We start from the raw sequence: 53,608 nt of genomic DNA on the forward strand, positions 1-53,608 counted from the left end.
TGATTACATCGAGATGTTCTACAACGCAAAACGCCGCCATAGTTTCAACAATCAGCTGTCACCGGTAGAGTTTGAAAAGCGTTACGCAATGAGTTTGCAAGGTGTCTAAAGAATCCGGGGCGATTCATACAGCTTCGCGTTCGACGCCAAAGACACTCAGGTAGCCGCTGTTACACACCACCAACTTCGCTTGGCGATCACGCACATAGATGGGGTGCGGCGTGCCATCGATCAGCACGCGCATGAACTCTAATTGATCACTCAGGGCAATTTCGGCCTGCCTGCGCGTGTGCATCAGCCTGCTTAGGTAAGCGATCCACACCATTGCCACCAGCAACAGCAAGGTTGCCAGGGCGAACCCCTGAAGGATCACCGTGCGGTTGCGCAGCCAGTAGCTGTCATCCACGGCAATGTCGCTGCGCCAGCGGTTGGTGACTTCATCCAGCTCTTCGGGCGGGATGCTGAGCAAGGCTTTTTCCAGGATCGAATACAGCTCAAGGGAACCGCGAGAGGTGGCGAACGCCGTGCGTGCCAGTTGCGTGCCCACGGTGCTGGTGATGCGTAGCTGCTCCCGGTGATCGCGCGCGATCATGTAGCGGGCGATGATCAACGAATTGACTCCCGCGTCCGCCTTGCCATCGGCAACCAGCGCCATCACTTCCTGGGCGTTACGCGCCTCCACCAGCTTAATACTTGGGTAGTTCTCGATCACCAGGTCCCGTACCGGATTGCCATGTATCACCGCCAGCCGTTTGCCCGCCATCTCGTCCAGAGTGCTCGGGCTAGAGGGTGAGGTGCCACTGACCAACACATACGGGGTGTTCAGGTAGGGGCGGGTAAAGCGCAGCACCCCCTCGCGCAAAGTACTTGGCGTAAGCGTAATCAGCAGGTCGGCCTCGTTCTCACGCACTTTATCAACCATGTCGGACACTGAAACCGCACGCTGCACTTCGAACTTCAAACCGGTGCGCAGTGAAACCTTGGCCAGCACATCGGCACTGATACCGCGAAACTCGCCCTCTTCATTGAAGAACGACAGCGGCAAGAAACTGTCATCAACTGCTACCCGCACCGACGGATGCGCATCCATCCAACGTTGTTCACTGGCGCTGAAGTGCAATGCAGTACGCCCGGGCATACTGCTGCCACCGGCACTCCAGCGTCGCTGGATATTCATGCGTTCGCTGATCGGAATCGCCGCCAGCGCGCTATTGAGCACGCGTTGTATCCGCGTATTGTCGTGGGTCATAGCAAACGAGAAGTTGCTGGCTTCTATTTGGGAGAAGTCAGCCAACTGCACATTGTTCAAATAATTCTTGTTGATCAGAAAATTAGCGCTGAGGGCGTCGCCCAGGTACACGTCGGCGCTGCCGAAGGCCACCGCACCGATGGCACTCAAGGTCGAGGGAAACAGTTGCAAGGTAGCCTTGGGGTAAAACGCCTTTACCGCTTCGGGTGAAAGGTAGTGATACTGCATCGCGATTTTCTTGCCCGCCAGGTCAGGGGACAGTGCCTGGCTCTCGCCCAATCGTGTCACTAATGCCGGCATGTCTTCGGCATAGGCGGTCGACAGCAACAGGCCGGCATCGGCGGCCTCATAGCCGTTTGCGATGCCCAGAAAATCCACCTCCCCGCGCTTGAGCCCGTCGATCACCTCGGCACGCGTGGCATATCGGCGTACCTGCACCTGGACGCGCAATAGTTCACTCAATAGCTGCGCGTAATCAGCCGTCACACCTTCATAGTCCCGACCATTGTTGACCATGCCCATGGGCGCATAGTCGGGGCTGGAATCGCCAAGGACCAATACATTCTTGCTGCGCAGCCAGCTCCAGTCAGCCTCGGTAAGCACAGCATGGTAACCATCGACACCGGAGCGGCCCAGCACTTGGAAAGTGCCAACCGGCGAGTCCGCCAGGACCGTACCGTTCAGCGCAATGCCAAGTACCAGTAGCGCTATCCACTTACGTAAGAACAGGCTCATCAGATCAGGTTATTACGTTTAGCAAAGTCAGCGAGGTAGACCACAGACTTGACATTGAGCTTTTCGATCAAGCGCGTTTTATAAGTGCTGACGGTCTTGTTACTTAGCAGCATGGCGTCACCGATTTCCTTGTTGCTCAACCCTTGGGACAACTGTTGCAAAATTGTCAGTTCACGATCAGAGAGGCGCTGGATCAACTCCAAGTCGGTGGTTTCGACATCACTGCGGCGCACCGAACTGTTGGCCAGGTTGGGGAAGAAGGTATATCCGTCCATAACCGCCTTGATCGCTTTAATCAGTTCATTCAGGTCATTGGTCTTGGAGATATAGCCGGCGGCACCGGCTTTCATGCAACGCATTGAGTAGAACAGCGGCGATTGGGAGGTCAGAACCAGGATCTTACACTTGAGGCCCAGTGCGCAGATGCGCGCAATGACTTCCAGCCCATCCAACTTGGGCATGGCGATATCCAGAACGATCAGGTCGGGTTCGTGCTCGCGCGCCATCTGCACCGCGTCTGCCCCGTTGTCGGCTTCGGCAACGACGTCGAAATGCTCCTGTTTCAAGAGCATTTTGACCGAAGATCGAATAAAGGGGTGGTCATCCACAACTAACGCTTTAAACATAACTACCTCTGCGAGACACACCGGAATGCGCCGATGGTGCATACGCCCGTCGCGTAAATAAAACAGTGGAAAAAGTGATCGTTCGATACGAAGCTCAAAATACACGAGCTCGATTCAAGTGTAGAGAATATCTGGAATATCTCAGGTGTTATCCAGCCCCGCGCGCTGACCGGCAAGGTGTGTTTCAAGCCACACCAGCAACCGATGCCCCGCCATTGGCCGGGCCAGGTAAAATCCCTGCCCGATTTCACATCCCAGGGCCAAAACACCCTCATGGGCGCGCTGAGTGCCAATGCCTTCGATCACCAAGCTCATGTCCAGCGAGCGAGCCAATGCCAAGGTACTGGCGACCATGGCCCGACTGAGCGGTTCGCCAATATGGCGAACGAACTCGCCGTCGAGTTTAAGTTGATTGAAGGGGAGTTGGCAGAGCAGTTTGAGCGATGAAAAGCCCATGCCAAAATCATCGATGGCTAAGCCGCAGCCGAGCATCCGTAAACGAAGCAGGTTTTCCTGGATTCGTGGTGAGATATCCAGTAAGCCGTTCTCCGCCAGTTCGAACAACAACGTGGAGCCGGGAAGGCCATGGCGCAGCAACGCCTGCTGGATATGCCCCATCAACTCGTTGTTGAGCAATTGCGAGGCATGCAGGTTAAACGCCAGTTCAAGCTGAGTCTGCTGACGGCGCAACACCCCCAGAAGGCTCAGGCCTTGCTCAAGAAGTTGTATGAACATCTGGTCGATCAAATCGTAGGCCATAACGGCAGCCAGAAACTCCGCCGGCAATAGCACGCCCCTGGTTGGATGCTCCCAGCGCGCCAACACCTCCACACCCGCGAGGCGCCCGGTGCCCAGCATGAACTTAGGCTGAAACCAGGCACGAAACTCACCCAATGCCAAGCCTTGGTGAATCTCCTGCTCAGTGGGCAATGCTTTGGAGAACGACGGACTTACCGATGGCATATGCCGTGGGCAATAACCGCGCAATAACTGCCGCAGGGCGCGCAACTGCAATGGCTGGGTCAACACACCCAACACTTGCAGACCGGAAAGACAACGCATATGGACCACCGCCCGGCGTAACGCGGGATGTAACTCACTGCAAAAGACAACCGCACGCGCTAAGCCTGCCTGTCTGGCGCGCTGCAGGAACTCCAGGCAGTCAAGGCTCCTGTCTGCTACGTCACAGAGCACGATGTCGACCCCGCCGCCCGCCTGCAATTGCGCCATGGCGTGTTCGCCGTCACAGGCCTGAAGCACAGCTGGCAACCCCAGCTGATCAAGCATCTTGATCAGAACGCTGCGTTTGAATCGTTGGCTTTCCAAAACGAGGATGCGGGGGGGAGCCATGCCTATCAACTGCCATGCAGGAGCGAAGGCGGTGATAATGACTAGCAATAGTCCGAACTTGAAAAGGAAGCGTCCTGTCGATTTGTAGGAAGTTTCCTAGAGAGGCCCCAAGGAAGCTTCCTGCCGTTGGCACACTGGGCCACATTCACTGCGTTGCTGTCGAGCCGGGCCGAGTTGCTGACCTGGGGCATGCTGGGCAGTAAAACCTCCTGAGTCCATACGACCGTTCGTCGCACCAGCAAGTTTTTTCTAAACCTTTGTCGCCCTGAAAATTCAGATTCAGGGCGGGGCTCGTTCCCCGGCATGTATTTATTACCTGGAGGAACCCATCATGAGCCGCATGGCTATCCGGTTACGCACCGCCACTTTCGCGATGCTGCTGGGCCTCGGCGCCAGCAATGCTTTCGCCCAAGGGCCTGCCGAATTCATCGAACAAGCCTCGGCCAAAGGCATGGCTGATATCGAAACCAGCCGCATGGCCCACGCCAAGACCTCGTCCCAGGAAATCAAGGACTACACCATCGAGGTCATCAACGAACGCACCTTGGCCAATCAGCATTTGGCGGCCATTGCGAAAAAGCTCGACTTGCCGGTGGCGCCTCGCGACCAGATCGTCGACAAGGCCGAAACCCTGATGCCTGAGCTGACCGATGGCGACTCTTTTGACGCCGCCTACACGGCCCAGCAGGTCAAGGCCAACGAAGATGCAATCGCGCTGTTCAAGCAGCAAGGCGCGGCGTCGGACATCCCCGAAATCAAGGCATTGGTCGACGAAACCTTGCCTAAGCTGGAAACCCGTCTGGAAAAAGCCCGTGCGCTGGCTTCGTCGTACGGCAAGAGCCGTCGCGGCGACGGTTGATGGTGGGTACGTTCTTGAGAACGGCGGTTGGATTGATTCCAACCGCCGTTTTTTTACGGTGCGCGACCGTTCAGCAGGTCAACCGTGGCGGATCGAACCCATGCCCGGGCCGGTGGGTCACTGTCTTATCATCCCGTTGAATGGACGCGCGACCATGAACCTGACCCGTACCCTTTGCCTGGCCTGCTGCCTGGTACTTCTGCAGGGCTGTTTCGACAGCTCGAACAACGAAACCCAGGACAACACCGATGGCAGCAAATCATCGGTGCAAATGAAGGACTCCAAGGCTGACCAGCCATAGCGTCACGGGGTCGTCAAAACAGCGACCGGGTCGGCTCGCCATCCTCCAGCGTGAGCAAGTACTGCTTGGCCTCCAGGCCACCGGCAAACCCGGTGAGCCGGCCTGACGCGCCAATCACCCGATGGCAGGGCGCGACGATTGAAATCGGATTGCGCCCATTGGCTGCCCCCACCGCACGCACCGCTTTCGGGCTGCCAATCTGCATGGCTATCTGGCTGTAGCTGCGGGTTTCACCGAAGGGAATGGTCAACAGCGCGGCCCAGACTTTTTTCTGGAACTCGGTGCCTTCGAAATCCAGCTCCAGATCGAAGCGGTTACGGGTGCCGGCAAAATACTCATTCAACTGGCGCTCGGCCTGCAGCAGCGCTGGATTGTCGCTGACCTCCACCAACTCGCCCAGGCGCACGCGGTTGGCGCGCTCGGTTTCCCACAAGATGGCGGCGAGCTTGCCGTTGCGCGCGACCAGGGTCAATTGGCCGACGGGGGAGGGCATGAGTTTGTATTCACACGGCATGAGCGGGCTCCTTGTTGGGCGGACCATTTAGCAGGCGGGCTTGTACTTTAGCGCTCATCGCTCCTGCGGGAACTACGTTTCTTGCGGTCAAATTCGCTAGTGTCACCGCTCTTGCTGCAGCACTTTCAGCGCTGCCGAAGCCAGGAACCCGGAGCGGCTTTTTTCTTCCGGGTGATGCAGCACGTATTCATCAATGCGGTTGAGCAGATAGCCCGGCAAGGTGATGTTGAGTTTTTGCGCCTTGCCCAGGTACTTGGTCACATCGATGTCCACTACCGCCCAGATGCAGCCAGCGTATAGAGGGTTGGCCGCGTGATGGGTGACTTTTTGCGCGCTGGGAATTGGTGCGCCATCCTCCGCCAGCAGCTCGAAGTGACCTTCAATGGCCTCCCGTGCCATGGCCATGGCGTCATCCAGGTCATCTCCGGCAGAGAAACACCCAGGGATGTCGGGGATTTCCACACCCCAGGCGTGGTCGTCGTCACCCGTTGAAATTGCAATCGGATACAGCATGTTCGTGATTCTCCCAGGAGCGCTCAACCGAGCAGAGCTTGCTTCAAAATGCTCTTGGCGGTCTTGTCCAACAGCTCTTTCCTGGGATGGGGAATAGTCACCAGCCCAGGCTTGGTTGGATGTTTGAAATGATGATGGCTGCCCCTGACGCGTGCCAGGTACCAGCCGTCTGCGACGATGTGGCCTATCAAGTATCGGCTATCCACATCACCTCCTTGTGGTGTGTTGGTAGTGACTATAACCACTGAAAAGAAATTATCAACACTCTACCTACCAAACGGCAGCGGTAGGTCGTTCAAGAAGTGTAAGGGCGAATGCCGGGGCTGCCGGATGGAGGTATTGCACGGTTTTACGGGTAGGGGCGGCTAAGCAGGCGGGGATTGATGGGTAAAATCCGGGCGTAAAAAAACCGGCGTCATGAGCCGGTTTTTTTCATTCCCCACCAAAAACGATTGGCTGTGGGAACACAAATATGTGGAGCGGGTAGAGGGAATCGAACCCTCAACTAAAGCTTGGGAAGCTTTCGTTTTGCCACTAAACTATACCCGCTCAAAGCGGCTGACTTTGTACCAGATGTGCGCGGCGATTTGAAGTTTTTCTTTGAAAAATGTGCAAGTTGCGAGCGTCCGTCCAAGCTTTCAGCCAACCCTGGGCAGTGACACAGCGTCATACCCGCCCAGGGTCCGGCCTTTAAATTGCCAGTGCATGCACAGCCTGCCCCTGGTGATACCGCAGTCGATTCACCGACTGTTCCGGTTTCAAAAAGCTCATCAATGCCTTCCGGCTGTCGTTGCACGCGGCCTTGTGCTCCATATCCAGAAAGTGTCCGGTGGCCTGGATGGTGCCAAAGCTGCTGTTGGCCACATGTTGGCCAAACAGTCGGGCATCCTCGGCGCTGGTGTATTCGTCCCATTCACCATTCAAGAACAACACCGGAATGTCGATCTGCCGCGCCGCCTTGAGGTAGCACTGGCGGTCGCTGTTGAGGACCTGGCTGATGTGGAAGTGCATCTGCCCATACTCGTGCTCGGCCAGGGTGCTGACGTGCCGATAGTTGAAGCGCTTGAACAGCGGCGGCAGGTGTTTGCCGATGGTGCTGTTGACCAGATGCCCAACGCTGTGGCGATCGAGATTGCCGAGATAGTCGACGCCGCGCTCCAGGTAGTCGCGCATCGGCGCGTTGATCACCGGGGAGAACGAGCTGATGACGGCTTTTTCCACTCGGCGAGGTCGTTGCGCAAGGGCAACGAGGGTGGCGACACCGCCCCAGGAGAAGGACAGCACATGTTCGGCGGCGAAGTGGTCAATGAGTTCCAGGAGGATCTGGCCTTCACTGTCTTTCGTCAGCATTTGCTCATGACGGTTGTGGGCTTTGGAGCGACCGGCGTAGGGCTGATCGTATAAAACCACATTGAACTGCGGATACAGGCTTTTCACGGTCTGGGCGAAAGACGCGGTGGTGGCCATGGAGCCGTTGACCAGGATGATGGTCTTTTGAGCAGCGTCCGCGCGATAGAACTCCGTGTAAACCCGATACTGACCCTGTATATCCAGCACAGCGATTTCTGGCCTCATGTCGTAAGACTCCTGGCAAGCGGGTGGTGCGCGCAGATCACTCTGCACGAGCTTTGTGACAGGTAGGCATACGCCTGGAAGGGAGGCCCATGTCGGTCCGATGAAACTGGCCGACGGGTGTTGTTATGGCGGGCAGCTTGCCTGCAACACCCGCAATCCTAGGAGTGCGGGCAGGCAATATGTTTCTTGGAAGAGGCTGTGACTTGCCAGTCAGATTGCGGCTGGCGTTTTGATTCAAGCAGGAGGCGGGCCAGGTCGCCAGTTTCACCCCGCGGTTTTGGCGATCACCGGCCCAACGGTCATATCTGGCGGATTTCAGCCTCGGTCAGCGGCCGATACTGGCCGGGGGCGAGCTGTTCATCCAGCACCAGCGGCCCCATGCGCTCGCGGTGCAGGCGCGTGACCTTGTTGTTGAAGTGCCCGAACATGCGCTTGACCTGGTGATAACGCCCTTCAATGATGCTCAGGCGCGCACTTTTGGGGCTCAGCACCTGCAACTCGGCCGGTTGAGTGGTCAGGTCCTCGAAGGCGAAGTACAGGCCGGCGCTGAAGGTTGCGGCATAGTCCGGGCCAATCTCCTGTTCGGTCTCGACGTAGTAGACCTTGGGCAGCTTGGTCTGAGGCTGGGTCAGGCGTCGCGACCACTGGCCATCATTGGTCAGCAGCAGCAGGCCGGTGGTGTTGAAGTCCAGGCGCCCGGCGATATGCAGGTCGTCCTTGTCCGCTTCATCCAGCAGGTCGAGGACGGTGGGGTGTTGCGGGTCGATGGTGGCACTCACGCAGCCTGGCGGCTTGTGCAGCATGAAATAACGTGCGGGTTTGCCTGCTTGCAGGACTTGCCCATCACACTCCACACGGCTGAACTCGCGAACGTCATGCCGCGGGTCGTTGACCGGCTGTCCGTCGACCTGGATCCGTCGCTCCGCCAGCAACAGGCGCACCTGCTGGCGATTGAAACGCGGCAGGTTGCTGAGAAATCGGTCGATACGCATTACTGGGGCTCGGCCCCGCGCAATCGGGCATCGACCTGGGCACAGCGCGGGCACAGGCAAGCCTTGTTGCGAAGCTCCACGGGCAGGGCTTCGAGCACCTTGGGGTCGATGGTGACGCTGTAGCACCAGCAGGCGCGGTCAGCGGTGCGCGGGTCGGCCAGGGCGCAGTCGTTGCGGGCGCCGCAGGCCGGGCAAAGTGTGGGAGTGGTCATCGGTCGGTTCAGGCGTGATTCAGTCGAGATTGCGGTGAAACCCGGTATACCTGGCACGATACAGCCCCGAGCGGTTTATTGCGCCACAGATGTATCAATCTATGTCCAGATCGCACCAGATTCTGTTTTTGATGTCAGATATTTCGTCATTTAGCGAAAGCTGTTTGTCGCCCTCCAGCGTCGCTGGTGTGTGCTCTTCCGCGGTCCAGGAGGCCGCCATGTATCGTCGAATGCTCCTTACCGCTGTGCTCGGCTTGACCCTTTCTGCTTGTGTGCCTTATTACGATGGAGGCTCCAGCTACTACCGATCCGAAGTCTATACCGCGCCCGCGCCGGTCTATTACTACGGCGGCGGTCCGTCTTACCAGTATCGGCGCGGCTATTACGCACCGCCACCGCGCTACTACCCGGCACCTCGTTATTACCAGCCGGCGCCCCGTTACTATCAAGCAGGGCCAAGGGCGGGTTACCGGCCCTATCCGAGCCAGGGTTGGGGTGATCATCGAGGTTACAGTGGTCATGGTCGAGGCGATGGCCGTGGCGGTGATCATGGCCGGGGCCGCGGTGGGCACCGGTAAACAACTAATCCTTTAAACGGCGCTTAATGCGCCGTTTTTTATGGGTGACCGTTCGTCTTCACTGTCATATTTAACAGCTATCTTGCGCGCCCTTCTCGGACTCTACTAAGTGGCAATACCTCAGCAGCGCAATGGAATGACACATGATCAGCCGGGGATTCATTCTATGTTTGCTAGGCGTTTTACCAATCGCTCATGCCAGCGCAGAGTTCGGCTGCCCCTATCCCTCGTCGATCAAGCGAACCGGTGGTTATTTTCAAAGTGACAACGGTGCCTGGAAAAGTCCCAAGGTCGAGTTTCCGGGGTTTGTGGACACGTTTGTCGGCGCTGTTTTTACGCCGACCGAGGCAGGGGAGCGCAAGCGAGGCCATCTGGAATACTGCACCTACAAGGCGGCCAACAACCAGTGGGTCAACCTCAGGTTCCAGGCGCCCGAGCCCCGTCCCAGCATGTCACTGAGCGATTCCACCCACTGGGTGGCGGCCCGTGGGCCGTTTGACCAGCAAATCTATGTGTGTACAGACAGCCAGCCCGACAACTGTTCGTTCACCCTAGATAACCCCAAAAACTAGGCAGCTGCTTGAGACCGGTCTGTCATACGTCAGACAAGTCCGCCAGCGGGTGCCGTCCTTCCCAGGCCTTGTGAAAGTGCGCCTCGACCACGGCCTCGGGAATGCGGTTGATATCCGGCCAATGCCAGTGGGGCTGCTGATCCTTGTCGATCAGACGTGCCCGCACCCCTTCACTGAACTCCGGATGCCGACAGCAATTGAGGCTCAACGTGTACTCCATCTGGAAAACCTCTGACAGCGACAAGTGGCGCGCCCGTCGGATCTGCTCCCACACCAGGTGCGCGGTCAGCGGGCAGCCCTCGCTCAATGTCTTGCCGGCCCGGCTCAACAACGGGTCGGCATGCTCGCGCAATGGGCTCAATGCGCGCCAGGCGCAGCGCACATCGCCCACATCCAGCCATTCGTCGATTTGCTGGCGTCGTGGCAACCACTGCGGTTCAGGCTGCTGGCTGACGGCTTCCTGGGCCAGGGCCTTGAACAGGCTGTTGAGTTGCATCGCCGTCTGCTCCTGCCAATTGAGCTGCAGCAAACCTTCGAGCATCTCATCTTGTTGTTCATCCAGCAGGAAGCGATCGGCCAAGCCCAGGTCCAGGGCGTCGCGACCATTCATCTGGGCGCCGGTCAGGCCGAGGAACAGGCCGAGCTTGCCGGGCAGTCGGGAGAGGAACCAACTGGCGCCAACATCCGGGTACAAGCCGATGCTGATTTCCGGCATGGCCAAGCGGCTGCTGGGTGTGACCACACGGATGGCCGCGCTTTGCAACAACCCCATGCCACCGCCCAGCACATAGCCATGGCCCCAGCAGATCAGTGGTTTGGGGTAGGTATGCAAGCGATAGTCGAGACGATATTCCGCCGCAAAAAACTGTGCGGCCAGCGGCGGTACTTCACCCGGCTGCTCACGACAGGCCTGGGCCAGGCTGCGCACTTCGCCGCCGGCGCAGAACGCCTTGGGGCCGTTGCCGCGCAGCAGCACGCAGACGATTTGCGGATCCCGGGCCCAGTGGTCCAGGCGTTCGCCCAGGGCCAGGATCATCGGGAGGGAGAGGGCATTGAGGGACTTTTCCGCATCCAGGCTGGCGATGCCGATACGGGCCCCATCTGTGCCAGTGAGCTCTTCGAAGTGCAGATTCATCATGACCTCAATCGGTAAATTGAACGTTGAGTATGATCCCTTCGTGGGAAAGCGCCGGTTCTGCGTCAGATCAATTGACAAGTGGGGTGGGCTTTCCTAGGGTTCGCCCACTCTTTTTACATGATGTGTTTCTGATGACTTCCGACGACCGTATCAAACTCGAACCGAGCTGGAAACACGCCCTGCGCGAGGAGTTCGAGCAGCCCTACATGAACGAGTTGCGCGAGTTCCTGCGCCAGGAGCATGCGGCGGGCAAGGAAATCTACCCGCCGGGCCCGTTGATCTTCAATGCGCTCAACTCCACGCCGCTGGACAAGGTCAAGGTGGTAATCCTCGGCCAGGACCCCTACCACGGCCCGGGCCAGGCCCATGGCCTGTGCTTCTCGGTGCAACCGGGCGTGCCGACGCCGCCTTCGCTGCTCAACATCTATAAAGAGCTCAAGCGCGACCTCAATATCGACATTCCCAACCATGGCTGCCTGCAAAGCTGGGCCGACCAGGGCGTGTTGCTGCTCAACACCACCATGACTGTGGAACGTGCGACGGCCAACGCCCATGCGGGCAAGGGCTGGCAGTTCTTCACTGACCGGGTGATCGAAGTAGTCAGCGAGCATCAGCCGCACCTGGTGTTCCTGTTGTGGGGCGCCCATGCCCAGGGCAAGCAGAAGCTGATTGATGCGACCAAGCATTTGGTGCTGACTTCGGTGCATCCGTCGCCGTTGTCGGCGTATCGCGGGTTTTTGGGCTGCGGGCATTTCAGTCGGACGAACAAGTTTCTTGAGCAGAATGGCGAGACGCCGATCGAGTGGCGGTTGCCGCCCATCTAAGGCCCAGCACCAAAGGATGTGATAGCGGGATTGTGTGGGAGCGGGCTTGCTCGCGAAGGCGGTGGGTCAGTCAAGTATTTATCAACTGAGCCACCGCCTTCGCGAGCAAGCCCGCTCCCACATTAGGGTTGTGCCAGGTTTTAGACGGTGTCCGGCTGGCGGTTCCAGTGGCGGAATAACGGTTCCGCCAGGAACAGCACAAACAACAGCCGCATCACTTGCATCGCCGTGACCAAGGGCACCGACAGTTGCAAGGTCTCGGCCGTGAGGCTCATCTCGGCAATTCCACCGGGCATCATGCCCAACGTCAGTGAACGCAGATCCAACTGCGTTAGCGCACTCAAACCTACCGCCGCCAGGGTGGCGATCAACATGGTCAGCACTGTGCCGATCAAGGTGCGGCCCATGAATGCTGGCGCCCGCCGAAAGAACTGCCGGTTGAAGTGGCAACCCAGGCCGCTACCGATCAACCATTGGCCGATCTGGCTGCCGCCATCGGGCAGGCCAATGTGCAAATCCCAGGTGATGCTGGCGATGGCGCTGACCAGCAACGGCCCGAACAACCAAGGGTTGGGCTGGTGCAGACGCTGCCAGCCCCAGGCGACCAGGGCGCCAATGGGAAACAGCAGGGCCAGCCAGGCCCAATCCACGTGGGCCGGGTGAAATTGCGGCGCGCCGCCGCCCAGCAAATACTTGAAGATCGCCGGTACGCACAACACCACCAACAACACCCGCAGACTCTGGCCTGCCGCCACGCGGCTGAGCACCGCGCCATTACGCGCGCCGAGGTTGACCATTTCACCGGAACCACCCGGCATACTCGAGAAAAACGCCGTGGCACGGTCTTCACCGCTGCGGCGCATCAACCACACGCCGACAATGCTCGACAGGCTGGTGACCAGCGCGCCGAAGAAGATCAGGCCAAAGTGGCTCATCACCTGCTCGATCACCAACGGGGTGAAGTGCAGGCCAATGCCGATGCCCACTACCCATTGGCCACATTTACGCCCGCCGGGTATTTCGCCCAACTGCCAGGGCGTGAGGCAACGCACCAGGATGATCGCCAGCAACGAGCCGACCATATACGGCAAAGGCCAGCCGACCAGGCTGGCCAGGTAACCGCCGGCCAGACCGACCAGCGGTGTTCCCCACCATTGTTTAAAGGTGACTTCAGACATCGGCCACAGCGCGACGCTGCAAGGAGCGTTTGCGCCAGATACGCAGCAATGGCACCAGCAGCATGATGGCGGTCAGTACCCAGACGCCGAAGGTGATCGGGCTCGACCACAGGATCTCCAGTGCGCCATTAGAGATCGACAGTGCACGACGCAGGTTCTGCTCCATCAGACCGCCGAGGATAAAACCCAGCAGCAGCGGCGACAGCGGGAAGTCCAACTTGCGCAGGATGTAGCCGAAGATGCCGATGGCGATCATCAGGAACAGGTCGAAGGTGGTGGCGTGCACGGCGTAGACGCCAATCGCGGTGATGATCGCGATCACAGGCACCAGTGCCCAGTTCGGCACGGCAAGGATGCGGGTGAAGATGCGGATCATCGGGATGTTGAGGATCACCAGCATGATGTTGGCGATAAACAACGAAGCGATCAGGCCCCAGACGATGTCTGGTTGCTGTTGGAACAGCAGCGGGCCTGGCGTGATGTTGTACAGCGACAGTGCGCCGATCATCACTGCCGTGGTGCCCGAACCTGGAACGCCGAGGGTTAGCATCGGCACCATGGCACCGCAGACAGACGCGCCGATGGCGGTTTCCGGAGCGGCCAGGCCACGCATGTCGCCTTGGCCAAACTTACCGCTGGCGCCGGCGATGCGTTTCTCGGTCATGTAGGCAACGGCCGAGGCCATGGTCGCGCCTGCACCTGGCAAGACGCCGATGATAAAGCCCGATACACCGCAACGGATGTTCACGGTCAACACCGACAAGGCTTCCTTGACGTTGAACATCATGCGACCGGTGGCTTTCACTGCTTCCTGGCCACGGTGGGTTTTCTCCAGGAGCAGTAGGATCTCGCTGATAGAGAACAGTCCCAGCACCAACACCACGAACTGGATGCCGTCGGTCAGGTGGATGTTGTCGCCGGTAAAACGGTACACACCACTGTTGGCGTCGATGCCCACGCAGGCAAGGAACAGGCCGATCAACGCCGAGACAAAGGTTTTCAGCGGCTTGTCACCGGCCATGCCGCCCAGGCAGACAATCGCAAACACCATCAGTACGAAATATTCCGCCGGACCGAAGGCAATCGCCCACTTGGCCAGCAGCGGCGCGAACAGCACCATGCCGCAGGTGGCGATAAACGCACCGATGAACGAACTCCAGGCGGACAACGACAGCGCCACGCCGGCCATGCCTTTACGGGCCATCGGGTAGCCGTCCAGGGTGGTCATCACGGTGGAGGCTTCGCCCGGGATGTTCAGCAGGATCGAGCTGATCCGGCCGCCGTATTCGCAGCCCAGGTACACGGCTGCCAGCAGGATCAGCGCCGACTCCGGCGGCAGGCCCAGGGCAAACGCGATGGGAATCAACAGTGCCACGCCGTTGATCGGACCCAGGCCCGGCAGCAGGCCGACCACGGTGCCGATCAGGGTGCCGCACAGTGCGGTCACCAGGTTATAGGGGCTCAGCGCGACGCCGAAACCCTGGCCCAAATAGCCAAAAGTATCCATATCAGTTCTCCAGAACGTCGAGCAGACCGAGGGGCAGTGGCACGTCCATGGTTTTATCGAACAGCAGATAAAGACCGATGCTCATCAAGGTGATGATCACCGCACTGGGCAACCAGCGGCCGCCATACAACCGTGCCATCGGAATACCGATCAGCATGCTGCTGAGAATGAAACCCAGGGATTCGAAAGTGCCGGCAAACACCAGCAGCAAGGCCACGCAGATCCCGATCTTGATCAGGGTCGGGCGGTCCAGCGCCGGTTCATCGTCGGTGTGTTTGGTCGGTTGCGGGCGAATCAGCATGTAGAGCAGTGCCAGCCCCATTAGCCCGATCAACAACAGCGGGAAGGCCCGAGGCCCTACGGGCTCGTAGGAAAAGGCCGCCTGATATGGCCAGGCCATCAGCGCCAGGCCGATACAGGCCAGTAACATCACGGCAGCGAAAATGCGTTGTAAGAGCATGGAAAACTCCAAGGCCACCTTTGTAGGAGCGAGCTTGCTCGCGAAAAACGTCAACGAAAACGCGGCTCATCGGGTTTGACGCGGCGCTCTCACGTTCTTCGCGAGCAAGCTCGCTCCTACAGCGGCATTACATGACAGGGGGCGATTACTGGATCAGGCCGAACTCTTTGGCCAGCACTTTGTAGTCAGCCACCTGTTTCTTCACGTAGGTGTCCAGCTCCTGGCCGGTCATGGCAAAGGGGAACAGCTCGCGCTGGTCACGCAGCTTGGCGAACTCTTCAGAGGCCAGCAGTTTGTCGAAGGCGGCTTTCCACCAGGCGTAGTCTTCATCGCTGACCTTTGGCCCGAGGTAGAAACCGCGCACCACTGGCCACACGATGTCGTAGCCTTGTTCCTTGGCGGTCGGAATGTCTTTCATTTCCGGCTCATCGAGGCGGTTTTCCGCGAACACGGCCAGCAGGCGCATATCGCCGCTCTGAATGTGTGGCATGGAGTCGGAGATGTCGGTACTGCCCACCTGAATGTGACCGCCGAGCAGGGCAGTGGCGATTTCACCGCCGCCTTCGAGGGCCACATAACGCAGGTCACGGGGGTTGATCCCGGCGGCCTTGGCGATCAGGGCGGTCTGCATCCAGTCCTGGCTGCCGACAGTGCCGCCGGAGCCAATCACCACTTTGCTCGGATCTTTCTTCAGGGCTTGTACCAGGTCATCGAGGGTCTTGTAGGGCGAATCGGTTTTCACCGCGATGGCGCCATAGCTAGTGCCAACCGCCGCCAGCCAGCGCACGTTGGTTTCATCGAAACGACCGAATTTGCCTTGGGCCAGGTTCAGCAGCGAACCACTGGACCAGGCCACCAGCGTGCCGGCATCGGCAGGGCGCTGGGCCACCACGGCGTTGTAGGCCACCGCACCCACGCCGCCAGGCATGTAGGTCACGCGCATCGGCTTGCTCAGCAGCTTTTCGTTGACCAGTGCGCTTTGCGCCAGCTTGCAAGTCAGGTCAAAACCGCCGCCAGGGGAGGCGGGGGCGATGCATTCCGGGCGCTTGGGTTCACCGGCGGCCAGCAGTTGGCCGGCGAACAACATGCAGCCGGCGGCCAAGGCAAATTTACGCAGGGATGAGGACATGGGGAACTCCGTCATTGTTGTTATTGGGGGTATGACTTTCAGGGTTACCACAGTGCGACGCTGTAACTGACCAGTACGCGCACTTCGTCTGCGTCCCGGGCCGAGTAGTTGGAGCGGTAGGTGGCGTTACGCAGGCGCACGGCCACGTCCTTGAGCGCGCCGCTTTGCACCACGTATTTGATTTCGGTGTTGCGTTCCCACTCTTTGCCGGTGTCGCCGTTCTTGAGTTTGATGTTGTCACCGGACAGGTAGCGGCTCATGAAGCTCAGGCCGGGAATCCCCAGCTTGGCGAAGTCGTAGTCGTAGCGGGCCTGCCAGGAGCGTTCTTCGGCGCCGGCAAAGTCGTTGATCTGCACAAAGTTGACCAGGTATGGGTCGCTGCCATCCACATACGGGAATGCGCTGTCACCGGACATGTGCTGGTAGCCGGCGCTCAGTTTATGGCCGTTGAGGGCGTAGCTGAAAATGCCGTTGAGGGATTTGTTGTCAATGCTGCCGCCGCGTGCGCTGCCGGTGTCATCGCTGATGGCCAGGCGCAGGTCGGTGCCGAAGGTGCCCGGGCCCATGGGCGTGGAGGCGACCATGCCGAGGAAGTGTTGGCGATACACGTCGTCCAGTTGAGCGAAGTGGTAGCTACCGGTGATCTTCTCGGCAAACTTGTAGTCCACGCCGCCGAAGTTGAAGTGCTTGCCGGTGGCTCCGCTGAGGAAGCGGCCGTTCTTGTTGTTGAGGGCAATGTCCTCGTAGTTGCTGTCGTCGCGGTCTTTGGCCTTGTCCAGGCGCCCGCCGGTGAACGTCAGGTTCTTGAATTCCTTGGAGGTCAGCAGGCCGCCGTTGAAGGTCTGCGGCAAGATGCGCCCATCGTTGGCCTTGAGGATTGGCAACTCGGGGATCAACGAGCCGATCTTCAGCTCAGTGGCGGAGATTTTCACTTTGCCGGTCAGGCCCAGCTTGGAGTACTCGTCAGCGGCGCGGCCATCATCGTGGGTGGGCAACAGGCCGCTGCCGGTGCGGTCCGGGCTGGAGTCGAGCTTGACCCCGAGCATGCCCAGCGCATCTACGCCAAAACCGACAGTACCGTCGGTGTAGCCCGATTGCAGGTTGAGCATGAAGCCCTGGGCCCACTCGTCGCGCTTGGACTGCTGGGCGCTGGTACCGTCGCGAAAGTCGCGGTTGAAGTACATGTTGCGGGTTTCCAGGGTCGCGCTACTGTCTTCGAAGAAGGCAGCCTGGCTAAGCGGCGAAAAGCCGGCAAGGGCAGCGGCACTGGCGAGGGCGGTGTGGGTCATGCGGGAAAAACGAACAGGCGGGCAAGCCTGGGGCTGTGTCGACAGCATCGTGATGCACTCCGTTATTGTTCTTATGAGACGAAAACGCTTCGAGGCGTTTTTCGGGCGCTATGGGTGAAATAGCTCGGAAGGTGTAACCGTCCGTTTTCGGATGCTAATGGGCGAACCTTTCACTAACCTTTCAGCGTCCTTTCAATGTTTTCGGGCTTCACAGCACAGGCCGCGGCTGTAAACTGCGCCGCGAGTTGGTAAACAAAGGGTGGCACCGGTCACCCCTTAACGAGGTACAAATCCATGCGTGTCCTGCTCGTCGAAGACCATCTGCAACTGGCCGAAAGTGTGGCTCAGGCGCTCAAGAGCACGGGGTTGACGGTGGACGTGCTGCACGATGGCGTGGCGGCGGACCTGGCCCTGAGCAGCGAGGAATACGCCGTGGCGATTCTCGATGTGGGCTTGCCGCGCATGGATGGTTTCGAGGTGCTGGCGCGCCTGCGGGCCCGTGGGAAAAATCTGCCAGTGCTGATGCTCACCGCCCGCAGCGATGTAAAGGATCGGGTGCATGGCCTCAACCTGGGTGCCGATGATTATCTGGCCAAACCCTTCGAACTGACCGAGCTGGAAGCCAGGGTCAAGGCGCTGTTGCGCCGCAGCGTGCTGGGTGGCGAGCGCCAGCAGACCTGTGGCGTGCTGGTGTATGACGTGGAAACCCGGCGCTTCACCCTCGGTGGTGAGTTGCTGACGTTGACCTCACGCGAGCAGGCGGTGCTCGAGGCGCTGATCGCCCGCCCTGGCCGCGTCATGAGCAAGGAGCAACTGGCGTCCCAGGTCTTCGGCCTGGATGAAGAGGCCAGCCCCGATGCCATCGAAATCTATGTGCACCGCTTGCGCAAGAAACTCGATGGCCAGCCGGTCGCCATCGTCACTTTCCGCGGCCTCGGCTACTTGCTGGAAGCCCGCGATGCGTAAGCACAGCAGCCTGCGTTGGCGCCTGCTGTGGAACCTGGCATTGCTGTTGGTGGTGCTGATGCTGGCCAGCGGCTTGAGCGCCTACTGGAATGGTCGCGAGGCGGCAGACACGGCCTACGACCGCACGCTGCTGGCCTCGGCGCGGACTATTGCCGCCGGCCTGTCCCAGCGCGACGGCACCCTCAGCGCCGATGTGCCCTACGTGGCGTTGGACACCTTCGCCTATGACAGCGCCGGGCGGATTTATTACCAGGTCAATGACATTCACCAGAAGCTGATTTCCGGCTACGAGCACCTGCCAGGGCCGCCGCCCGGCACGCCGCGCACCGACGATTATCCGGCCTTGGCGCGTTTCTACAACGCCAAGTACCAAGGGCAGAACGTGCGGGTAGTGAGCCTGCTCAAGGCCGTGTCGGAGCCGAACATGAATGGCATGGCCGAAATCCGTGTGGCCGAAACCGACGAAGCCCGCGTCAGCATGGCCCGCAGCCTGATGGCCGACACCCTGCTGCGCCTGGGCATGCTGGCCATCGGCGCCTTGCTGCTGGTGTGGTTTGCGGTGAGTGCAGCGCTGCGCCCGCTGGAGCGATTGCGCACGGCGGTGGAAGAACGCCAGCCGGATGATCTGCGGCCGCTGCCGTTGGTTGAAGTGCAGCACGAACTTGGGCCGCTGGTGCGGGCCTTGAATCACTTTACCGAACGCCTGCGCGGGCAGTTCGAGCGCCAGGCCCAGTTTATCGCCGATGCATCCCACGAATTGCGCACCCCACTGGCCGCGCTCAAGGCTCGACTGGAGTTGGGCCTGCGCGCCGAGGAGCCGGCGATCTGGCGCAGTACCCTGGAGACGGCGGCGCAAGGTACGGATCGGTTGACCCACCTGGCCAATCAATTGCTGTCCCTGGCACGCATCGAAAACGGTGCGCGGGCGATTGCTGAAGGTGGTGCGCAGTTGCTGGACCTCAGCCAACTGGCCCGTGAATTGGGCATGGCCATGGCGCCTCTGGCCCACGCCCGCGGTGTGGCATTGGCATTGGAGGCGGATCAGCCGGTGTGGTTGCGCGGCGAGCCGACCTTGCTGAACGAGCTGTTGAGCAACCTGGTGGATAACGCCCTGGCACACACGCCATCAGGTGGCAACGTGATCCTGCGGGTCACGGCGCCAGCGGTGCTGGAAGTGGAGGATGATGGCCCGGGCATTCCGCTGGACGAACGGGATCGGGTGTTCGAGCGCTTTTATCGGCGTAACCAGCAGGGCGCAGGTTCGGGGCTTGGCTTGGCGATCGTCGGCGAAATCTGCCGTGCGCACCTGGCCCAGATCAGCCTGCATGATGGCGAGCTGAAAGGGCTCAAGGTGCGGGTGAGTTTTATCGCTGGCTGAATATCTACACAACGTTCAGAAACTGATGAACTTCCCGGTGGCAAGCCCTACTGCCGTTCAGTTAAGCGAACGCAATGCTTAAAGCGGCGAAGAATAAATGTGGGAGCGGGCTTGCTCGCGAAGACGTCGGCTCAGCAAACATTGATGTTGACTGACCCACTGCTTTCGCGAGCAAGCCCGCTCGCCACAACAGCCCTATCTGCTGGCATACCTATGCCGCCGGCTGCTACCGGGGCGGTGGGGTTTCAGTAGAACATCGAGCGCGCTTCGTCCAACTCGGTGCGCACCGCTTCATTGAGCGGGTCGATGCGCAGCTTCTTGAACGCCGGCAAGTTCGACAACGCAGCGTTGGCCAGTGGGTGATTGGTGTTCTTGTGGCAATACAGCACGGCCACTTGCACCAAGTCGACGTAGTCCAGGCTGGCCGAGTCGCGCTCAAGGTCCTGGTAGTGCGCAGGCACACTCACCAGCATTTCCGGGAAGTCCCAGCCCCGCAGCAGCTTGTCCCCCAGAAGCGGGTGGATGCTATCGATCACATGGTTGAGGCTGACCGGGTCGGAGAGCAGTTCATAGTGATCTTCGGCGTAGGTCAGGATCGGCAGTACGCCGATCTGGTGCACCAGCCCGCCGAGCGCCGCCTGGTCCGGCTTGAGCTGGCTGTGGTTGCGGCACAAGGCGTAGCAGACGCCCGCCACTTCCAGGCTGCGGCGCCAGACGTCACGCATCTTCTGTTCGACGACGTCTGAGCGGGCATGGAAGATTTGCTCCATCACCAGGCCAATCGACAGGTTGCTGCTGTAGTTGGTGCCCAGGCGCGTGATCGCGGTGTGCAGGTCGGTGACCTCCTGGGTGGCGCGCAACAGTGGGCTGTTGACGACCTTGATCAGCCGCGCCGTCAGGGCGGTATCGCGGCTGATGACTTTGCTTAAATGACTGATGCTGACTTCGGGGTCTTCGGCGGCCTGACGAATTTTCAGGGCCACTTCCGGTAACGTGGGCAGAACCAGGTCATCGTTATCGATGGCCATCACCAACGCCTGTTGGACTTTTTCCGCCAGTTTGTTCATTCATGCTCTCTAGGGTGCTGCAAAAGGGTATGGCGATTAACGCTGGATCTCGCGATCACGGTCCAGTTGGTAGGGCAGGTCGAGTAACGTGAGGCCTGGGCCTTCCAGCGTACCTAAATGCACATCGCCACTGTCGGCTGCTTCGGCTTGCAGTACCGCCAGAAGTTCAATCCCTTCGTCGGCCCGGGCGGCGATCACTACCTCCCCGATCGCACTGTTATGGCTGGGCGCAAACAGTGGTGTGCCGGGCTCGGGCAATGCGTCACCGTCCAGGCTCAGGCGGTACAGGCGGCGCTTGAGTTTGCCCAGGTATTGCATGCGGGCGACGATTTCCTGGCCGGTGTAGCAGCCTTTCTTGAAACTTACCCCGCCGACCGCTTGCAGGTTGAGCATCTGCGGGATGAACAGCTCACGCGTCTGGGCCATGACCTGGCCGATGCCGGCGCGAACCTGCCCCAGCAGCCAGGCATTGAGATCGCCTTCGGCAAGGGTGGCGGCCAGTTGGCTGCGCAGGGATTCGGCTTGCGCGGCGGGCGCCCAGAGTTCGGCGCGGCCTGGGGAGACGCGAATGGCCAGCAGTTCTTCATGGCGCGCCACACTGTCGGTCTCGGCCGGCAAATTCAAGCCCAGACTGGCAATTGCCTGATCGGCGTCGGCCAGGCCGAAGCGGACCCAGGCGGCGTTTTCGTCCGTGAGCTTGGACTTGGAAAATACGGCGTATTTCTTCAGGTCCGCCAGTTGCGGCTCCAGCAGTTCGCTGGCCATGGCCAGCAGCACACCATCGCCTTGCAGCACGATACGGAAGCTCGACTGCATACGCCCCTTTTGGGTGCAGCGCGCGCCGAGGCTGGCGTGGGTGTCGTTGAGGTAGTTGAGGTTGCAGGTCAGTTGCCCCTGGAGGAACTTGGCCGCGTCAGCGCCGCGAACGGCCAGGACGCCTTCGTGGGACAGGGGGCAGAAGAAAGCAGAGTCAGCCATGGGTCATCGCAGTTGGAAAGTCATGGGTGCATCATAGAGGGGCGCCCGCTAAATGGGTAGTTTCATAAGCCCGACCAAAGCCGACTGTTCCGAGGGGCGCGGGCCTGTATACTTGCGCCCTATTTGAGGAGCGCTCCATGGTCGAAGATGTAGAAATCAATCGCCTGTACTGGCACAGCCGTCGCGGCATGCTGGAGTTGGATGTGTTGCTGGTGCCTTTCACCAAAGAGGTTTACGCCACTCTCAATAAGGTGGATCGCGACCTCTACGTCCGGCTGCTGACCTGCGAAGACCAGGACATGTTCGGCTGGTTCATGGAACGTGCCGAATCGGAAGATCCGGAGCTGCAGCGCATGGTCCGGATGATCCTGGATCGTGTCCAGCCCAAGTAATACCTTCGAATGCCGCTGGCAGGCCTGCGGGCTGTTGCTGGCGGCGTATCTCCTTGCCCAGTTGCTTGCACTCGTTGCGCTGTGCCTGCTGGTCGTACCTTTCTCGATGGCTGCACTCGGTGTGCTGGCGTGCCTGGCCCATGCCCTGTGGGCGCTGCCGCGCCATATTCGCTTGACCCACCGTTCGTCGGTTCGTGGCCTGCGCCGCAATGCCGACGGCTGGCAGTTGTGGAGCGCGGCGCAGGGCTGGCACGCAGTACAGTTGTGCCCTGACAGCCTGGCGTTGCCTCTGATCGTGGTATTGCGCTACCGGTTGCCGGGGGAGTGGCAGGTGCGCTCGGTGTGCGTACCGCGTGGTTCGCAGGCCGCCGATGTACATCGGCGCCTGCGGGTGCGCTTGAAGTTCAGTCGCCGTAGGTGGCTGGCACCAGGATAGTGTCGAGGGCCTCAGGCAGCATCTGCGGGTAGTCGAGGGTGTAATGCAGGCCTCGGCTTTCCTTGCGCTCCATGGCCGAGCGGATCATCAGCTCGGCGACCTGGGCCAGGTTGCGCAACTCGATCAGGTCACGGCTGACCTTGTAGTTGCTGTAGAACTCGACCCTGTGAGGCTAAACCCAATGGATACAGGGGTTTCAGCCGATGACCGTCAACCACCGCTCCCAAAGTGGGACAAACCTGTTACAAACTGCGCTCGCCAAGCCATACCACTATCGCCGGTCTGGTCGCTATTACCTTCGCCTTCGCCCGCAAGGAACCGTTAAGGGCTTCTTCACGCTGTCACTCAGGACCACCGACAAGGCCACCGCAATGACCATCTCAGACGACATCCTTTCGACCCTCAAGGCCTACCACTTGGACAACCCAGAGGCGTCATGGGATGAACTGCGCGCGCGCCTGACTGACTTCGCTGAGTACAACTTGACGATGGCACACGGTGACAGCTCACTGGTCGCTTACGAGATGATCAACGATGAGCATCACTTGGCGTTGCGTAAGGCGTCCGCAACGTTGCCTCTGAGTGTGAATCAGCAGCGGGCAGTCAGTAAGGCCCTTGAGATCCTTGAGGCCTCTCAGGAGCGTATGCGGGGCCGTTCAGGGAAGCTGGTCGAGATCGTTAAGGACCTCAACGATGAACCTTGTGGCACGCCTGAAGCCCTCTTTCTCTCCCAATCTGTAAATGCTTCTCCGGGTCTGACCTTTAAGTCTCTCTCTGCGCTCTACATGGAGGAACGCAAGGACAGCATTCAGGCCAGCACCATGCGGGACGTGAAGTCATCGTGTGAGGCCATCGGTGCGGTCCTTGGTGACTTGGACATGAAGAGCCACACACGGGAGGAGATGAAGGGCCTACGGGACAAGCTCCTTGAGGACCGTAAACCGTCGACGGTTAAGAAGCTGCTGACCCGGCTATCGACGGTCATGGATTGGGCTGTGAATAACGGCTATCTCGACAAGAGTTTCGACAAGGGTCTGAAGCCGACTAAGGGCGCTGACAGTTCGCGTGAGGCGCTCTCTCAGGCTCAGGTAAAGGCTCTGATGACCCATGCTAATTCTCTACCAGTGGACGCATGGCAGCGCTGGGCGTTGTCCCTTGGTGCGATCACTGGGACCCGTATTGAGGAACTGAGGCAATTGACCAAAGCTGACGTTAAGCAGGTCGGGGAAGTGTGGGTCATCGACATTAATAGGAACGATGGCAAGACAGCCAAGACCAAGAATGCTCTGCGTGTCATACCGCTAACTGACGGGGCCTATGGGTTCGACCTTAAGGCGTTCCTTGAGTTTGTCAGGAAGTCCGACTCTCGGTTGTTCATGCTGGGAGCTGGTCAGTTCTCTAACGTGCTCAATGGGGCGCTGCGCGATGTCTTGAGCTTGAACGCTGATCGGACCCAGACCTTCCACTCGTTGCGTCACTCTCTGGCCGGTGCCCTGAAGGCCGCTGAGGTGCCTGTGGGGACCGCTGAGTCTATCTTGGGACACGCCTCGGGGTCGATCAGTTATGACCTGTACGGGGCTGGGAGTGCGGTTGAGGTAAAACGAATGGCCGAAGCTCTGATTGAGGCATTATCAGAAGGCTGATTCGAGGGTCGCTGGCGTTCGATCTGTACGGAGGCAATGCGAGCGCCTCAATGGTGCTTATGGTGTGCGGGCTTCAGGAGATTCGCTGAGCATGTGGTAGCCTTCAGCTGTTACGGGTTGAAAGGAATCCATTGCAAATGGGCCTAATGAGATTTTTTAAGAGGCGGAGCGAGCCATCGCCGAAGGTTTACCCTCTGAGTAGTCCAGCGGTGACAGACCTTGTAGCTGATGTGTGCTCGGCGCTCAAGGCGCAGTACCAGTTACTCTGCGGTGGTGAAGATAGAGGAAATCCTCCATTAGTTCACTGGACCAACGACGGAAAACCGATTATTGATCTTTGGCTGATGGGCTATATAAGTGGTTTTTATGATGCAGCCAGTCAAAGTCGAGGCTGTCCATTCGAGCTTAATGCGCTGGAGCTTATTTTTTGCGTGTTCTATGGTGAAGAAGATGCACGCGCGGCGGTGGCGCAATATCACGTAGTGCGCATGGCACTTAAGTCAGATTCGGAAGCGGCGAAGTTTTTCGGCTTTGATGAGTTCGAGGAAGGTATGCTTTCTGGAGGTAATGAGCTATTCGAGTGGCTGAGCAAAAAAATTCAGTGTCCGCTAAAAGTTTACAAACGGTATAGCGGGATGGCTTAGATTTAAAAACCCTCACCTAAAGGGGGAGACCACACCATTGTGGCTTCCCCATCCAAGATGCCGTAAGGTCCCCTCAAAGGCGACCCACTGCGGGCAAGGCGTGAACGTCCAGTGACTGGCGCTACCTCTCATAGGTAGCCCTATATCCAAGACCCCACGACCACCAAGCAGAGCCCTAACGGGACCTCTGGGACCAGCATCAGGTCCACTGTAGCGATTCTGTCTGACCACTCCGTGTGGAATGACCCTTGATAGGTTTGGGCCTCCTATCACTGATCGCACAGTAAAGGGGCCTTTTAACTTAAAGACCTCTATAAGATGACTATAAGTTTAAGTCTTATTAGTTTAATTCTATAAAGAATAAAAACTTAAAGAGAATACTCTTAGAGTTACCTTAAGGTAGCTCATTAAGATCTTGGGTCTACCTTCGGTGTCGTGGTAACCGAACTGTGACCGTAACGGCTCGTTGGGTCTCCAGTATGACCAGATTAAAAATCCTCACAAGAACAGGGCAGACTGCTTAGCTAAGCGGTCGCTCTGAATTCCTCTACGTCCGTCGCTGGGCTTACTTCAACGTCAAGTCTTTCTGAATGCTTCTTGAGCCATGGTCGATGCCCGTAGTGGGGCCTTGACGGTCGGCCTGTGGGAGCGAACTCAGGGAGCATTCAAAAGGAGTCCACTACTATGTTTAACGGTATCAAAGAAATCACCATAACCACCGTCGAGATTGCCGCAATGACTGGCAAGCGTCACGACAACGTACTTCGAGATGCACAAGGGCTTTGCCTCGCTGTCGTTCCGTCATGACCAAGAAGGCGACGTATGGAAGATCCTTGCGAGCCGTAATGCTGGCGTACAGGGCTGGGACTTTGAGGTGAGCGGTGTGGCTGACGTAATGGCTCAGGCCAAGGTCAAGATCAAGCTGGCAAACCCAGCGGACCCTACTGAGAAACTTCAGGTCGAGACCGTAGACTTTCCGCTGATCACCCGTGTGGTCGTCAAGCCGTAACACCCGCTGTATCCATGAGGTCCGTAATGGGCCTCATGGGCGAGCTGTTTAGTTGCTATGCTTGGGCATCGACCATGTTACGGCAAGGCCAGCCATGAGTTTTACTCTCTGTTATACCTACAAGGACAAACGGGTGGTTACGAAGATACAAGTCGATCACCTGACCCCATATGCAGCCGTTTGCTTTGCCCTGCTCCAGTCAGGGGCCACCAACGACTCAAGTGGTGGAGGCTGGCCTAAATCCTATGAGGGCATCCTTGAGATTGCCACTCAATACGGTCTCACAAACCTGACGGTTCACCGATCCCTTAACTCTTAGGACAACTTCATGGACACGTTTAGCGCGGCCTACGGGCCTGCGTTGGTGTTCATGTGGCCTTCTGGCTGTATGGGTGCCTCAAGGGCACCTCATGAGGATCTGGCACAAAAATCTGAGTGACCACCTGTGTAACTACTAACCTGCGCGCTTACCCCCATAGGCCCTCGCATGCTCGCTCAGGCGCACGATAAGGACCCTTGCGGGCAGGTGATAAGGACCTCAGCGTTGGGACAAATGTGCGCCAAAGCTGTTACAAACTGGGGCCCCATGGTGCTACGCTATGGCTCCTAACGTGCCTCATTTGTCGGGTGTAAGGATCGTATCCTTCGCCTCTGGCAGCAGCTCTGGATAGTCCAACGTGTAGTGCAGACCCCGAGATTCCTTACGTTTCATGGCAGACCTGATCATCAGTTCCGCTACTTGAGCAAGGTTCCTCAATTCAATCAGGTCTCTGCTTACGCGATAGTTGCTGTAGAACTCGTCGATTTCATCCAGCAGCAACCGCACACGATGCTGCGCCCGCGCCAAGCGCTTGTTGGTGCGCACGATCCCCACGTAGTCCCACATGAAGCGCCGCAACTCGTCCCAGTTGTGGGCGATGATCACGTCCTCGTCCGAGTCGGTGACCTGGCTGGCATCCCAGCGGGGCAGGGCGGCCGGTACCGGAATGCGCGGCAGTTGTTCGAGGATATCGGCGGCTGCGGAGCGGGCGTAGACGAAGCATTCGAGCAGCGAGTTGCTGGCCATGCGGTTGGCGCCGTGCAGGCCGGTGAAGCTGGTCTCGCCGATGGCATACAGGCCGGGCACATCGGTACGCCCTCGCTGGTCGACCATCACCCCGCCACAGGTGTAATGCGCCGCCGGAACGACCGGGATCGGCCCCTTGGTGATATCGATATTGAAGGCCAGGCAGCGTTCGTAGACCGTCGGGAAGTGGGTCTTGATGAAGTCGGCAGGCTTGTGGCTGATGTCCAGGTAGACACAATCGATACCCAGGCGCTTCATCTCGTGGTCGATGGCGCGGGCCACGATATCCCGTGGTGCCAGTTCGGCGCGTGGGTCAAAGCGCTGCATGAAGCGCTCGCCGTTGGGTAGCTTCAGGTGTGCGCCTTCACCCCGCAGGGCTTCGGTGATCAGGAAACTCTTGGCCTGGGGGTGATACAGGCAGGTGGGGTGAAACTGGTTGAACTCCAGGTTCGCCACCCGGCAGCCCGACCGCCAGGCCATGGCGATGCCATCTCCACAGGCACCATCGGGGTTGCTGGTGTAGAGGTAGACTTTGGCGGCGCCCCCTGACGCCAGGATGGTGAAGCGTGCGCCATAGGTATCGACTTCACCACTGGCGCGGTTGAGGACGTAGGCCCCCAGGCAACGTTCGCCGGCCAGGCCCAGGCGTTTTTCGGTGATCAGGTCGACGGCGACCCGTTGCTCCAGCAGTTCGATGTTCGGCCGTTGCCGGGCCTGGGCCAGCAGGGTCTTGAAGATCGCGGCGCCGGTGGCATCGGCGGCATGGATGATACGCCGGTGGCTATGGCCGCCTTCACGGGTCAGGTGGAACTCGAAACCGCCGTCATCACTGCCCGCATGCTCATCACGGGTAAACGGCACGCCCTGGTCGATCAGCCACTGAATGGCTTCGCGGCTGTGCTCGACGGTGAAACGCACTGCTTCTTCATTACACAGGCCGCCGCCGGCGTTGAGGGTGTCTTCAACGTGCGATTGCACTGTGTCGGTGTCGTCCAGCACGGCGGCAACTCCGCCCTGGGCCCAGAATGTCGAGCCGTTGGCCAGGTCGCCCTTGCTCAGTACGGCTACGCGCAGATGGCTCGGCAGGGTCAGCGCAAGGCTCAGGCCTGCGGCGCCGCTACCAATCACCAGGACATCGTGTTGAAACTGTTGGCTCATTTATGGGATTCCGCAAAAAGCGATCCGAAGGGGTGGCGCAAACAGGACGCCTGGATCGGCGAATCAAAGGGTCACACGGCCCACTAGTATATAGAGGGGGCTATCGGCACAATAGCCAGGCATTCGTGGCATTGTGAGACTACGGTGAACGAACTGCACGGCTTTGATGGGGCGGTCCGGTATCGAGATGGGAACTTTTGCATCCACCCCGACTCCATTACAGGATGCCCGAAAGCTGGGAAAACGTTGGTTTTACTGATTGGCCTGGAGCATGGGAGCGTCAGAAAACCGGCGACAAGATTATTCACGCAGCCGGCTATGCCCGCGCTGCGTTTTTCGTGTGTGCCAAAACAGAGCCCACCGGAAACTTGCTTGAAGGGGGAGAACTTTTGCGAAAAGTCCTAGTCTATGTTTGCAAGCCTGATCGTTTAGTTATGCAAGCCTCCTTCAAGTACAACGAGGAGTGTTCATGCTAACCCAGGAAGAGGATCAGCAGCTTGTTGAGCGCGTTCAACGCGGCGACAAGCGAGCATTTGATCTGCTAGTGCTGAAATACCAGCACAAAATTCTCGGGTTGATCGTGCGTTTTGTGCACGACACCCATGAAGCGCAGGACGTTGCACAGGAAGCCTTTATCAAGGCGTACCGTGCACTCGGTAATTTCCGCGGTGACAGTGCGTTCTACACGTGGCTGTACCGCATCGCCATCAACACGGCGAAGAACTATCTGGTTTCTCGCGGTCGTCGCCCGCCAGATAGTGATGTGAGTTCGGAAGATGCAGAATTTTACGATGGTGATCACGGCCTCAAAGATCTCGAGTCGCCGGAGCGTGCATTGCTGCGCGACGAGATCGAAGGCACTGTCCATCGCACTATTCAGCAACTGCCAGAAGATTTGCGTACGGCGTTAACTTTACGTGAATTCGATGGTCTGAGTTACGAGGACATTGCGAGCGTCATGCAATGTCCGGTGGGGACCGTACGCTCCCGGATTTTCCGGGCTCGGGAAGCCATTGATAAAGCCCTGCAGCCGTTGTTGCAGGAAAACTAAAGACAGCGGCGACAGCCAAGAGAGGAACCGCCATGAGTCGTGATGCCCTGCAGGAATCGCTGTCCGCAGTGATGGATAACGAAGCGGATGAACTGGAACTTCGTCGAGTGCTCAATGCATTTGATGACGCCGAAACCCGTGATACCTGGTCTCGTTACCAAGTCGCTCGGGCGGTGATGCACAAGGATCTACTAATCCCTCGTCTGGATATTGCTGCGGCCGTTTCTGCTGCGCTGGCCGATGAAGCCGTTCCGGCAAAAGCTGCACGTGGTCCTTGGCGTAGCCTGGGTCGCCTCGCAGTCGCTGCCTCGGTAACTGTGGCCGTACTGGCCGGTGTGCGCCTGTACAACCAGGATGAGATCGCCGGTGCCGAACTGGCCCAGCAAACCCAGCAACCGGTCATGGCTGGTCCGCAGGTCAAGGGCCCGGCTGTACTGGCCGGCTATAAGGAAAGTTCTGACGCACCGGGTCCGATGGCCAATGGCGTGCTTCAAGGGCAATCCGGCTGGCAGGATCAGCGTCTGCCTGGCTACCTGCGTCAACACGCTCAGGAGTCTGCGGTAAAAGGCACTGAAAGTGCACTGCCTTACGCTCGCGCTGCAAACCTGGAAAACCGCTAAACCGCTAAGGAGCTTTATGCGAGCCATACCGCTCCTTGCGCTTTTGCTCAGTGGCTGGATTGTAGCTCCTGCCCAAGCCGACGAAGGCCAGGATTGGCTGAAGCGCCTTGGGCGGGCAGGGCAGCAAAGCTACCAGGGCACGTTTATCTACGAACGTAACGGTAGTTTTTCTACCCATGAGATCTGGCATCGCGTTCAGAATAGCCAGGTGCATGAGCGCTTGTTGCAGCTCGATGGATCGGCTCAGGAACTTGTTCGTATCGATGGGCGCATCCAGTGCGTTACCGGCAGTTTGGTAGCCGGCGTTGATAACTCCCCGGGCGCCCCTGCCCACGAATTCGACCCACAAAAACTCAATTCTTTCTACAAGATTGCCGTTAGCGGAAAGTCGCTGGTAGCCGGCCGTAACGCGGTGATCGTGTCGCTGACCCCGCGTGACCAGTATCGTTACGGATTTGAGTTGCACCTGGATCGTGAAACCGCGTTGCCTCTCAAGTCGCTGCTGATTAACGATAAGGGGCAATTGCTGGAGCGGTTCCAGTTCACGCAACTGAAAACCACAATCCCCGATGCGCGTGATTTGCAGCCTGGCAGTGACTGCAAGCCGTTGACCCCGTCCAGCAATAAAGCGTCAGCGCCGTCGGGCCAGGCCCAGGCTTGGCATCCGCAATGGTTGCCGCCAGGGTTCGAGTTGACCCGCAGTGACGCGCGCAAGGATCCCAAGACCCAGGTGGTTGTAAACAGTTTGATGTATGGCGATGGGCTCGCGCGGTTTTCACTGTTCCTTGAGCCTGTAACGGGCGAAGCCGCGATCGAAAGCCGTGTTCAGCTTGGGCCTACGGTTGCGGTATCCCGTCGCATGAGTACGCCTGAGGGCGATATCGTTGCGACGGTTGTCGGTGAGATTCCGATGGGTACCGCCGAACGGATCATCCTGTCTGTTCGCAGTGGTCCGGCGCCCGAAAAGCCTTGAGCCGTTAATCCTATGCTCATCCAGATCGTTCACAGTGCTGCAGGAGACAGGCGATGGTTGCCTTGTTCTTCTGCCGAGAACATGAAACTTCTGGAGAGTATTTTCACTTGCAAAATCTCCTTATGTTTTTTATAGGTCAGAGCTCCTCGGCTCTGGCCTTGTGTTGTTCACGTAATGTTGACGTCGCTAGTAGTAGTCTTCGGCGTTTATTGAACCCTGTCGCCCAACCCTGCTCGTTGTAACGGGAGCTGTATGTCGATACCACGTTTGAAATCTTACCTATCCATAGTCGCCACGGTGCTGGTGCTGGGTCAGGCCGTTTCCGCGCAAGCGGCGGAGTTGCCTGACTTCACCCAACTGGTGGAGCAGGCCTCGCCTGCCGTGGTGAACATCAGTACCACCCAGAAGCTGCCGGATCGTAAAGTCTCGAACCAGCAGATGCCTGACCTTGAAGGCCTGCCGCCAATGCTGCGGGAGTTCTTCGAGCGTGGCATGCCCCAGCCGCGCTCGCCCCGTGGCGGTGGTCAGCGCGAAGCGCAATCCCTAGGCTCGGGCTTTATCATTTCACCCGACGGCTACATCCTGACCAACAATCATGTGATCGCCGACGCTGATGAAATCCTCGTGCGCTTGGCTGACCGCAGTGAGCTCAAGGCCAAGCTGGTCGGCACTGACCCGCGCTCCGACGTCGCTTTGCTGAAGATCGAAGGCAAGGACCTGCCTGTGCTGAAACTGGGCAAGTCCCAGGATCTGAAGGCCGGGCAATGGGTGGTGGCCATCGGTTCACCGTTTGGCTTCGATCACACCGTGACCCAGGGCATCGTCAGTGCCATCGGCCGCAGCCTGCCGAACGAGAACTACGTGCCGTTCATCCAGACCGACGTGCCGATCAACCCGGGTAACTCCGGTGGTCCGCTGTTCAACCTCGCGGGCGAAGTGGTGGGGATCAACTCGCAGATCTACACCCGTTCCGGTGGTTTCATGGGTGTCTCCTTCGCTATCCCGATTGACGTAGCCATGGACGTTTCCAATCAGCTGAAAGCCGGTGGCAAGGTCAGCCGTGGCTGGTTGGGCGTGGTTATCCAGGAAGTCAACAAAGACCTGGCTGAATCCTTTGGCTTGGACAAACCGGCCGGTGCTCTGGTCGCGCAGATTCAGGATGATGGCCCGGCAGCCAAAGGCGGCTTGAAGGTTGGCGATGTGATTCTCAGCATGAATGGCCAGCCGATTGTCATGTCTGCCGACCTGCCGCATCTGGTGGGCGCACTCAAGGCAGGTGGCAAGGCCAAGCTTGAAGTGATCCGCGAGGGCAAGCGTCAGAATGTTGAGCTGACTGTCGGAGCCATTCCGGAAGAAGGCCAGGAGCTCGCTCTGGGCGGCAAATCCGGTGCCGAGCGCAGCAGCAACCGCCTGGGCATCGCCGTGGTCGAGCTGACCGACGAACAGAAGAAGAGCTTCGACCTCAAGAGCGGTGTGGTGATCAAGGAGGTTCAGGATGGTCCAGCCGCCCTGATCGGCCTGCAACCCGGTGACGTGATTACCCACTTGAACAACCAGGCCATCAATTCCACCAAGGAGTTCGCCGACATCGCCAAGGCGTTGCCGAAGAATCGCTCGGTGTCGATGCGGGTCCTGCGTCAAGGGCGCGCCAGCTTCATCACCTTCAAGCTGGCGGAGTAATGCGCTAGCAGCGGGTCAATAAAAAGCCCCGCTCTCGGTAGTCGAGAGCGGGGCTTTTTTGTGGGCGATGGGTTTAGCTCATCATGCCTTTGACAATGCGCTCCTGCTCGATCAACTCACGCTGGCGCGCATCGATGCGTGACGACAGCGGGAAATTGCTGCCGGCCCGACGCTTGGCAAAGTCCAATTGCTGGATCGCCTGCTGGAAGTCGCCGACCAGTGCGAAGTATTCGGCGCGGGCCTGATGCAAGCCGATGATATTGCCGGACAAGCCGCGGGTCTCGGCCACCTGATACCACACATCCGGATCGTCGGAACGCGACTTGAGCAGGCCTTCCAGGGCCTTTTCTGCGTCGGCCGTACGGTTCTGCTTGAGCAGCAGATCCACGCGCACCTGGTTCAACGGGTAATTGCTGGGGTACTGGGCCAGCATGCGATCGGTGCGTTGCTGCGCGTCGGGCATGCGATTGTTGGTGATATCCAACTCGATCTGCGCCAGGTTGTAGGTGATGTCGTTGGGCGCCTTGGCCAGCAGCGGCTTGAGGGTTTCCCGCGCCTCATTGAGCTGGGTGCCCTTGATCTGGGCGATGGCCAGGCCATAGCGTGCTACATCGCTTTTCGGGTTCTCATCCAACTGGGCACGGAAGCGCTTGGCAGCCAGCCCAGGTGTGTCTTCGTAATACAGTTGGACCCGGGCGCGTATCAGTTGATAACGCAGGCTGTCTTCGGTGCCACCGGTCTTGGCTTGCTCGGCGCGGTTACGGGTGTCGGCGATCCGCGATTCGGTGACCGGGTGCGTCAACAGGAATTCCGGTGGCTTGGCATCGAAGCGATATTGGCGCATCAAGCGCTCGAACATGGTCGGCATCGAGCGCGGGTCGTAGCCGGCCTTGACCATGTTGAGGATGCCGATGCGGTCGGCCTCTTGTTCATTCTGTCTGGAAAAGCGTCGTTGCTCCTGGATGGCCGCCGCCTGGCTGCCGGCAATCGCAGCAATCCCGGCATCCCCGGCGCCGGCTGCGGCAGCGATAATCCCGCCGAGCAGCGCGGCCATCATCGGAATCTGCATTCGTTGTTGGGCTTCCACGCCACGGGCGAAGTGACGCTGGGACAAGTGCGCCAACTCGTGGGCCATGACCGAGGCGTATTCGCCTTCGGTCTGGGCGTTGAGGAACAGGCCGCCGTTGACCCCGACAATCCCGCCCGGTGCGGCAAACGCGTTGAGCTGTGGGCTGTTGATCAGGATGAACTCCAGGCGCCGGTCATTGACCTGGCTGGTCTCCACCAGCTTGTACACGCTGGTTTCGACGTAATCCTTGAGTTGCGGGTCATTGAGGACCGAGACCTGTCCGCGCAGGAATGCCAGCCAGGCCCGGCCCAGTTGGTGTTCCTGTTGTGGCGAGACAATGGCAGAACTGGCGTCGCCAAGTGACGGCAGATCGTCGGCGAAGCCTGGAGAGGCAAGCAGGCAAGCTAGCGTCAGCAGGGTAGGGCGCAAAAAAGTCATGCACAAAGCCTTTCGACAAAGACCTTACTGTAGCCGGACACTGAGCCTGGGACCAGATATTCTAAGCGCCCCCTTGAAGTCGCCAGGAGCAAAACCATGACCGATGCTGTAGACCACGATGCCGAGCTCGATGCCAGCGGCCTGAACTGCCCGTTGCCATTGCTCAAGGCCAAGATGGAACTCAATCGGCTGGCCAGCGGTGCGGTACTTAAGGTGATTGCCACGGATGCGGGTTCCCAGCGGGACTTCCGCACATTTGCCAAGTTGGCGGGGCATGCGCTGTTGCACGAAGAGGTGGATAACGGCGTATATCGCTACTGGTTGCGCAAGGCCTGATGGCCCCCTCGCGGCATAGGTATCTACACAACTTTGCCGCAGCGCCTAAATCCAGGCAGATAGCGCAGTTGTGGCGAGCGGGCTTGTCGGAACGCCGCATCGCCACAGGAGAGTTCGTCAGTTTCTGAAAGTTGTGTAGATACCTATGCCCATCGCGGGCAAGCCCGGCTCCCACACTCACGAGTTGTCTGGTCGAGCACCGATCTAATGTAAGAGCTTGCTTGCCAGTGATGGTTATCTAACGGCCACCCACAACATCAAGCCTTGTCCAGCGCCTGCGCCGCCGCCAACACGGCATCCACATGCCCCGGCACCTTCACGCCGCGCCATTCCTGGCGCAGCACGCCATTTTTGTCGATCAGGAAAGTGCTGCGATCCACCCCCATGTATTCCTTGCCGTACAGTTTCTTCAGCTTGATTACATCAAACAGCTGGCAAACCGCTTCGTCCTTGTCGCTGATCAGCTCGAAGGGGAAGGCCTGCTTGGCCTTGAAGTTCTCATGGGACTTCACGCTGTCCCGGGACACGCCAAACACCTCGGTGTTGGCGGCCTGGAAGGCTGCGTACTGGTCACGAAAGCCCTGGCCTTCAGTGGTGCAGCCTGGCGTGCTGTCTTTCGGGTAGAAGTAGATCACCACTTGCTTGCCCTTGAGGCCCGCGAGGCTGAACGTCTGCCCGCTGGTCGCCGGGGCTTGGAAATCGGCGACCGGTGTGTCGATGACTACCGCCATGAAAACTTCCTTACATTGGATTCTGTGGGCGCCACGGTTCGATCAGTGCATCCAGGTTCAGCGCATCGGCGAAATCCAGGAACTGGTCACGCAACCAACTGATCTGTACACCGGCCGGCAAGGTCACGGTAAAGGTGGCGTTGAGCATGGTGCCGCCGGTCTGGGGGGCCTGATAGGTGTCGAGGGTCAGGTTTTCCAGTTCGACGTTATGGTCGATAAAGAACTGGCACAGTTCATTGACGATGTCCGAACGGTAGGCCGAACTGACGTAGGCCACGTACGGCAGCGCCTGGGGACGGTTCTCCAGAGCCGCACTGCGCACCACATTGACGGTGAAGTCGTGCTTCTTGGCCAGGGTCGGCAAACCGGCTTCCAGGCGCGCCAGGGCATCCCAGCTCCCGGAAATCTGCAGGACCAGCGCGCTGCATTCGCCATGGCGAGTCAGGCGTGAGGTCACGACGGCGCAGCGATTTTCATGGCTGGCGCGGCACAGGACGTTAGTCAGCTCCATGGGGTTGGCGCCAAGGGCACTGATAACAAGGAATTGTTCGCGGACTGTGGGGGTGGACATGCAGCATTCCTAAAGCGATGAGCGGTCGATACGAACGTGCGGTACCGATCAAAGGATCAAGGGTAGCGAAAAGCGCCGCCAAGGGCTAGGACGTGGCGTTTTCATTGCATATTCAGTGGCAGTTGGCCGTGCTTTGGCCCAATGATGGCATTGCCGGCAACTAAGTTGATCCAGAACGCATCCTCAGAGGGTACTTCGCTTGTGCAAGCATCTTGGCGCCAGTACCATTACGGCTCTCTTTTTCCGGCAGGAGCGGTTGCATGATTGCGGGCAGTATGGTGGCACTGGTCACACCCATGGATGCACAAGGTAATCTCGACTGGGACAGCCTGGGCAAACTGGTGGACTTTCACCTGCAAGAAGGCACCAACGCCATTGTGGCCGTCGGCACCACGGGTGAATCGGCCACGCTTGATGTGGAAGAGCACATCGAGGTGATCGAGTTTGTGGTCAAGCGCGTTGCAGGGCGTATCGCGGTGATTGCCGGTACGGGCGCCAACTCGACGCGCGAAGCGATCGAGCTGACCAAGAACGCCAAGAAAGCCGGTGCCGATGCCTGTCTGCTGGTGACGCCGTACTACAACAAGCCGACCCAGGAAGGCTTGTACCAGCACTTCAAGACTATCGCCGAAGCCGTCGACATCCCGCAGATCCTCTATAACGTGCCAGGTCGCACGGCGTGCGACATGCAGGCTGCGACCGTGATCCGCCTGTCGACCGTGCCGAACATCATCGGTATCAAGGAAGCCACCGGCGACCTGCAACGCGCCAAGGACATCCTGGCCGGCGTGAGCAGCGACTTCCTGCTTTATTCCGGCGACGACGCCACGGCTGTAGAGCTGATCCTGCTGGGCGGCAAGGGCAATATTTCGGTAACCGCCAACGTTGCCCCGCGTGCCATGAGCCAGATGTGCGCAGCCGCCATCGCCGGCGACGCCGTCACCGCCCGCGAGATTCACGAAAAGTTGATGCCGCTCAACAAAACACTGTTCATCGAATCCAACCCTATTCCCGTGAAGTGGGCGCTGCATGAAATGGGCCTGATGCCGGACGGTATCCGTCTGCCGCTCACCCAACTCAGCCCAGCCTGTCACGAACCGCTGCGACAGGCCCTGCGCCAGTCCGGCGTCCTGGTTTAATTGAGGAAGCACTACGCATGAAGCGATTGGCCGGACTTTCCGCACTTGCCTTGATTATCTCCAGCACCAGTGGCTGCGGTTGGATCTGGGGCCCGGAAGGCTACTTCCGTGACCGCGGCAGCGATTACCTGGAAGCACAACAAACCGCACCGATGCAATTGCCGCCGGACGTCAACGTTGCCAAGCGCCTTGACCCGTTGCTGCCGATCCCGCGCAATGTGGCAGACGACACCGTCAAGGGCGAGTACGAAGTACCGCGCCCGCAGCCGATTTCGGCCCTGGCCGACGCCAGCGACTACAGCCTGCAGAAAAGCGGCGATTCGCGCTGGATCATGGCCCAGCGCCCACCTGCCGAAGTCTGGCCGGTGGCTGTGCAGTTCTTCCAGGACAATGGCTTCCGTATCGACGAGCAACGTCCGCAGACCGGTGAATTCACCACTGCGTGGCAGCAACCGAGCGAACTGTCGGCCAACATGGCCAAGCGTTTGCAGGCGGGTGGCGTCGCCGCTGATGGCGAAAGCCGCATCCGCGTGCGCATCGAACCAGGTGTGCAGCGCAATACCAGTGAAGTCTACGTGGTCAGCGCCGCGCGTCCTGCCGGCAGCACCGCCAACGTCGACTTCACCAATCGTTCGGTCAACAGCGGTGTCGATGCAGCGCTGGTCGACGAGATGCTTGCCAGCATGAGCCGCATCTCCGAGAAGGGCGGTTCCGTTTCCCTGCTCGCCGCCCGTGATTACGACACCCCTAACCGTGTCAGCCTCACCGAAGACGGCAGCGGCAACGTCGTGCTCAACCTGGGTGAAGACCTGGATCGTGCCTGGGCCAGCGTCGGCCGTGCCCTGGAGCAAGGACCATGGCGCGTTGAAGATATCAACCGCAGCCTGGGCCTGTACTACATCAACGTGGCAGAAAAGGCCGAGAAGAAAGACGAAGAGCGTGGTTTCTTCAGCAAGTTGTTCGGCAGCGAGCCGACCAAGGAAGAGATCGAGACCCGCGCCGAGCGTTATCAAGTGCGCTTGAGCAAGGTCGGCGACAACGTGCAAGTCACCGTCGAGAAAAACATCAACACCGTGGCGCCAGCAGAAACGGCGCGCAAAGTGTTGGGCGTGATTCAGGACAACCTGGGCTGATCCGATGCGTTTTGCTGTTCTCGGCAGCGGTAGCCAAGGGAACGGCACGCTTGTAGCCCACGACGACACGTACGTCCTGGTGGATTGTGGTTTCTCCTTGCGGGAAACCGAGCGACGCCTGCTGCGCCTGGGGGTTCACCCCGCGCAGTTGAGCGCGATTCTGGTGACCCACGAACATGCCGACCACGTGCATGGCGTGGGTTTGCTGTCTCGGCGCTACAATCTTCCGGTGTACCTGAGTCGCGGCACCTTGCGCGGGATGCGCAAACCCATTGAACCCGCAGGTTTCCTGGCCGGTGGCGAGCAACTGCAGATCGGTGCCTTGAGTATCGACGTGATTGCCGTGGCGCATGATGCCCATGAGCCCACGCAATATGTATTCAGTGATGGCGAGCGCCGCTTTGGCCTGCTTACCGACCTGGGTTCGTACTGCGCCAAGGTGCTGGAAGGCTATCGGGACCTCGATGCGTTGATGATCGAGTCCAACCATTGCCGTGACCTGCTGGCGCGCGGTCACTACCCGTACTTTCTCAAACAGCGGGTGGGTGGCGAACTGGGACATTTGAACAACCACCAGGCGGCGTACCTGGTGTATGAGTTGGGCTGGCAAGACCTGCAACACCTGGTCCTGGCCCACCTGAGCAGCAAGAACAACCTGCCGCAGCTTGCCCGGCAATGTTTTGTCGACACCCTCGGGTGCGACCCGGACTGGCTGCAACTGGCCGATCAAGATTCAGGGCTCGACTGGCGACATATCGCCTAGCCCATCTACTTACCAAGCGGAGCCCATCATGGAAAAACGTGAAGAACTCTACCGCGGCAAAGCCAAGTCGGTTTACAAGACCGACGACGCCAACCGCTTGATCCTGCTGTTTCGCAACGACACCTCGGCGTTCGACGGCAAGCGCATCGAACAGCTCGACCGCAAGGGGATGGTGAACAACAAGTTCAACGCCTTCATCATGCAAAAACTCGAAGCGGCCGGTATTCCGACCCAATTCGACAAACTGCTGGGCGACAACGAATGCCTGGTGAAAAAACTCGACATGATCCCGGTCGAGTGCGTCGTGCGTAACTACGCCGCCGGCAGCCTGGTCAAGCGCCTGGGCGTGGAAGAAGGCCTCAAGCTCAACCCTTACACGTTCGAACTGTTCCTCAAGGACGACGCCAAGGGCGACCCGTTCATCAACGAATCCCACGTCGTGGCATTCGGCTGGGGCACCGCTGAGCAATTGGCGCGCATGAAGGAGCTGTCGCTCAAGGTCAACGACGTCCTGAGCAAACTGTTTGACGATGCTGGCCTGCTGCTGGTGGACTTCAAACTGGAGTTCGGCGTGTTCCACGACGGCTCCATCGTCCTGGGCGACGAGTTCAGCCCGGACGGCTGCCGCCTGTGGGACAAGGACACCCGCAAGAAGATGGACAAAGACCGCTTCCGCCAGGGCCTCGGTGACGTTATCGAAGCCTATGAAGAAGTCGCCAACCGTCTCGGCGTACCGCTGTAATCGACGCAAGCATCTGATAGCACGGAAAAAAATCCACTGAGAGCTTTGCTTCCCAGTAACAGGCTGTTATGATGCGCGCCGTTGGAGAGATGCCAGAGTGGCCGAATGGGACGGATTCGAAATCCGTTGTACCTTCACCGGTACCTAGGGTTCGAATCCCTATCTCTCCGCCATATCTAGAAAACCCCTGTAACTTAATGAGTTACGGGGGTTTTTCTTTTTGGGTTGTACTACTCAAATCTCCATTGCTGCACGCAAAATCCTTCCCTGCACCGTTGATCCCAATTGACTAACAATGCGGTTTCAAGCCCCTCCGGTTAGCTCGCCTACCAATGCCGCGTGGCAATTGGAAAACAGCTCTGCAACCTGCTTCAACATACCGATGATTCCTTTGGCCTGTGTGTCGTCGTGTGAGAAGGTTTCGATCACGTTGTCATGCTGATCAAGCATCAGTAGCGTCTTGGTCGGCTTTTGGTGCTGTCCCATTCTTGAAAGCAGGGCATCGTAATCGTCCTCCCGGATGACGGACTTCTGTTTGTCTTTTTTCTTGTCCTTTGTAACTGGGTAGCGGAAGAACGTACTTGATGGGTCCGTTGCCTCGATTTCACTGATCCATTGCCCTAGCTCGGTGGGTAAGCTCCAATCTGTGTTTGTGTGGATAGCTAGGTACTCGGCGTGGTCTTCAAAAATTGATAAAGCGGTTGAAGGCCGTGGACGTTATGCATGGGCTGAGGACATTGGCGGAACTCGTGTGGTGGGGATGGCAAAGTCATAGTCGCAATTCGTTACGAATCGACTACGCCAAATTGCGCGATTGTGGTGGAAGAGGGGATAAACGGGCGTTTTGCCACTGTGCATTCATGAAACCGTAACAAGAATGTTGCAGAGTTGCCGAGCCCGTAATCACAAGGATTTTCCTGAATGAAACGTCTGATGAAGTCTGCTGCACTCGCAGTTGCGGTTTCTCTCGGTGCCACCTCGGTACTTGCTGCTGAGAGCATTCGCCTGACCGGTTCTGGAGCGAGTTTTCCAGCTCCGATCTACCTCACCTGGTTCAAGGATTTCAGTAAGAAAACCGAAGGCGTTACGGTTGACTACCAGTCCAAGGGCAGCGGTGCGGGTGTGCAGGACTTCCTGAACAAAACCGTCGACTTTGCCGCCAGTGACTCGGCGATGAAAGATGAAGACATCGCTAAGGTTGCCGAAGGTGCGCAACTGCTGCCGATGACCGCGGGTGAAATCGTGCTGGCCTACAATCTGCCAGGCAGCCCCAAAGGGCTAAAGCTGTCGCGCGAGGTCTACTCCAACATCTTCCTGGGCAAAATCACCCAGTGGAATGATCCACAGATTGTTGCGTCCAACCCGGACCTGAAACTGCCCGACATGCCGATCACAGTTGTAGTGCGCGCGGACTCCAGCGGCACCACGGCGGTGTTCACCAAGCACCTGTCGGCCATCAACCCTGCGTTCAATCAAAACCTGGGTGAAGGCAATACCGTCAACTGGCCAGCCAGCGATAAATTCATCAAATCGCCGAAAAACGATGGTGTAACCGCCACCGTCCGCCAGACCCCGGGCGCGATCGGCTACATCGAATACGGCTTCGCCAAACTGGCTAAAGTTGACTTCGCCCAACTGCAGAACAAGGCCGGCAAATATGTTGTGCCTAACGCCGAAAGCGGTGCAGAAGCACTGGCCGCGGTGAAGATGCCTGACAGCCTGGTGGCCTGGTTGCCGGATCCGGATGGCGCCAAGTCCTACCCGATCACTTCCTACACCTGGATGATCTTCCGCAAGGACAACGGCAATCCGGCCAAGGCCAAGGCCCTGCGTGAAATGGTCGAATACAGCCTGACCGAAGGTCAGAAAATCGCCGACTCGATGGGTTACATCCCGCTGCCGAAATCGGTTGTCGATCAGGTGCGCAAAGCGTCCGCCAACATCCAGTAACGCTCGCGAGGCCTCCTCCGGTGAGGGCTGATTAGCCTCGCCGGAGAAGTTTTTCCCTACGCTCCGGAATTCGCCCATGAACCAACCGTTTGTCGTGCCGGTTAACCCGGACTCCGCCTGCCAACCACCTTCCACGAAGGATTTTCTGGTTGATCGAACCTTTCGCGCGCTTGCACGAATAGGGGTGGTTCTGATCCTGGCGTTGGTCTTCGCCTTGGTATTCGAGGTCGGACGCAAAGCTCTTCCAGGCATGGAAAAACACGGGTTTGACGTGATTTTTGGCAGCGTTTGGGATGTGAATCAAGGCAAGTACGGCATTTTGCCGGCTATTTGGGGCACGCTGTACAGCGCATTCATCGCGCTGCTGATCGCAGGCTTTTTTGGCGTCAGCATGGCGATTTTTCTAACCCAGGATTTCCTTCCGGCCAAGCTTGCAGCGGTGTTTCGCACCATTGTCGAATTGCTCGCCGCCATCCCCAGCGTGGTCTACGGCCTATGGGGGATTTATGTGGTGATCCCGGCGATTCGCCCGCTTACGGCGTGGCTGAACAGCGAACTTGGCTGGATCCCGTTTTTTGGCACCTCCCTGAGTGGTCCGGGGCTGCTGCCTGCGGCGTTGGTACTGGCGATCATGATTCTGCCGACCATTGCCGCCGTCTCCCAGGATGCCCTCACAGGTGTCCCGATGAAAACCAAGCAGGCCGCCTATGGTATGGGGACCACGCATTGGGAAGCGATTCTCAAGGTGATGGTGCCCTCAGCGGCCACCGGTATTTTCGGTTCCCTGGTCCTGGGCCTCGGCCGTGCGCTGGGTGAAACCATGGCCCTGGCCATGCTGGTCGGCAACTCCAACAGTATTTCGCTTTCTCTGTTCGCACCGGCCAACACCTTGGCGGCCTTGTTGGCGCTGAACTTCCCCGAGGCCGGGCCAAATGAGGTTGAGGTGTTGATGTATGCCGCATTGGTTCTGATGTTCATCACGCTACTGGTGAACGTTATCGGATCGATGATCATGGTCTACGCCCAGCGGGGTAACAAGTAATGACCAATCTCACTTCTCCTATAGCTGCCATGCCCAGCCTGCAGCGCCGGTTCGAAGGCCGTGCCCTACGCAGCCTGGTATTGACCTCGCTGGTTTGGATGGGCGCGTTGCTGGCCAGCGTGCCGCTGATTTCCGTGCTCTATATGCTGATTACGCGCGGCGGGGCTCGCCTGAGCCTGGAAGTGTTCACTGAACTGCCACCCACCGGGTTCGAGACCGGCGGCGGTTTCGGCAACGCGATGGCGGGTACATTTGTCATGGTCGGTATCGCTGCGGCCATCGCGGTGCCGGTCGGCATCCTGGCAGCGGTTTTCCTGGCTGAACTGGGGCCCGACAGCAAACTGGCGAACGCCTCTCGCTTTGCCGCAAAAATGCTTACCGGATTGCCGTCGATTTTGGCGGGTGTGTTTGCCTACGCGCTGGTGGTGGTAACCACGGGCACTTACTCGGCACCCGCCGGTGGTGTTGCGTTGGCAGTGCTGATGCTGCCTATCGTGGTGCTGACGGCCGAAGAGTCGATGAAAATGGTGCCCAAGATCATGAAGGACGCCGCCTACGGTATGGGCTGCACCCGCTCGCAGGTCATCTGGAAAATCGTCCTGCCCACCGGCATGCCGGCGATCCTGACCGGTGTCATGCTCGCCGTGGCACGCGCCGCAGGCGAAACGGCGCCATTGCTGTTCACTGCGCTGTTCAGCAACTACTGGATCTACCACGACGGCAGTCTGGCCGTCATGAACCCAACGGCCTCGCTGGCCGTGCTGATTTACAACTTCTCCGGCATGCCCTTCGACAACCAGATCGAGCTCGCCTGGGCGGCCTCGCTGGTGTTGGTAATGATCGTGCTGGTCGTGAATATCGTGAGCCGTATTTTCGGTAAGCCCAAGTATTAAGAACGGGAGCACCTCAACTTTGAACGTATCAACTGCGCAAATAGCCGCTCCGTTTGTCACCCAGGCACCTGTGGTCATGGACTGCAAGCTGGACAAGATTTTCTACGGCAACTTCATGGCCGTGCGTGATAGCCATGTGCCGATCGAAAAAAACAAAATCACCGGCTTCATTGGGCCGTCCGGCTGCGGCAAGTCTACCGTGCTGCGTAGCCTCAACCGTATGAACGACCTGGTCAAAGGTTTCCGGTTTGAAGGGCACGTACACTTTCTTGGGCAAGACGTGTACGGCAAGGGCGTTGATCCCGTGGTCGTGCGCCGTTACATCGGCATGGTGTTTCAGCAACCGAACCCGTTCTCGATGAGCATTTTCGACAACGTGGCTTTTGGCCTGCGTCTGAATCGCTACAAGGGCGACTTGGGAGATCGCGTCAAGCACGCGCTGCAAGGTGCCGCGCTGTGGGATGAGGTCAAGGACAAGCTCAAAGTCAGCGGCCTGTCGCTCTCCGGCGGCCAGCAGCAACGTCTGTGTATTGCCCGCGCTATTGCCACCGAACCAGAAGTGCTGCTGCTGGATGAACCTTGCTCGGCACTCGACCCGATCGCCACTCGCCGGGTCGAGGAACTGATGGTCGAGTTGAAGAAGGATTACACCATCGCGTTGGTGACGCACAACATGCAGCAGGCGATTCGCGTAGCAGATACCACCGCGTTTTTCTCGGTAGACATCTCTCAGGGCACTCGCACCGGTTATCTGGTGGAAATGGGCCCTACCGTGCAGATTTTCGAGAACCCGCGCGAACAAATGACCGGGGATTACATCAGCGGCAAGTTCAGTTGATCGACCTATCTACCGTTTCAGGATTGCCAATGGCCGCAACACATCGCCTTGATTTGCTCGCGATCGAACGCGCATTGCGTGAGGTACAGAGCCAATTTGCCCAGCTTAGCCGGGACTTTACCGAGCCACGCGACCCACTGACAGACGAAGTGCTGCAGAACGTCGTTGAAGGCTATGCCCTGATTGACGAGTATGTCGCGCAGGGGGTTGACCTGTTCGACCTTCAGCAACTGAACCTGATGCTGGAGATCAATGCCACCGTGCTTTGCGGCAAAGATCCAGTGCGTCGATTGGAATACGCCCAGCACCTGGCGGCGACGGAAGTACACTTTTTCAACAATGTTGAAGGTGGCATCAAGGATTTGTTTAGCTGGTACTGCAAGCATCACAGTGAATCTGCGTGGAAGCGTGCAGCCGGTGTTTACGTGCGAATCCTCAGCAAGCCGCAGTTGTTCATCGAAGGTAATCACCGCAGCGGTTCGCTGATCGTTAGCTACTTGTTGATGCGCGAGGGACTGCCGCCGTTCGTACTGACGCTGGATAACGCCGAGGGCTACTTCAATCCGTCCTCGATCATACGCAACTCCGCTAAGCATGGCGTCAAAGCACTGTACGAACTACCCAAGATCAAGAAAAAATATGCAGCGTTCCTGGAAGGCAAGGCCCCTGACCTAAGGGAGTTTTTCCTGAGCGACGCACCGGTGCCCGTCTATCAGGGGGGCCATTGATGGGAAGGTATCCATTGCTCCATACAATCAAGCGTGTGTTAAAGCGCAAGCACATCCGTATCTCGTTCGATATCGATGACACGCTGGCCTGTCAGCTCCAGCACAGTGCGACTGAACAGAGCCGTTTGCCGGCATGCGTGCATCGTTGGCTGGGTGAGCCGCTGCGCAGCGGAACCCGCTCCCTGGCCCGCGAACTGCGTCGGCAGGGCTGCAGCGTCTGGGTCTATACCTCATCAGGCCGGACCCCGTCCTACATTCGCCGTTGGTTGTTGCTGTACGGCATCCACGTCGATGGCGTAGTCAACAGCGTGCGACACAACCAAGCCCTCACGGAGCGCGGGATGTCGAGTACCCCATCGAAATTCCCGCCGGCATTTGACATCGACTTGCATGTCGACGATTCCGAGGGCGTTCAGCTTGAAGGCTTCGATCACGGGTTTCGCGTGGTGGTCGTGGACCCGCAAGACGAGCACTGGGGGCAACGCGTGCTGGATGCTGTAGCACTGCTGCAGGCGCAGTTAGCTCTCCAGCAACCGCAGAGGCACAAGGTGCCTGCGCTAACGTCTCCAGGATTGACGTTGAATGGGTGAGGGCGAAACCCTATCTCTGCGCCATTTTTAGTTAAAAAAGCCCCGATTTTCGGGGCTTTTTTATGTCTGATGGTACTGGCCAGCGACGAGCAGTAGCCCCTGAAATGGTTGAGCATTTCAGGGGCTTTTTGTTTCTGCGTTACCCCTCAGGTTTGCGTCTGAAACGGCAGGGTGTTTTGCCAGGCGAAATTCCAGGTCAAATGGCGGATAGGCTTTTATCAAAAATAATTAATGTAAAACAATCGCTTAGCTATTAAGCGATTTTGTTTTCATGCGACAGCTTTACTTAAATTTTGCGAAGTGCTTATATTTTGTCTTGAAATCAAAATATGATTTCGCACAGCGAAACATCCTGGGTGGTAAAAGCCGGAGCGTGCCTTTGCCGCTGGCAAAGTGTCGCTGGAGCTTCACACATAACAACAAAAATAGGGCTGCATCATGGAGTGCCATTCCCGCGTCATTACTACGTGTCTCCTGGTTTTCATTGGGCAGATAGGCCTGCCGGCGTCGGCGCAGGCGGACTTTTTCGCAGACAGCAAGGCCAGCGTCGAGCTGCGCAATTTTTACATCAATCGTGACTACAGCCAGGCCAGCACCACCCAGTCCAAGCAGGAAGAATGGGCCCAGGGCTTTTTGCTGCGTTACGCGTCAGGGTTTACCCCTGGCCCTGTGGGTTTTGGGCTGGATGCAATCGGCCTGGTTGGCGTGAAGCTCGACTCCAGCCTGGACCGTGCCGGTTCCGGCTTGTTGCCTCGTCAGCGAGATGGCCGTGCGGTGGATGAAAGTGGCTTCCTTGGCCTGACTGCCAAGGTGCGGGCGTCCAAGAGTTTGCTCAGAATCGGCACCTTGCATCTGCGCTTGCCGGTGGTGCAGTTCAACGACACCCGTTTGCTGCCGCAGACGTTCGAGGGCGTGCATCTGAATTCCCAGGAGTTCGCCAACGTGACCCTCGATGCGGGGCAGATCCGCCAAGTGACCCAGCGCGACTCCACGAACCGCGAAGACCTGACGCCGTCAGTGGCCAACGCCAAGGGCATTCGTGTCAGCAAGGGCGCCACCAGCGATGAGTTCAACTTCGCCGGTGTCGGTTACAAGTGGAGCAACCAGTTAAGTGGCAGCTACTTCTACGGTGAGCTCGACCGTTTTTATCGCCAGCACAATTTCAGCCTGTTGCATGTACTGCCCCTTGGGGAAGGGCAGTCGCTCAAGAGTGACCTGCGCTATGCGCGGTCCTACAACGAAGGCCAAAGCAATATCGATAACACTGCCGTGTCGGCGATGCTCACGTACAGCCTGGGCGGCCACGCGTTTGGTCTGGCCTATCAGCAGATGAGTGGCGACACGGGCTACGCCTATCTCCACGGTGCCGATGCGTTCCTGCCCAACTTTATTTCCAACAACGACTTTGCCAACCGGGATGAGAGGTCCTGGCAGGCGCGCTACGACTTCAATTTTGCCGCTGTGGGTATTCCGGGCCTGACTTTCATGACCCGTTACGTCTACGGCAGCGATATTGAGTTGGGCGCCGGCAAGCCGACGGGCTCTGAGTGGGAGCGCGATACGGACATTGCCTACGTGTTCCAGGACGGTTCGTTGAAAAATCTGGGGGTGAAATGGCGTAATTCTTCGTTGCGCATGAATCACTTTGGCAGTGATCTGGACGATAACCGCCTGATCATCAGTTACACCCTGCCACTCCTGTAGTCGAGTCGGTGACAGCCCGCCGGGCGGGTCTATAACAACAATGAGGTCGTAGCGGCTATGAAGAACGCACTTTATCCATCACGTATACGCGCCTGGTTCACCGTCAGCATACTGATGCTGGCCTACGTTTTATCCTTCGTGGACCGGCAGATTCTCAACCTTCTGGTGGGACCGATCCGTCACGACATGGATATCAGCGACACGCAGATGAGCCTGTTGATGGGGCTGTCGTTTGCGATTTTCTACACCCTCTGCGGCATCCCGCTGGGGCGGATTGCCGACAGCAAGAGCCGGCGTAACCTGTTGATGTGCGGGATCCTGGTGTGGAGCGGCATGACGGCTGCCTGCGGCATGGTCAAAGGTTACTGGCAGTTTCTTTTTTGCCGGATTGGCGTAGCGGCAGGCGAAGCCTCCTTGGCGCCCTGTGCTTATTCGATGATCTCCGACAGTTTCACCCCTGAGCGTCGCGGTACGGCCTTCAGCGTGTATTCGACGGCGATTTATCTGGGCTCGGGGGTTGCTCTGTTGCTGGGCGGGGTGGCGGTGCACTTTGCTACCAGTCAGGGCGATATGACATTGCCGCTGATTGGCACGGTGCGCCCGTGGCAAATGGTGTTCCTGATTCTCGGCGCGGTCGGCGTGGTCTTTTCCCTGTGCTTGCTGCTGTTGCGCGAGCCGGTGCGCCATGGCGTGGGGGCGGGGCTGGAGCTGCCGTTTTCGGAGTTCGTCGATTACCTGCGTAAAAACCGTCGCACCATGCTTTGCCATAACCTGGGCTTTGCTTGCCTGACGTTTACGGCCTACGGCAGCAGTGCCTGGATCCCGACATTTTTTGTGCGCTCGTTCGACATGAGCGTACCTGAGGTCGGGGTGATCTACGGCAGCATGCTGGCGATCTGCGGCTCTCTTGGCTTGTTGGTGGGTGGCCGGTTGTGCGACTGGCTGATCAAGCGCGGTCACCGCGATGCTCCCTTGCGTATCGCAATCCTGGCCGCCGTGCTGACCTTGCCGTCGAACCTGGGCTACCTGGTGGATGACAAGAACCTGGCCCTGGTGCTGATGGCCTTTCACGTGTTTACCGTGAGCATGCCCTTTGGCGTCGGCCCTTTGGCCGTGCAAGAAGTAGTGCCCAGCCCGATGCGTGGGCAGGCCTCGGCGCTTTATCAGTTTGCCGTGACCTTGATCGGCCTGGGGATTGGCCCGACCGCCGTAGCCTTGGGCACCGATTATGTGTTCGGCAGTGACTCGGCGCTGCGCTACTCGCTGGCGGTGGTGACGGGCGTTTCGCTGGTGCTGGCAGTGGTGATTCTGATGAGCGGCCTGCGTTCGTATCGCGAAAGCCTGGAGCGTCTCAAAAGCTGGGCGCCCAAGGATCCCACGCTGGTGGTACCAGGGCGGCAGGTGCCAGCGGCTGACGCTTGAGTCAGCAATTTCTCTCGCTAGATCAAGCTGACACCCCACGGGGTGTCAGTTTTTTTACGTCGGCAATCTTTCCAGAAACCGTTTGCCAAAACATGACGCTTTGATAAAATCGATTCACATGTTCCGCAATGCGGAACATGGTTTCAATAAAAACAAGATATCGAGGTTCAGATGAATTCCAGCGTGAGCTACGAGCGCCAAGGCGAGATTGCACTGATCACCCTGAACAACCCGCCGGTCAACGCCCTCGGTCAAGCCGAGCGTGAAGGTCTGTTGCGCGCCTTGCACCAGGGCCAGATCGACACGCAGGCCAAGGTGTTGGTGTTGCTGTGCGCTGGCCGCACCTTCATTGCCGGGGCTGATATCAAGGAGTTCGGCAAGCCGCCTCAGGCGCCGAGCCTGCCGGAAGTGGTCAACGCCTATGAACAAAGCGACAAACCCTGTGTAGCGGTGATTCACGGCACGGCCCTGGGCGGAGGTCTGGAAATGGCCCTGGGTTGCCATTACCGAATCGCCCGCCGCGATGCCAAGGTCGGCCTGCCGGAGGTCAAGCTCGGGTTGCTGCCGGGCGCGGGCGGCACCCAGCGCTTGCCCCGTCTGGCCGGTGTGGCCAAGGCCTTGGAGATGATTGTCTCCGGCCAGCCCATCAACGCCACGCAAGCCCGGGAACATCACATTGTCGATGAACTGTTCGACGGCGATCCCCGCACCGCCGCCATCGCCTTTGCCCAACGCATGCTGGATAACGGCCTGGGTGTGCGGCGCACCGGTGAACAAACTGCCGCCCTCAAGGGCGTGGACAACGCTGCGTTGATCGCCGCTAAACGCGCCGCTGTCACCCAGGGGTTGCCGGGGTTCTTTTCCCCACCACGCTGCGTCGCGGCGGTCGAAGCGGCGACCTTGCTGCCCCTGGCCGAAGGCTTGCAGCGCGAGCGCGCACTGTTCCAGGAGTGCCTGGCCTCTGAGCAGCGTGCGGCGTTGGTACACGCCTTCTTTGCCGAGCGCCAATGCGCCCAGATCGACGACCTGCCCAAGGACACGCCCGTACGCACCGTTGAACGCGTCGGAGTGATCGGTGGCGGCACCATGGGCGTGGGAATCGCCTTGAGTTTTGTCAGCGCCGGCATTGCCGTGCTGCTGTTGGAAGTCGATGAGCCGGCCCTGCAGCGGGCATTGCAACGCGCCCGCGAGATCTGCGAAGCCAGCGTCGCCCGTGGCAGCTTGAGCCCTGCGCTGATGGAGCAGCGTCTGGCGCTGCTGCACGGCGGGGTGGAGTACGGCGAACTGGCCACTGCCGATTTGGTCATCGAGGCGGTGTTTGAAAGCCTGGAGGTCAAGCGCCAGGTGTTTGAACGCCTGGATCACGTCTGCAAACCCGGCGCGATCCTCGCCAGCAATACTTCTTCGCTGGACCTGGACGTTATCGCCAGCTTCACGTCACGGCCTCAGGATGTGGTGGGCCTGCACTTTTTCAGCCCGGCCAACGTCATGCGCCTGCTGGAAGTCGTGCGCGGGCGGCACACCGCTTTCGACGTGTTGGCCACCGTTATGCAATTGAGCAAAAAACTCAACAAGATTGCCGTGGTGGTAGGCGTCTGTGACGGGTTCGTCGGTAACCGCATGATCTTCCAGTATGGCCGCGAGGCCGAGTTCCTGTTGGAGGAGGGCGCCACTCCCGAGCAAGTCGACGGGGCCTTGCGCACCTTCGGCATGGCCATGGGCCCCAATGCCATGCGGGACCTGTCGGGGCTGGATATCGGCTGGAGTATCCGTCAGCGCCAGCGCGCCACGCTGCCCGCGAACTATCCGTTGCCCGGCGTGCTCGACGCGTTGTACGTGGCCGGCATGCTCGGCCAGAAGACCGGCAAGGGCTTCTACTGTTACGCCCCCGGCTCCCGTCGTCCCGAGCCCAACCCTGAACTGTTGCCGTTGCTGGAAGCCGTCTCCCGCGAGAAAGGCATCGAGCGGCGCGCCCTGAGTGATGAATACATCGTCGAGCGCTGCCTGTTCGCCTTGATCAATGAGGGCGCAAAAATCCTGCAGGAAGGCATCGCCCGGCGTAGCAGCGACATCGATGTGATCTACCTCAACGGCTATGGCTTTGCCGCCTGGCGCGGCGGCCCGATGTTCTATGCCGACAGCCTTGGCCTGGACAAGGTACTGGCGCGTATTCGCGAGTTCCATCAGCGCTTCGGCGCCTGGTGGGAGCCCGCGCCGCTGCTGGAAAAACTGGCGGCAGAAGGGCGGCGCTTCGCTGACTGGAAACTGGATTCATAACGGCCTGCTTCACGGTCTATCAATGGCTTGGAGAAACAACATGGATATTCATTTTACCGCTGAAGAACTGGCGTTTCGTGATGAAGTCAGGGCCTTCCTGAAGCACAAACTGCCCCAGGACCTGGCCGACAAGGTGCGCCTGGGCAAGCCTTTGTCCAAGGATGACCACTTACGCTGGCAGGCAATCCAGAACGCGCAGGGGTGGTACGCCACCCATTGGCCGGTGGCCTTTGGCGGTACTGGCTGGGGCGCTGTGCAAAAGCATATCTTTGATGAGGAATGCGCACTGGTGGGCGCTCCGCGCAGCATTCCGTTCGGGGTCAACATGGTGGCGCCGGTGCTGATCAAGTACGGCACGCCACAGCAACAAGACCACTACCTGCCGCGCATCCTCGACGGTGCCGATTGGTGGTGCCAGGGCTACTCCGAGCCAGGTGCCGGCTCTGACCTGGCCTCGCTGAAAACCCGCGCGGTGCGCGAGGGCGACTTTTATATCGTCAATGGCCAGAAGACCTGGACCACCCTGGGCCAGCACGCCAACATGATTTTCTGCCTGGTGCGCACGGACCCGCAGGCGCAGAAGCAACGGGGTATTTCCTTCCTGCTGATCGATATGACCAGCCCGGGTATCAGCGTGCGCCCGATTATCACCCTGGACGGCGAACACGAAGTCAACGAGGTGTTCTTCGACAACGTCAAGGTGCCGGTAGCGAACCTGGTAGGCGAAGAAAATCAAGGCTGGACGTGCGCCAAATACCTGCTCACCTATGAGCGTACTGGTCTGGCGGGAATCGGCGCGTCGAAGGCGGCGCTGGCCCACCTCAAGCGCATTGCCCGCAAGCAGATGAGCGAAGGCCGGCCAATCTTCGACGACCCGCTGTTTCGCGCCCAGGTCGCGGAGCTGGAAATGCAACTGATGGCCACTGAAATGAGCACCCTGCGCACCCTGGCCGCGGCCAAGGATGGCGGGGTGCCCGGTGCGGAAAGCTCGATCCTCAAGGTCAAGGGCACCGAAGTTCGCCAGGCCATCAGCCACTTGCTGCGCAAAGTGATCGGGCCCTATGCGCTGCCCTATCTGGAAGAAGAACTGGAGCTGGATCATCCGGGCGAACCCCTGCACGCCGACTACAGCGTGGCGTTGGCCAGCCAGTATTTCAACCTGCGCAAGCTGTCGATCTTCGGCGGCTCCAATGAAATTCAGAAAAACATCGTCGCCAAGATGATTCTCGAACTGTAAGGGGCTTTGATCATGGACTTCAAACTGACCGAAGAGCAGCAAATGCTGCAAGACACCGCCACCCGCCTGGTGCGCGACGCCTACAGCTTCGAGGCGCGTGAGCAGTATGCCCAGAGCGATGAGGGCTTCAGTCGTAGGTTCTGGCAGCAACTCGGTGAACTGGGGCTGACGGCGGTGCCGTTTCCCGAGGCCCTGGGCGGCTTTGGCGGGGGCGGCGTCGATACGATGCTGTTGATGACCGAGTTCGGTCGCGGCCTGTGCCTGGAACCCTACGTGGAATCGGTGATTTATGCCGGCGGGTTGCTGATGCAACTCGCTAACTCGGCCCAGCAGCAAGACCTGTTGGCGCAAGTGGCCAGCGGGCAATTGCTGCTCGCCACGGCCTTTGAGGAGCAGCAGAGCCACTACCATTTGAACGATGTGCAGACCCGTGCCGAACAGACGGCCGAGGGCTGGACACTGACCGGCAGGAAAGCGGTGGTAATGGGCGGGCACCAGGCCGGCTTGATTCTGGTCAGCGCGCGGATCAGTGGTGACAGCCGCGATGAGCACGGCATTGGCCTGTTCCTGGTGGATCCGCAGGCCGCTGGCGTCGAGCGCCGCACCTATCCCACGGTCGATGGCCGCAAAGCCTGCGACCTTTACCTGGATAAGGTGAAGGTCTCTGCCGATCAGGTATTGGGTGAGCCGGGCCAGGCCCTCGCGGCGTTGCGTTATCAGCAAGGGCGAGCCATTGCCGCGCAGTGCGCGGATGCGTTGGGCAGCATGCAGGAAGCCTGTCGCCTGACCCTGGAATACTTGAAGACCCGGCAACAGTTTGGTGTGGCGATTGGTCAGTTCCAGGTGCTGCAGCACCGTATGGTGGACATGCGTACCGACCTGGAACAGGCCACCAGCATGGCGATCCTGGCCGCGTGCTGCTGCGACGAAGCAGACAGCCTTGAGCGCACCAGGACCCTGGCCGCCGCCAAGTTCATCGTCACCCGCGCCGCGCGCAACATCGCCGAGCAGGCGATCCAACTGCACGGCGGGATCGGCATGACCTGGGAGTACGCCCTGGCGCATCACGCCAAACGCCTGGTGATGCTCAGTCATCAGTTCGGTGATGACGACCATCACCTCAAGGCTTATGCCGCGTTGCTCGATGCCGCATGAACCGCCGATTTTTCACTCTGAGGGAGCACCTATGAAAGTCCTCGTCGCAGTCAAACGAGTGGTCGATTACAACGTGAAAGTTCGCGTCAAGGCGGACAATTCCGGCGTCGATCTGGCTAACGTCAAAATGTCGATGAACCCCTTCTGCGAAATCGCCGTGGAAGAAGCCGTACGCCTGAAAGAAAAAG

55 protein-coding genes, 2 tRNA genes and 2 pseudogenes are annotated in these 53,608 nt (G+C 58.9%); 35 read left to right on the forward strand and 24 right to left on the reverse strand.

The window, feature by feature from the left end:
* Positions 1–109 (forward strand): IS3 family transposase (locus HBO09_RS26875; protein ID WP_169993622.1); only part of this gene is annotated, 109 nt, incomplete at its 5' end.
* Positions 110–124: 15 nt separating this feature from the next.
* Here the strand turns inward: HBO09_RS26875 and HBO09_RS26880 are convergent.
* From HBO09_RS26880 to HBO09_RS26890, 3 genes are all read right to left on the reverse strand, one after another.
* Positions 125–1,984, reverse strand: a complete 1,860-nt coding sequence (locus HBO09_RS26880) for a transporter substrate-binding domain-containing protein (RefSeq protein WP_169993620.1) — start codon at positions 1,982–1,984, stop codon at positions 125–127.
* Positions 1,984–2,610, reverse strand: coding sequence for a response regulator transcription factor (locus HBO09_RS26885; RefSeq protein ID WP_169993646.1), 627 nt, complete (start codon positions 2,608–2,610; stop codon positions 1,984–1,986). The genes HBO09_RS26880 and HBO09_RS26885 overlap by 1 nt, the downstream gene beginning before the upstream one ends.
* Positions 2,611–2,751: 141 nt before the next feature.
* Positions 2,752–4,008 carry an EAL domain-containing response regulator gene (locus tag HBO09_RS26890; protein ID WP_262381338.1) on the reverse strand — a complete coding sequence of 419 codons (1,257 nt, stop codon included), beginning with the start codon at positions 4,006–4,008 and terminating at the stop codon, positions 2,752–2,754.
* A gap of 283 nt (positions 4,009–4,291) precedes the next feature.
* Between HBO09_RS26890 and HBO09_RS26895 the strand changes: the two genes are divergently transcribed.
* Positions 4,292–4,819: a DUF4142 domain-containing protein gene (locus tag HBO09_RS26895; RefSeq protein ID WP_169993618.1), complete on the forward strand. Its 528-nt coding sequence runs from the start codon at positions 4,292–4,294 to the stop codon at positions 4,817–4,819.
* 154 nt (positions 4,820–4,973) lie between these two features.
* Positions 4,974–5,120: a hypothetical protein gene (locus HBO09_RS26900; protein ID WP_166647832.1), complete on the forward strand. Its 147-nt coding sequence runs from the start codon at positions 4,974–4,976 to the stop codon at positions 5,118–5,120.
* Between the two features lie 13 nt (positions 5,121–5,133).
* On the opposite strand, the gene HBO09_RS26905 is transcribed toward HBO09_RS26900, so the two are convergent.
* The 7 genes from HBO09_RS26905 to HBO09_RS26935 all read right to left on the reverse strand — a co-directional run bounded on the left by HBO09_RS26905 (position 5,134) and on the right by HBO09_RS26935 (position 8,926).
* A complete protein-coding gene (locus HBO09_RS26905) occupies positions 5,134–5,634 on the reverse strand; it encodes a methylated-DNA--[protein]-cysteine S-methyltransferase (RefSeq protein ID WP_169993615.1) in 501 nt (166 codons plus the stop codon).
* Between the two features lie 102 nt (positions 5,635–5,736).
* The gene (locus HBO09_RS26910) at positions 5,737–6,147 is read right to left on the reverse strand and encodes a type II toxin-antitoxin system HicB family antitoxin (RefSeq protein WP_169993613.1); all 411 of its coding nucleotides are present in this window, start codon (positions 6,145–6,147) and stop codon (positions 5,737–5,739) included.
* A gap of 23 nt (positions 6,148–6,170) precedes the next feature.
* Positions 6,171–6,353 carry a type II toxin-antitoxin system HicA family toxin gene (locus HBO09_RS26915; RefSeq protein WP_029299101.1) on the reverse strand — a complete coding sequence of 61 codons (183 nt, stop codon included), beginning with the start codon at positions 6,351–6,353 and terminating at the stop codon, positions 6,171–6,173.
* A gap of 269 nt (positions 6,354–6,622) precedes the next feature.
* Positions 6,623–6,696: transfer RNA gene (locus HBO09_RS26920), tRNA-Gly, on the reverse strand.
* A 141-nt stretch (positions 6,697–6,837) separates the two neighbouring features.
* Positions 6,838–7,722: an alpha/beta hydrolase gene (locus tag HBO09_RS26925; protein ID WP_169993611.1), complete on the reverse strand. Its 885-nt coding sequence runs from the start codon at positions 7,720–7,722 to the stop codon at positions 6,838–6,840.
* 299 nt (positions 7,723–8,021) lie between these two features.
* Positions 8,022–8,714, reverse strand: a complete 693-nt coding sequence (locus HBO09_RS26930; protein ID WP_169993609.1) for a pseudouridine synthase — start codon at positions 8,712–8,714, stop codon at positions 8,022–8,024.
* On the reverse strand, positions 8,714–8,926 hold the full coding sequence (locus HBO09_RS26935) for a cysteine-rich CWC family protein (RefSeq protein WP_169993607.1): 213 nt from the start codon (positions 8,924–8,926) through the stop codon (positions 8,714–8,716). Before HBO09_RS26935 ends, HBO09_RS26930 begins: the two co-directional genes overlap by 1 nt.
* Positions 8,927–9,144: 218 nt before the next feature.
* Between HBO09_RS26935 and HBO09_RS29110 the strand changes: the two genes are divergently transcribed.
* The gene (locus tag HBO09_RS29110) at positions 9,145–9,504 is read left to right on the forward strand and encodes a hypothetical protein (protein ID WP_262381339.1); all 360 of its coding nucleotides are present in this window, start codon (positions 9,145–9,147) and stop codon (positions 9,502–9,504) included.
* A 143-nt stretch (positions 9,505–9,647) separates the two neighbouring features.
* Positions 9,648–10,076 carry a DUF3757 domain-containing protein gene (locus HBO09_RS26940; protein ID WP_169993605.1) on the forward strand — a complete coding sequence of 143 codons (429 nt, stop codon included), beginning with the start codon at positions 9,648–9,650 and terminating at the stop codon, positions 10,074–10,076.
* 22 nt (positions 10,077–10,098) lie between these two features.
* Here the strand turns inward: HBO09_RS26940 and HBO09_RS26945 are convergent, their stop codons facing one another.
* Positions 10,099–11,211: an enoyl-CoA hydratase/isomerase family protein gene (locus HBO09_RS26945; protein WP_169993603.1), complete on the reverse strand. Its 1,113-nt coding sequence runs from the start codon at positions 11,209–11,211 to the stop codon at positions 10,099–10,101.
* A gap of 131 nt (positions 11,212–11,342) precedes the next feature.
* Here HBO09_RS26945 and ung point away from each other — a divergent pair, with 131 nt between their 5' ends.
* Positions 11,343–12,038 carry a uracil-DNA glycosylase gene (gene ung, locus HBO09_RS26950; RefSeq protein ID WP_166647838.1) on the forward strand — a complete coding sequence of 232 codons (696 nt, stop codon included), beginning with the start codon at positions 11,343–11,345 and terminating at the stop codon, positions 12,036–12,038.
* Positions 12,039–12,178: 140 nt separating this feature from the next.
* Here the strand turns inward: ung and HBO09_RS26955 are convergent, their stop codons facing one another.
* The 5 genes from HBO09_RS26955 to HBO09_RS26975 all read right to left on the reverse strand — a co-directional run bounded on the left by HBO09_RS26955 (position 12,179) and on the right by HBO09_RS26975 (position 17,649).
* Positions 12,179–13,216: an AbrB family transcriptional regulator gene (locus HBO09_RS26955; RefSeq protein WP_169993601.1), complete on the reverse strand. Its 1,038-nt coding sequence runs from the start codon at positions 13,214–13,216 to the stop codon at positions 12,179–12,181.
* The gene (locus HBO09_RS26960) at positions 13,209–14,723 is read right to left on the reverse strand and encodes a tripartite tricarboxylate transporter permease (protein WP_169993599.1); all 1,515 of its coding nucleotides are present in this window, start codon (positions 14,721–14,723) and stop codon (positions 13,209–13,211) included. The genes HBO09_RS26955 and HBO09_RS26960 overlap by 8 nt, the downstream gene beginning before the upstream one ends.
* Before the next feature lies 1 nt (position 14,724).
* Positions 14,725–15,183: a tripartite tricarboxylate transporter TctB family protein gene (locus HBO09_RS26965; RefSeq protein WP_169993597.1), complete on the reverse strand. Its 459-nt coding sequence runs from the start codon at positions 15,181–15,183 to the stop codon at positions 14,725–14,727.
* Positions 15,184–15,328: 145 nt separating this feature from the next.
* A complete protein-coding gene (locus tag HBO09_RS26970) occupies positions 15,329–16,270 on the reverse strand; it encodes a tripartite tricarboxylate transporter substrate binding protein (protein ID WP_262381340.1) in 942 nt (313 codons plus the stop codon).
* 86 nt (positions 16,271–16,356) lie between these two features.
* The gene (locus HBO09_RS26975) at positions 16,357–17,649 is read right to left on the reverse strand and encodes an OprD family porin (protein ID WP_169993592.1); all 1,293 of its coding nucleotides are present in this window, start codon (positions 17,647–17,649) and stop codon (positions 16,357–16,359) included.
* A gap of 246 nt (positions 17,650–17,895) precedes the next feature.
* On the opposite strand from HBO09_RS26975, the gene HBO09_RS26980 reads away from it, so the two are divergent.
* Together HBO09_RS26980 and HBO09_RS26985 are read left to right on the forward strand one after the other, a co-directional pair.
* Positions 17,896–18,567, forward strand: coding sequence for a response regulator (locus HBO09_RS26980; RefSeq protein WP_029299087.1), 672 nt, complete (start codon positions 17,896–17,898; stop codon positions 18,565–18,567).
* Entirely contained in the window at positions 18,560–19,945 is a 1,386-nt protein-coding gene (locus HBO09_RS26985) for a sensor histidine kinase (RefSeq protein ID WP_065943869.1), read from the forward strand. The genes HBO09_RS26980 and HBO09_RS26985 overlap by 8 nt, the downstream gene beginning before the upstream one ends.
* Positions 19,946–20,190: 245 nt before the next feature.
* Here the strand turns inward: HBO09_RS26985 and HBO09_RS26990 are convergent, their stop codons facing one another.
* Together HBO09_RS26990 and HBO09_RS26995 are read right to left on the reverse strand one after the other, a co-directional pair.
* On the reverse strand, positions 20,191–21,012 hold the full coding sequence (locus HBO09_RS26990; RefSeq protein ID WP_169993590.1) for an HDOD domain-containing protein: 822 nt from the start codon (positions 21,010–21,012) through the stop codon (positions 20,191–20,193).
* Positions 21,013–21,048: 36 nt separating this feature from the next.
* On the reverse strand, positions 21,049–21,990 hold the full coding sequence (locus HBO09_RS26995; RefSeq protein ID WP_169993588.1) for a folate-binding protein YgfZ: 942 nt from the start codon (positions 21,988–21,990) through the stop codon (positions 21,049–21,051).
* Positions 21,991–22,127: 137 nt separating this feature from the next.
* Between HBO09_RS26995 and HBO09_RS27000 the strand changes: the two genes are divergently transcribed.
* Complete coding sequence (locus HBO09_RS27000; RefSeq protein WP_010212215.1) at positions 22,128–22,382, forward strand: succinate dehydrogenase assembly factor 2; 255 nt, start codon at positions 22,128–22,130, stop codon at positions 22,380–22,382.
* Positions 22,366–22,818: a hypothetical protein gene (locus HBO09_RS27005; RefSeq protein WP_169993585.1), complete on the forward strand. Its 453-nt coding sequence runs from the start codon at positions 22,366–22,368 to the stop codon at positions 22,816–22,818. The genes HBO09_RS27000 and HBO09_RS27005 overlap by 17 nt, the downstream gene beginning before the upstream one ends.
* Here the strand turns inward: HBO09_RS27005 and HBO09_RS27010 are convergent.
* Positions 22,787–22,978 (reverse strand): annotated as a pseudogene (locus HBO09_RS27010) (L-aspartate oxidase); the annotation flags it as partial. The gene HBO09_RS27005 and the pseudogene HBO09_RS27010 overlap by 32 nt on opposite strands.
* Positions 22,979–23,021: 43 nt before the next feature.
* Here HBO09_RS27010 and HBO09_RS27015 point away from each other — a divergent pair.
* The 3 genes from HBO09_RS27015 (at position 23,022) to HBO09_RS27025 (ending at position 26,114) form a co-directional block, all read left to right on the forward strand.
* Positions 23,022–24,461, forward strand: a complete 1,440-nt coding sequence (locus HBO09_RS27015) for a tyrosine-type recombinase/integrase (RefSeq protein WP_048399948.1) — start codon at positions 23,022–23,024, stop codon at positions 24,459–24,461.
* Positions 24,462–24,670: 209 nt separating this feature from the next.
* Positions 24,671–25,105, forward strand: coding sequence for a hypothetical protein (locus HBO09_RS27020; protein ID WP_232859185.1), 435 nt, complete (start codon positions 24,671–24,673; stop codon positions 25,103–25,105).
* A gap of 769 nt (positions 25,106–25,874) precedes the next feature.
* On the forward strand, positions 25,875–26,114 hold the full coding sequence (locus tag HBO09_RS27025) for a hypothetical protein (protein ID WP_232859186.1): 240 nt from the start codon (positions 25,875–25,877) through the stop codon (positions 26,112–26,114).
* Between the two features lie 616 nt (positions 26,115–26,730).
* On the opposite strand, the gene nadB is transcribed toward HBO09_RS27025, so the two are convergent.
* Complete coding sequence (gene nadB / locus HBO09_RS27030; protein WP_169993583.1) at positions 26,731–28,338, reverse strand: L-aspartate oxidase; 1,608 nt, start codon at positions 28,336–28,338, stop codon at positions 26,731–26,733.
* Positions 28,339–28,807: 469 nt separating this feature from the next.
* Here nadB and rpoE point away from each other — a divergent pair, with 469 nt between their 5' ends.
* The 4 genes from rpoE to HBO09_RS27050 all read left to right on the forward strand — a co-directional run bounded on the left by rpoE (position 28,808) and on the right by HBO09_RS27050 (position 32,662).
* On the forward strand, positions 28,808–29,389 hold the full coding sequence (gene rpoE / locus HBO09_RS27035) for an RNA polymerase sigma factor RpoE (RefSeq protein ID WP_003172477.1): 582 nt from the start codon (positions 28,808–28,810) through the stop codon (positions 29,387–29,389).
* Between the two features lie 32 nt (positions 29,390–29,421).
* Complete coding sequence (locus HBO09_RS27040; protein ID WP_169993581.1) at positions 29,422–30,009, forward strand: RseA family anti-sigma factor; 588 nt, start codon at positions 29,422–29,424, stop codon at positions 30,007–30,009.
* Positions 30,010–30,025: 16 nt separating this feature from the next.
* The gene (locus HBO09_RS27045; RefSeq protein ID WP_169993578.1) at positions 30,026–30,982 is read left to right on the forward strand and encodes a MucB/RseB C-terminal domain-containing protein; all 957 of its coding nucleotides are present in this window, start codon (positions 30,026–30,028) and stop codon (positions 30,980–30,982) included.
* Positions 30,983–31,240: 258 nt separating this feature from the next.
* Positions 31,241–32,662: a DegQ family serine endoprotease gene (locus HBO09_RS27050; protein WP_169993642.1), complete on the forward strand. Its 1,422-nt coding sequence runs from the start codon at positions 31,241–31,243 to the stop codon at positions 32,660–32,662.
* A gap of 73 nt (positions 32,663–32,735) precedes the next feature.
* Here HBO09_RS27050 and HBO09_RS27055 read toward each other — a convergent pair whose 3' ends face one another.
* Positions 32,736–34,169 (reverse strand): M48 family metalloprotease, encoded by a 1,434-nt coding sequence (locus HBO09_RS27055; RefSeq protein WP_029299078.1) that lies wholly within the window; start codon positions 34,167–34,169, stop codon positions 32,736–32,738.
* 96 nt (positions 34,170–34,265) lie between these two features.
* On the opposite strand from HBO09_RS27055, the gene HBO09_RS27060 reads away from it, so the two are divergent.
* Positions 34,266–34,505, forward strand: a complete 240-nt coding sequence (locus tag HBO09_RS27060) for a sulfurtransferase TusA family protein (protein ID WP_169993576.1) — start codon at positions 34,266–34,268, stop codon at positions 34,503–34,505.
* 257 nt (positions 34,506–34,762) lie between these two features.
* Here the strand turns inward: HBO09_RS27060 and HBO09_RS27065 are convergent, their stop codons facing one another.
* The gene (locus tag HBO09_RS27065) at positions 34,763–35,236 is read right to left on the reverse strand and encodes a peroxiredoxin (RefSeq protein WP_070995811.1); all 474 of its coding nucleotides are present in this window, start codon (positions 35,234–35,236) and stop codon (positions 34,763–34,765) included.
* A 10-nt stretch (positions 35,237–35,246) separates the two neighbouring features.
* Positions 35,247–35,807 (reverse strand): glycine cleavage system protein R, encoded by a 561-nt coding sequence (locus HBO09_RS27070; protein ID WP_169993574.1) that lies wholly within the window; start codon positions 35,805–35,807, stop codon positions 35,247–35,249.
* Between the two features lie 260 nt (positions 35,808–36,067).
* Between HBO09_RS27070 and dapA the strand changes: the two genes are divergently transcribed.
* The 5 genes from dapA to HBO09_RS27095 all read left to right on the forward strand — a co-directional run bounded on the left by dapA (position 36,068) and on the right by HBO09_RS27095 (position 39,757).
* A complete protein-coding gene (gene dapA, locus HBO09_RS27075) occupies positions 36,068–36,946 on the forward strand; it encodes a 4-hydroxy-tetrahydrodipicolinate synthase (RefSeq protein ID WP_169993572.1) in 879 nt (292 codons plus the stop codon).
* A gap of 17 nt (positions 36,947–36,963) precedes the next feature.
* Positions 36,964–38,079, forward strand: a complete 1,116-nt coding sequence (gene bamC / locus HBO09_RS27080) for an outer membrane protein assembly factor BamC (protein WP_169993569.1) — start codon at positions 36,964–36,966, stop codon at positions 38,077–38,079.
* A gap of 4 nt (positions 38,080–38,083) precedes the next feature.
* Positions 38,084–38,842 (forward strand): MBL fold metallo-hydrolase, encoded by a 759-nt coding sequence (locus HBO09_RS27085; protein ID WP_032857872.1) that lies wholly within the window; start codon positions 38,084–38,086, stop codon positions 38,840–38,842.
* 28 nt (positions 38,843–38,870) lie between these two features.
* Entirely contained in the window at positions 38,871–39,584 is a 714-nt protein-coding gene (gene purC, locus HBO09_RS27090; protein WP_003211975.1) for a phosphoribosylaminoimidazolesuccinocarboxamide synthase, read from the forward strand.
* A gap of 83 nt (positions 39,585–39,667) precedes the next feature.
* Positions 39,668–39,757, forward strand: a tRNA-Ser gene (locus tag HBO09_RS27095).
* A gap of 130 nt (positions 39,758–39,887) precedes the next feature.
* On the opposite strand, the gene HBO09_RS28640 is transcribed toward HBO09_RS27095, so the two are convergent.
* Positions 39,888–40,034: a hypothetical protein gene (locus HBO09_RS28640; RefSeq protein WP_178120242.1), complete on the reverse strand. Its 147-nt coding sequence runs from the start codon at positions 40,032–40,034 to the stop codon at positions 39,888–39,890.
* A gap of 471 nt (positions 40,035–40,505) precedes the next feature.
* On the opposite strand from HBO09_RS28640, the gene pstS reads away from it, so the two are divergent.
* From pstS to HBO09_RS27160, 12 genes and pseudogenes are all read left to right on the forward strand, one after another.
* Complete coding sequence (pstS, locus tag HBO09_RS27105; protein WP_169993555.1) at positions 40,506–41,534, forward strand: phosphate ABC transporter substrate-binding protein PstS; 1,029 nt, start codon at positions 40,506–40,508, stop codon at positions 41,532–41,534.
* Positions 41,535–41,610: 76 nt separating this feature from the next.
* Positions 41,611–42,576 (forward strand): phosphate ABC transporter permease subunit PstC, encoded by a 966-nt coding sequence (pstC, locus tag HBO09_RS27110; protein WP_169993553.1) that lies wholly within the window; start codon positions 41,611–41,613, stop codon positions 42,574–42,576.
* Entirely contained in the window at positions 42,576–43,469 is an 894-nt protein-coding gene (gene pstA, locus HBO09_RS27115; protein ID WP_169993551.1) for a phosphate ABC transporter permease PstA, read from the forward strand. Before pstC ends, pstA begins: the two co-directional genes overlap by 1 nt.
* Before the next feature lie 76 nt (positions 43,470–43,545).
* The gene (gene pstB, locus HBO09_RS27120; RefSeq protein ID WP_222933913.1) at positions 43,546–44,307 is read left to right on the forward strand and encodes a phosphate ABC transporter ATP-binding protein PstB; all 762 of its coding nucleotides are present in this window, start codon (positions 43,546–43,548) and stop codon (positions 44,305–44,307) included.
* 29 nt (positions 44,308–44,336) lie between these two features.
* Positions 44,337–45,035 (forward strand): hypothetical protein, encoded by a 699-nt coding sequence (locus HBO09_RS27125; RefSeq protein ID WP_169993547.1) that lies wholly within the window; start codon positions 44,337–44,339, stop codon positions 45,033–45,035.
* Positions 45,035–45,625 (forward strand): hypothetical protein, encoded by a 591-nt coding sequence (locus HBO09_RS27130; RefSeq protein WP_169993545.1) that lies wholly within the window; start codon positions 45,035–45,037, stop codon positions 45,623–45,625. The genes HBO09_RS27125 and HBO09_RS27130 overlap by 1 nt, the downstream gene beginning before the upstream one ends.
* A gap of 438 nt (positions 45,626–46,063) precedes the next feature.
* A complete protein-coding gene (locus tag HBO09_RS27135) occupies positions 46,064–47,329 on the forward strand; it encodes an OprD family porin (RefSeq protein WP_169993543.1) in 1,266 nt (421 codons plus the stop codon).
* 57 nt (positions 47,330–47,386) lie between these two features.
* The gene (locus HBO09_RS27140) at positions 47,387–48,751 is read left to right on the forward strand and encodes an MFS transporter (RefSeq protein WP_169993541.1); all 1,365 of its coding nucleotides are present in this window, start codon (positions 47,387–47,389) and stop codon (positions 48,749–48,751) included.
* Positions 48,752–48,922: 171 nt separating this feature from the next.
* Entirely contained in the window at positions 48,923–51,028 is a 2,106-nt protein-coding gene (locus HBO09_RS27145; protein WP_169993540.1) for a 3-hydroxyacyl-CoA dehydrogenase NAD-binding domain-containing protein, read from the forward strand.
* 40 nt (positions 51,029–51,068) lie between these two features.
* Positions 51,069–52,265, forward strand: a complete 1,197-nt coding sequence (locus HBO09_RS27150; RefSeq protein WP_169993537.1) for an acyl-CoA dehydrogenase family protein — start codon at positions 51,069–51,071, stop codon at positions 52,263–52,265.
* A 12-nt stretch (positions 52,266–52,277) separates the two neighbouring features.
* Complete coding sequence (locus HBO09_RS27155; protein ID WP_169993535.1) at positions 52,278–53,420, forward strand: acyl-CoA dehydrogenase; 1,143 nt, start codon at positions 52,278–52,280, stop codon at positions 53,418–53,420.
* 31 nt (positions 53,421–53,451) lie between these two features.
* A pseudogene (locus HBO09_RS27160) lies at positions 53,452–53,608 on the forward strand (electron transfer flavoprotein subunit beta/FixA family protein); the annotation flags it as partial.

The organism is Pseudomonas sp. WS 5027 (genome assembly GCF_012985695.1).
In the GTDB taxonomy this organism is placed as follows: Bacteria; Pseudomonadota; Gammaproteobacteria; order Pseudomonadales; family Pseudomonadaceae; genus Aquipseudomonas; species Aquipseudomonas hygromyciniae.

Coding starts and splice junctions, on each gene's coding strand:
- HBO09_RS26880 (WP_169993620.1), bottom strand. CDS start 1,984: ATGAGCCTGTTCTTACGTAAGTGGATAGCGCTACTGGTACTTGGCATT.
- HBO09_RS26885 (WP_169993646.1), bottom strand. CDS start 2,610: ATGTTTAAAGCGTTAGTTGTGGATGACCACCCCTTTATTCGATCTTCG.
- HBO09_RS26895 (WP_169993618.1), top strand. CDS start 4,292: ATGAGCCGCATGGCTATCCGGTTACGCACCGCCACTTTCGCGATGCTG.
- HBO09_RS26900 (WP_166647832.1), top strand. CDS start 4,974: ATGAACCTGACCCGTACCCTTTGCCTGGCCTGCTGCCTGGTACTTCTG.
- HBO09_RS26905 (WP_169993615.1), bottom strand. CDS start 5,634: ATGCCGTGTGAATACAAACTCATGCCCTCCCCCGTCGGCCAATTGACC.
- HBO09_RS26910 (WP_169993613.1), bottom strand. CDS start 6,147: ATGCTGTATCCGATTGCAATTTCAACGGGTGACGACGACCACGCCTGG.
- HBO09_RS26925 (WP_169993611.1), bottom strand. CDS start 7,722: ATGAGGCCAGAAATCGCTGTGCTGGATATACAGGGTCAGTATCGGGTT.
- HBO09_RS26930 (WP_169993609.1), bottom strand. CDS start 8,714: ATGCGTATCGACCGATTTCTCAGCAACCTGCCGCGTTTCAATCGCCAG.
- HBO09_RS26935 (WP_169993607.1), bottom strand. CDS start 8,926: ATGACCACTCCCACACTTTGCCCGGCCTGCGGCGCCCGCAACGACTGC.
- HBO09_RS29110 (WP_262381339.1), top strand. CDS start 9,145: ATGTATCGTCGAATGCTCCTTACCGCTGTGCTCGGCTTGACCCTTTCT.
- HBO09_RS26940 (WP_169993605.1), top strand. CDS start 9,648: ATGATCAGCCGGGGATTCATTCTATGTTTGCTAGGCGTTTTACCAATC.
- HBO09_RS26945 (WP_169993603.1), bottom strand. CDS start 11,211: ATGAATCTGCACTTCGAAGAGCTCACTGGCACAGATGGGGCCCGTATC.
- HBO09_RS26955 (WP_169993601.1), bottom strand. CDS start 13,216: ATGTCTGAAGTCACCTTTAAACAATGGTGGGGAACACCGCTGGTCGGT.
- HBO09_RS26960 (WP_169993599.1), bottom strand. CDS start 14,723: ATGGATACTTTTGGCTATTTGGGCCAGGGTTTCGGCGTCGCGCTGAGC.
- HBO09_RS26965 (WP_169993597.1), bottom strand. CDS start 15,183: ATGCTCTTACAACGCATTTTCGCTGCCGTGATGTTACTGGCCTGTATC.
- HBO09_RS26970 (WP_262381340.1), bottom strand. CDS start 16,270: ATGTTGTTCGCCGGCCAACTGCTGGCCGCCGGTGAACCCAAGCGCCCG.
- HBO09_RS26975 (WP_169993592.1), bottom strand. CDS start 17,649: ATGCTGTCGACACAGCCCCAGGCTTGCCCGCCTGTTCGTTTTTCCCGC.
- HBO09_RS26980 (WP_029299087.1), top strand. CDS start 17,896: ATGCGTGTCCTGCTCGTCGAAGACCATCTGCAACTGGCCGAAAGTGTG.
- HBO09_RS26985 (WP_065943869.1), top strand. CDS start 18,560: ATGCGTAAGCACAGCAGCCTGCGTTGGCGCCTGCTGTGGAACCTGGCA.
- HBO09_RS26990 (WP_169993590.1), bottom strand. CDS start 21,012: ATGAACAAACTGGCGGAAAAAGTCCAACAGGCGTTGGTGATGGCCATC.
- HBO09_RS26995 (WP_169993588.1), bottom strand. CDS start 21,990: ATGGCTGACTCTGCTTTCTTCTGCCCCCTGTCCCACGAAGGCGTCCTG.
- HBO09_RS27000 (WP_010212215.1), top strand. CDS start 22,128: ATGGTCGAAGATGTAGAAATCAATCGCCTGTACTGGCACAGCCGTCGC.
- HBO09_RS27015 (WP_048399948.1), top strand. CDS start 23,022: ATGACCGTCAACCACCGCTCCCAAAGTGGGACAAACCTGTTACAAACT.
- HBO09_RS27025 (WP_232859186.1), top strand. CDS start 25,875: ATGCACAAGGGCTTTGCCTCGCTGTCGTTCCGTCATGACCAAGAAGGC.
- nadB (WP_169993583.1), bottom strand. CDS start 28,338: ATGAGCCAACAGTTTCAACACGATGTCCTGGTGATTGGTAGCGGCGCC.
- rpoE (WP_003172477.1), top strand. CDS start 28,808: ATGCTAACCCAGGAAGAGGATCAGCAGCTTGTTGAGCGCGTTCAACGC.
- HBO09_RS27040 (WP_169993581.1), top strand. CDS start 29,422: ATGAGTCGTGATGCCCTGCAGGAATCGCTGTCCGCAGTGATGGATAAC.
- HBO09_RS27045 (WP_169993578.1), top strand. CDS start 30,026: ATGCGAGCCATACCGCTCCTTGCGCTTTTGCTCAGTGGCTGGATTGTA.
- HBO09_RS27055 (WP_029299078.1), bottom strand. CDS start 34,169: ATGACTTTTTTGCGCCCTACCCTGCTGACGCTAGCTTGCCTGCTTGCC.
- HBO09_RS27060 (WP_169993576.1), top strand. CDS start 34,266: ATGACCGATGCTGTAGACCACGATGCCGAGCTCGATGCCAGCGGCCTG.
- HBO09_RS27065 (WP_070995811.1), bottom strand. CDS start 35,236: ATGGCGGTAGTCATCGACACACCGGTCGCCGATTTCCAAGCCCCGGCG.
- HBO09_RS27070 (WP_169993574.1), bottom strand. CDS start 35,807: ATGTCCACCCCCACAGTCCGCGAACAATTCCTTGTTATCAGTGCCCTT.
- dapA (WP_169993572.1), top strand. CDS start 36,068: ATGATTGCGGGCAGTATGGTGGCACTGGTCACACCCATGGATGCACAA.
- bamC (WP_169993569.1), top strand. CDS start 36,964: ATGAAGCGATTGGCCGGACTTTCCGCACTTGCCTTGATTATCTCCAGC.
- HBO09_RS27085 (WP_032857872.1), top strand. CDS start 38,084: ATGCGTTTTGCTGTTCTCGGCAGCGGTAGCCAAGGGAACGGCACGCTT.
- purC (WP_003211975.1), top strand. CDS start 38,871: ATGGAAAAACGTGAAGAACTCTACCGCGGCAAAGCCAAGTCGGTTTAC.
- HBO09_RS28640 (WP_178120242.1), bottom strand. CDS start 40,034: ATGCTTGATCAGCATGACAACGTGATCGAAACCTTCTCACACGACGAC.
- pstS (WP_169993555.1), top strand. CDS start 40,506: ATGAAACGTCTGATGAAGTCTGCTGCACTCGCAGTTGCGGTTTCTCTC.
- pstC (WP_169993553.1), top strand. CDS start 41,611: ATGAACCAACCGTTTGTCGTGCCGGTTAACCCGGACTCCGCCTGCCAA.
- pstA (WP_169993551.1), top strand. CDS start 42,576: ATGACCAATCTCACTTCTCCTATAGCTGCCATGCCCAGCCTGCAGCGC.
- pstB (WP_222933913.1), top strand. CDS start 43,546: ATGGACTGCAAGCTGGACAAGATTTTCTACGGCAACTTCATGGCCGTG.
- HBO09_RS27125 (WP_169993547.1), top strand. CDS start 44,337: ATGGCCGCAACACATCGCCTTGATTTGCTCGCGATCGAACGCGCATTG.
- HBO09_RS27130 (WP_169993545.1), top strand. CDS start 45,035: ATGGGAAGGTATCCATTGCTCCATACAATCAAGCGTGTGTTAAAGCGC.
- HBO09_RS27135 (WP_169993543.1), top strand. CDS start 46,064: ATGGAGTGCCATTCCCGCGTCATTACTACGTGTCTCCTGGTTTTCATT.
- HBO09_RS27140 (WP_169993541.1), top strand. CDS start 47,387: ATGAAGAACGCACTTTATCCATCACGTATACGCGCCTGGTTCACCGTC.
- HBO09_RS27145 (WP_169993540.1), top strand. CDS start 48,923: ATGAATTCCAGCGTGAGCTACGAGCGCCAAGGCGAGATTGCACTGATC.
- HBO09_RS27150 (WP_169993537.1), top strand. CDS start 51,069: ATGGATATTCATTTTACCGCTGAAGAACTGGCGTTTCGTGATGAAGTC.
- HBO09_RS27155 (WP_169993535.1), top strand. CDS start 52,278: ATGGACTTCAAACTGACCGAAGAGCAGCAAATGCTGCAAGACACCGCC.